Genomic DNA, 57,671 nt, shown 5'->3' with positions numbered 1-57,671 from the left:
ACAGCTTGCCGTCCACGTCCTTCACATCCTTCTGCAGGGCCACGATCCTCGGATCGTCAGCCTTCACGCCCTGATAGAGCAGGGCGTTGATTTCAGCCTGCTTGCCGTACTTCTGCTGGAAGAGCGGCTGCATCTTGGGGCCGAATTCCTTGTGGATGTCCTGCAGGGCGGTCATCTGCTCAGGAGTCATGTTCATATGGGGGCCCATATGGGGGCCCATCTGGCCTGCCACAGGGGGAGCGGGAACTTCTGCCGGGGCGCTGCTGGCGATGCCGGCGGTGCCGAGCAGGGCTACAAGAGCGAGCGCCGCGGTGGTGGAAGCAAGTTTGGATGTTTTCATGGTAGTGTCCTTTATGGTGTTCGGTTGAGGCCGAAGTTTTTTGTCTCTATGCGAACCGTGGCGCCGCCAGGGGTCGTTATCATCTGTGCGAGAGTGTGATTCAGGGGGGCCGTATATGCCATTTCTGCCTTGCCAGCCCGGCCCCCTAAGGCCGCCGCAGCCGGACAGCGACGCCGCTGTTGTGATTGTCTGCCAAGAACTCCGGTAAGGCGTCTCATGTGTTGTCCTTGGGGTCTCAGGGCGTCAGCGGCCGGGGCTTACCGGCCCATGTGATTGCCGCCATGGGGGCCGTAGCCGCCGTGACCGCTGCCGCCGTTGCCACCGTTACCGCACCAGGGAGAGGCAGTCCCGGTGCTTGTGGCATGCTGGGCCTGCGCGGGCAGGGCGGTGAGGGCCATGGCGAACACAAGGGCCAGGGTTGCAAAGATAAATGTGGGTTTGGTGGTTGAAGTTTTCATGATGGACTCCTTAACTTTATATGTATCGTGACCTTGAATGCTTCCCTTGAAGGAAAATCAGATCACGTTTTTGAGCTTTTCGTATTCTTCCTGCGATATTTCACCGGAAGCGAGGCGTCGTTTCAAAATGTTCAGTGTATCGCGGCGGTCAAAGTTGCAAGGTTTGCGTCCTACGATGCGAAAGATAAAGTATATCGCCAGAACCAGTACCGTAATCGCAAGAAGCATTCCTATCCAGCCGCCGCCCCAGCCGAAGCCGAAAAAATTCAGATAATTACAAGCATGCATTATGTATCCTCCCGGTGAGACCGGGCACGCCCTGCATCGGGGCGGGGTTGCGCTGTCACCTGTTTGCGCGTTTTCACGCGCTCTTGCCCCCTATAAGGCAAAGCCCGTGCCAACAGTGTACGAGTCCTCATAATTATCTGGGAATATTTAGTTTATTATTTTATGGCCGTTTTAGGGCAACACTGTGACCAGATGGAAAGTGTCCATTTTTTACCCACATTGTCAGGGCTGTGTCCAATTTTTACCAGCGGTCTTGACCATATGGGTAAAAAATACATAATAGGGTCATTCCGCCACACAAGGACAGGCCATGAAGAGCAGATTTTCAAGAATATTTTCCGTCAGAGGGGTGCGCGCCCTGCATCTGGGGCTTTCGCCCTGGATGATTATGGGCATGGCCATCATTCTCGGTCTGACCATTTCAGCCCTTGCCGTGCGCAGCAACCAGCGCGGCAAGACATATATGATACAGAATCTTCTGGACCGGGCCGAGGCCCTCATATGGGCTCTGGAGGCGGGCGCGCGCACGGGTTTGTGCACTCCCCTGGGCAATTCGGACGGCCTGCAGTCCCTGCTGGCGGAAACAGCCAAGCAGCCCGGCATTGTTTTTATGGCTGTGGCCAACAATGCGGGCGAAATGCTGGCCTACAGCGTGCCGGTGCGCACCCGCCACAAAAGCCGGGGCAATGACGAGATTTCTTCATCCGGGCCGGGAGCAGGCGGCGATGGCAGGGCTGCCGCGCAGGCGCAGCAGGGCGAAAAGTCTTTGGCCATCATCATGCCCACGGCGGTGCAGGTGACGGAAAAGCCCGCATGGCGTCTGCGCCAGTGGGGCGACAGAAAGGTTTTTGAGGTATACCGGGCCTTTGTGCCGCTGGAAGATGATCGCCCCATGCCATTGCCCACGCGCGGGCACGGGCAGCACAACATGGGCCGCAGCAGGGGCATGATGGGCGTGGATATGCCCCATGGCCCCATGTCGCCCAGAAGGATGGAGCCACAGTTCCAGCCAGAGCCTCAGGCCGCAGGGCCAGGCATGCCGGGCGTTGCGGGCGGCCTGCAGCCGGGCTTGAGGCCACCGCCGCCCCATGCCGGAATGTGGGGCGACGGCAACCCCTGGCCATCTGCCCTACTGCATCCGGGCCAGCCACGGCAACCACAGGGCGTGGTCGTGGTAGGACTTGATCTCAAACCTTTTGAGGCGGCCCTGGCGGCGGATCTGCGCTACAACGCCATGTCGGCGGCTCTGGTGGCGGCTTTGGGTCTTGCGGGCTTTGTCTCCCTGTTCTGGGCGCAGAATTACCGCCATTCACGCAAGATGCTGCGCGATTCGCGGGCCATGGCTTCAGAAGTGGTGGCCAATCTGCCTCTGGGCCTTCTGACCAGCGATCCTTCGGGCAGGGTGGCCATGGTCAACGACACTGCCCTGCGCATGTTCGACCTTGTCCGGGATACGGCCGTGTACGCGCCTCTGACCGGGTTGCCGGGTCTGGACTGGAAGGCGCTGGTGGCGGAACTGGCCGGAGGCCGCAAGGTGCTTGAGCGCGAATGCGTCCTCACCACAGGACGCGCGGGCGCGGTCATCAGCCTCAGTGCCGCCAGCATGCGCAATCAGGACGGCGTTTTTCTGGGCAATGTGTTTATTCTGCGCGACATTACCGAGGTCAAACGCCTGCAGGCAGACGCGCAGCGCAACGACCGCCTGTCGGCTCTGGGCCATCTGGCCGCCGGTGTGGCGCACGAGGTGCGCAATCCTTTGAGCACCATCAAGGGCGTGGCCCTCTACATAGCCAAGCGCATGCTGCCCGGCGGCCGTGAAGAGGAAGCCGCCCAGCGCATGATTGATGAAGTGGACAGGCTGGACAGGGTCGTCTCCGAACTGCTGGAATTCGCCCGGCCCGGAGCCATCAACACCACGGACGCCGATCTGGCCGAAATCATCAACCGGGCACTGCGTCTGACCGAAGCCGATGTGCGCGCCAGAAACATACAGGTCACCCTTGACGTGGCCCCTGATCTGCCTCCGGTACGGGTCAATGTTGAACGCCTCACCCAGGCTTTGCTCAACCTCTTTCTCAATGCCGTGCAGGCCATGGGCGAGGGGGGGCAACTGCACGTGGGCGCGCGTCTGTCGCCTGACGGGCAAAGCTTCAGCCTTTCTGTCCGCGACAATGGCCCCGGTATTCCCAGGGACATTCAGGCGGCCATCTTTACGCCCTATTTTACCACAAAGCCTTCGGGCACGGGCCTTGGGCTGGCCATTGTCTACCAGATTGTCGAAGGGCACGGCGGCAGCGTGAGCGTCAATTCCGATCCGGGGCACGGCACGGAGTTCATCCTTGTGCTGCCTGTTCGCGGCAGGGATGCAGCCTTTTCGGCGTGACGGCCCAGGAGCAGTTTGTCCGCACGCCGCCAGCCGTGAAGGGCGCGCACTTTGTCTGCACGCCGCCAGCCGTGAAAAGCGCGCCGCAACCATTTGAATAAATAGTAGTATTGTTACCCTGCGCTGGTTATCAACCAGAACGATCAAGGAATATTGTCATGAGTGCGACTTCAGCTGTCAGACTGATGGTGGTGGACGACGACCGCAACCACCGCGAAATGCTCCGGGCCCTGCTGGAAGAGTGGGGCTATGACCCCGTTACAGTGGACAATGGGGAAGAGGCCGTGGCCATGTGCCAGGAAAACCCCTTTGACCTCATCCTCATGGACGTGAGGATGGGGGGCATGAACGGCATTGAGGCCACCCGCGCCATCAAGAGCTACAATCCCGCCATCCCCGTGCTGATCATGACGGCGTACTCCGATGTGGCCAACGCGGTGGAAGCCCTCAAGGCCGGAGCCTACGACTACCTCACCAAGCCTCTGGCCTTTGACGCCCTCAAGCTGGCGCTGGAGCGCGCGCTGGATCACGCCAATCTGCGCGACGAGGTGCGCGCCCTGCGTCACGAACTGGCCGCCAACGTGGATTCCCGCAACGTCATTGGCCAGAGTCCTGCCATGCGCCAGGTGCTGGGCCTGGTTTCAGCCATTGCGGCCTCGGAGGCCACGGTGCTCATCACCGGTGAATCCGGCACGGGCAAGGAGGTCATCGCCAAGCTGATCCACGCCAACAGCAACAGGGCCAAGGGGCCGTATGTGGCCGTCAACTGCGCGGCCCTGACGGAAACCCTGCTGGAATCCGAACTGTTCGGCCATGAAAAAGGGGCCTTTACCGGAGCGGAAAAACGCCGTGAGGGGCGCTTTCTGGCAGCCAACAAGGGCACCATCTTTCTGGATGAAATTGGCGAGATTCCCTTGTCCATGCAGGTCAAGCTGTTGCGCGTCATTCAGGAGCGCGAACTGCAACGTGTGGGCGGCGATCAGACCATCAAGGTGGATGTGCGCATCCTGGCCGCCACCAACAAGGATCTGGCCCTTGAGGTGGAGGAGGGGCGCTTCCGGCAGGATCTTTACTACAGGCTCAACGTGGTTTCCCTGCAATTGCCGCCCCTGCGTGACCGGCATGAGGACATCCCCCTGCTGGCCATGCACTTCATGAAGATTTTTGCCGACCGCAACGGCAAGATGGTCAAGGGCTTCACCCCTGCGGCCATGGACAGGCTGGTCAAGCACACCTGGCCCGGCAACGTGCGCGAACTGGAAAACGCCGTGGAGCGCGCCGTTGTGCTGCTGGTGGGGGAATACATCAGCGAGCGCGAACTGCCGCCCACCATTGCCGATGCCGAAGAGGAAAGCCCGCGTTCGTCCAGGCTGGACTTTGCCAACATGACGCTGGAAGAAATCGAGCGCCTGGCCGTGCAGGATACCCTTGAGCAGGTCGGCGGCAACAAGAGCGAAGCCGCGCGGCGTCTGGGCATCAACCGCAAGACGCTGCTCTCCAAACTGGGCGACGGCAAGTAGGCAAGGTCGGCAGGAATACTGTGAATAAAGGTTTTGGGGGGAGGGGGCGTGGGGGAGGAGACCCTTTTTCAAAAGGGTCCCTCCCCCACAAAGATGGCAACGCTGACAGCATGTGGCGGCAGGGTGTTACCTGCGCAGCGCCAGCAGGCCGTCCAGGATGGTCCAGGGGTTGGGCGGGCAGCCGGGCACAAAAAGGTCCACTGGCAGCATGTCGGTAATGCCGTTGTTGCACTGCGGCCCGTTGCGGAAAAGCCCGCCCGATATGGCGCAGGCCCCCACCGCCGCCACAAGGCGCGGTTCGGGTATGGCGTCGTAGGTGTCCATGACAGCCAGGCGCATGTTTTCAGAAACAGGCCCTGTTACCAGAATGCCGTCGGCGTGGCGTGGCGAGGCCACAAAATCAATACCAAAGCGCGGCAGGTCGAAGACCAGGGTGCCAAGCACATTGCAGTCCGCCTCGCAGGCATTGCAGCCTGCGGCGCTGACCTGGCGCAGCTTGAGCGAACGCCGGAAGAGGGAGAATTTGCCGGGGGTGGAAGGTGTGGCCGCCTGCGGGGCCGGCTGGCCGGGAACCACCAGCAGGTCTTCACGCCTGAAAACCGCCATGCGGTGCTCGCCGGTAAAGGCTATGGCCTGTTGGGGGCAAACCTGGCGGCACGCGCCGCAGAAGGTGCAGCGCCCCATATCCAGGGTGGGCGTGCTGTCGGGCGCGCCCTCGGTGGGCAGCAGGGCTCCTGTGGGGCAGGCCGCGTAACAGGCCGTGCAGCCGCCGCAGTTCACGGGCGTGAGGCTGGGCCTGCCCATAAATCTGGGCGAAAGTACGGGCTGCTGGCGGGGGTAGTCCAGCGTGCGGTATTTCTGGCGGATGCGTTCCTTGATTATGTGCAGCATGGTAGAGCCTTACAGGTCGTGCCCGCAATAAGAGAGGTTGAAGCTCTTGTTGCAGAGAGGAAAGTCTGAAATCTGGTTGCCGCGCAGGGCCACGGCCAGCCCGGTCCAGTTGTGGAAGGAGGGGTCTATCACCTTGTACACAAGTATCTGGCCCCGCGAATCGGTAAGCGCCACATGGCAGACTTCGCCGCGCCAGCCTTCCACCTGGGCCACGGCGAGGGTGTGCGGCGGCAGGGCCGTAAAGTCGGTGGCCGGGCCGCCGGACTCGTGCCCGGCCGTCGCCGGGGTCGTTTGGGGCGGGGTCGCTCGTGCGGGTGCCGCATGGGCCGGGGTGGCATGGCCTGCGGACGCGGCGCAGGTGGGCGTTTCGCCTTTTTGACTGGGCTGATTGGGCTGACAGGGCAGGGCCGCCAGACGGGTGAGGTCAAGCTCAAGCAGCCTCAGGCTGTCGTCCAGTTCGCGGCTGCGCACGCAGGTGCGCGCCATGACGTCCCCCGTGATCTCCAGCCGTGGGGCGCAATTCTCGCAGGAAAGGTCGCTGAGGGGCATGTGAAAGCGCGCGTCCACGTCCAGACCGCAGGCGCGGGCAGCTACACCCACCAGTCCCAGTTCGCGGGCCACGGCGGGCTCCACCGAGCCGGTTTCTGCAAGACGGTTGCGCACGGTCACGGCATCCAGCATGACGTCCACAGAGCCGCGCGCGCCCTGCCAGGCCGCCCGCACGCGGCCGAGCAGATCCTCGCATTCCTGCGGGCTGAGGTCATGGGCCACGCCGCCGGGCCGCAGCAGGCCGCGTCCGAAGCGGTTGCCGCACAGGCTGGCGGTCATGTTCAGAAAATCTCCGCGAATGCGGCCGTTCCAGGAGGCTGTGGGCAAAAAGCCCGTGTCCCCGGCAATGGCTCCAAGGTCGCCCGTATGGTTGGCCAGACGCTCCAGCTCAAGGCCGATACGGCGCACAAGCTGGGAGCGCTCGTCAGGCTGCTGCCCTTTCATGCGCTCAAGCACGACGCAGTGCGCTGTGGCGTGGGCCACCGTGGAATCTCCGGCTGCGCATTCCAGCAGGGGAAGGCGGCGGGCGGCAGGGCCGTGAACAAGCATGTTCTCCAGCCCCCGGTGCTGGTAACCCAGGGCAATTTCAAGATGCAGCACATTTTCGCCATAGCATTGAAAACGGAAATGCCCCGGCTCGATGATGCCCGCATGAACAGGGCCGACGGCCACCTCATGCACGTCCACGCCCTCAACCCGGTAAAAGGGGTAGGGCTGGGCAGGGGACGTCGGGATTGCAGTATCCTTCGGGGCAGTCGCTGGCGCGGCTTCGTGCGGGACGGCGGATTCCGCACCTAACGTATTTGCGCCTGAAGCGTCTGCTCCAGAAACGTCTGTGCCAGAAACGTCTGTGCCAGAAGCATTGGCGCCCGAAACATTGGCGCCAGCCGCAGCCGCAGCGTTGCGCGTCTGGGCCTCGAAGGTGTCGGGAGTGCGCCGCACGCTTTTGAGCCAGGGGTGTCCCACGGGCTCCACGCCCCATTGTTCGTAAATTTCGCGTTCGAAGTAGTGCAGTTGGGGCAAATCGGGCGTCATCGACACAAAGGCCGTCACCGGCGGCGTACGTCGGGCCATGAGACGGCGCGTGCCGTCATGGGCCAGCACGCAGCACAGGCTGACGGGCACGGGCTGTCCGGATGCAGGCTGGCCGGATGCAGGCTGGCCGGACACGGCTTGTGTCGCGTCTTCGTCGGGAATGCCGAAAAAGGCCAGCACGCGCCAGCCGCCTGCCATGGCGTGACGCAGGTGGTCACGCAGTTCAGTCACGGAGAAGCGCGCCAGGCTTTTCAGATCAACCGCCTCGCGGTAGTCGAACGACATGATATCCTCCCAGACCAGATTACCTTTGAAATGCTTCACATTTCAGCGTTGTGATTCTGCCAAAATACGATTTGCGGCAAAACCACGCCCTGTTGCGGCGCGTTACACACGCATGCAGCCTTGGGCCAACTACCCCTTTTCAGGGCAAAAAGCCCTAGAGCATTTAACACTTGAAATGCTCGCGTACGGCAGGCAAAAGCCCGCCTACTCGCATTTCGTGGCAAGGATTTTCAGAAAAATCCTTGCAGAGCATTTAACTCATTTCATTCGTAAAACGCCCTATCCGCCGACGAGGGCAGCGCCCTTGCGCAAGAAATTCCAAAGCCAGTCGGGTATCCACAAGCCAAGGGTAAGCACGGCCAGCCCCAGAACCAGGGGCGGCAGCACGCTCAGCAGCGGTTCCCGCAGGGTCTGGGGCATGTCTGTGGGGCGGTTGCCCTGCACCATGCGCAGAACCGCCACGGAAAGACCGACAAAAATCACGGCAAGGGCCAGCAGATAGGCTGCGGCCAGCAGAGGTGAGTCCGCCGCCAGCATGCCCTTGAAGATGATGAATTCGCTGATGAAGATGCCGAAGGGCGGCGAACCGGCCACGGCCAGAAAACCGGCCATCCATAAGGCTCCGGTTATGGGCATGGTCCAGCGCATGCCCCGGACGTCATAGCTGGAAAAGGTGTGGTAGCGGGCCAGAATATTGCCGGAAAGCAGAAAGAGCATGCACTTGGTCAGCGAATGGCAGACGGCGTGCAGCATGGCTCCGGATACGGCCAGGCCGCCCACGCCTATGCCCAGGGCCAGAATGCCCATATGTTCCACGCTGGAGTAGGCCAGCATGCGCTTGTAGTGCCCTTGCCCCACAATGAAGATGGCTGCCGTGACAAGCGAGATCAGGCCGAAAAAGCTGAGCAGCCCGCCGCTGAAGCCGCCAAGTCCGGCGGCCAGCATGATCTGGTGTCCGCGCAAAATGCCAAGCAGGGCGCAGTTGAGCAGTGCGCCGGAGAGCAGGGCAGACACCAGTGAGGGAGCCTGACTGTGGGCGTCGGGCAGCCAGTTGTGCAGGGGGGCCAGGCCCATCTTGGTTCCATAGCCCACCAGCAGAAAGATATAGGCCGCCTTGAGCCAGGTTTCTTCACCGGCACGGGCGTGGCTGACAAACCAGCCGAGCTGATCCATGCCTTCCACCATGGCTGTCATGCCTTCGGGCGTGTAGAAGGCCACGGAAAGCAGAATGTTGCCCACCATGGCCAGGGCAATGCCCACGGAGCAGATGATAAGGTACTTCCACGTGGCCTCAAGTGAGCGCTGGTGCCTGTGAAAATAGATGAGCGGCGCACTGGAAAGGGTGGTGCCTTCTATGCCCACCCACAAAGCGCCCAGATGGGGCGTGGTGGTCACAAGCGTCATGGATGAAAGAAAAAAGCACAGGCAGGCGGCAAGGCGTCGCTGGGGCGCGTTGGTAAAGCCGGGGCCGCCGTGGATGTCCGCATGCACTTCCAGCCGGTCTTCCTCTCGCAGGTAGTAGACCGCATATATGGAAGCCGCCAGAAAAAGCAGGCTGGCCAGCATGAGAAAAAGCGCTCCAAGCGGATCGGGGGCCAGCAGGCCGTTCATGGCTCTGGGTTCGGCTCCCGTGCCGACGGCATACGTCGTCCAGGCGGCCAGAGCCGTATGACCGAGGGCGGTCAGGGGCAGAAGAACCCGGCACATGGCCTTGGTGCCGAGCAGGATGATGCAGCCCGCCCCAAGCGGAAGAAAAAGCAAGGCTTCCAGCATGGCCGTCAATCCCTGAGGCTGCGAAAGCGGCCAACGTCAATGGATTCAAAGGTATTGCCAATATGGTTGATGGCAATGCCCATAACGAAAACAGCCACAAACACGTCCAGCAGCAGGGCAAGCTCAAACCACGTGGTTCCGGCGGTCATGAGCGGCATGCCCAGCAGAAAGATGCCGTTTTCCGCCACCAGATACCCGATGACCTGGGCCAGGGCCGTGGTGCGCCCCACCACCAGGATAAGTCCGCAAAACAGTGTGGTCAGGGCCGTGGGCAAGAGCAGCGGCGGAAAAAGAGCGGGCAGGGTGAACAGCCGCGCTTCAAGCCACAGGGAGAGCACAAGCCCCCCCATGCCGGCCAGTACGCCGACGGCCACGTGCATGCGGGGCCGCATGCGGTGGTGGGAATGCAGGCGGTTACGGGTGCGCCAGAGCAGGCCTGGCAAGAGCGCCCCCTTGATGAGCAGCACGGCGGCGGCCAGCAGGGCGTGTTCCATGGTCAGCAGCATGCCAGCCAGCAGAATGCCCTGAAAGGCCGTGAAGCGTATGAGCCACATGATCCGTGTTGAGCCCAGCATGAGCAGATTGTTCAGCATGAGCAAAAACAGGCAGCTTTGCAGTGCGGTTTCCACGCTTTCACCTCGCCTGGGTCAGGATGAGGGCCAGGGCCGCCATGGCCGACGCGCTGCCCAGCAGAAAGGGCACGCGGTCCATGCGCAGACGGGCCATGACAGATTCCACAATGCCCACGATAACGGCCAGCAGCAGCACCGTGGTAATACGCAGTGCTGCCTGTTGCCACAGAGGCAGGGCCGGGGTCATGAGACCGGCAATAAGCGCGGCGAAAAACCACAGCTTGAGGGCAGCCCCGTAGACGACCATGGCCAGGTTGGGGCCGGAGTGATCCAGCACCATGACCTCGTGGATCATGGTCAGTTCCAGGTGCGTGTTGGGGTCGTCCACGGGAATGCGGCAGTTTTCCACCAGCAGCAGAATAAAGAAGATGCAGGGCAGGAGCAGCAGTTCGCCCCGGCCCATGGCCCATGCCCCGGCGATCTGCCCGCCAAACAGGGATGAGAGCGAAAAGGCCGTGTGCGGGCCGCGCCCCATATCCAGCGTCACGCTGGTGAGCACCAGAAGCGCCAGAAAGAAAAGCGGTTCGGCCAGGGCGGCAAAGGTGGCCTCGCGGCTGGCGCCCATGCCTTCAAAGGCCGAGCCAGTGTCCATGGCGGAGAGCATGATGGCAAAGCGCCCCATGCCCAGCAGATAGGCCGCAAGAATAAAGTCGCCGGTGAAGGCCAGGGGCGAGGTGGCCCCGCCCAGGGGCAGCAGGGCTATGGCGCACAAGGTCGCGGCCAGGGACACGGCGGAACCGCAGGCGAAAACCCAGGTGGTGGTGTGGCTGACCACCTCGCCCTTGCGCATGAGTTTGGCAAGGTCATAGTAGGTCTGCAGGATGGGCTTGCCGTGCCTGCCCGCAAACTTGGCCTTTACCCGGTTGATGATGCCGGGCAGCAGGGGGGCAAGAACAAGCGCCAGAACAAACTGCGCGGCATAAACGGCCATGTCCTGTTTCATGCGCTCAGCCCCCAGATAAGCAGGCCCACCACAGTGGCGAGGATATACAGGATATAGAGGTGGATCTTGCCGTGCTGTATGATTTTGCAGGCATTGCACAAGCGTTCCACAGCCTCGAACAGGGGGGTGTAAAAGCCGTTGCGCAGGCGGTCCGGCGCAGAGACGCTCAGGGAACCGCTTTGGGGAAACAGACGGGAATCAAGGTTCATGCGCACGTTAAGCCCCATGCCCGGCGCAAAAATTTTGCCCAGCGGTTCGGAGAATCCGGCATCCGTGTACTGGATGCGCGCCGAACCGCCCTGGTAGCCGCAGCCCCATGTGGGCATGGACGTCACGCTGCGCCGCCGGAGCATTCTTTTGCGCAGGATAATGCCCGCGAGGGAGAGCCCGAGGGCGATGGAACACACCAGCGACACCATGGCGAGGCTGGTGCGTGCCTGATCCTGCCCTGCTGCGGCTGCGGCCTGCATGTCGTTGGGCATGGGCAGCGCGGCAAGGCCCGTCATGGAGGCAAGGTCAAAAAACATCGGAGCCGCCAGCCCGCCAATCACGCAGACGGCGGCGGGCAGCGCCAGAGGCCAGAGGGTCTTCCAGCCCAGAGGGCGCGCATTGGCCGCAAAACCGGTGCGGGGCTCGCCAAGAAAGGTGATGCCGTAAGCCTTGGCGTAAAGGGCGGCCGCAAGTCCGCTGATGAGGGCGAGGCCCACCAGCGCCAGCAGAAGCCCTACCTGGCGTTCAAGGCCGGGAAGGGCGGGGCCGTCCAGAAGGGAGAGCGCCAGCACAAGTTCGCCCGCAAAGCCATTGAGCGGCGGCAGACAGGCAATGGCGGCCGCGCCGAGGGCAAAGGCCGCGCCCAGCAGCGGCAGGCGCTTCTGTAATCCGCCGAGCAGTCCCATACGCACCGTGCCCGTGGCGTGCAGCACTTCGCCCGCGCACAGAAAAAGCAGCCCCTTGAAGCCTGCGTGATTCAGCATGTGCATGAGGCAGCCTGCCAGGCCCAGGGTCGCAATCCAGGCGTTGCCGCAGGAAAGGCCAATAAGGCTCGCACCCACGCCCATGAGCATGAGGCCCATGTTTTCAACGCTGGAATAGGCCAGCAGGCGTTTGAGGTTGCTCTGCCCCAGAGCTTTTAAAATACCCATGAGGCCCGTGCCCAGGCCCACAAGCAACAAGGCCCAGCCCCACCATTCGGGGGCTGCGCCCGGAGTGGCCAGCATGCCCAGGCTGCGGATGATGCCGTAAAGGCCAGCGTTGATCATGGCCCCCGAAAGCAGGGCAGACACGTGACTGGGGGCGGCCGGGTGCGCTTCCGGAAGCCAGACGTGCATGGGCGCAAGGCCCATCTTGGCTCCAAAGCCCAGAACAGCCAGCACAAAAAGGGCCGTCAGCACGTGGGGGCCAGCGTCGCGCACCACTCCCAGCATGACGCCGCCGCCTTGCAGGGCATCAAGGGACGTGGTGCCCGTGCTTTGCCAGAGCAGGACAAAAAAGGCCATGAGGGCCACCGCGCCAAGATGGGCCGCCACAAGGTAGACCCATGAAGCGTCGCGCACCTTACGGTCGCCGTCGTTAAAGTCGATGAGAAAAAAGGGCGCGAGAGACATGAGCTCCCACGACAGCATGAAGAGCACGGCATCGCGTGCGGCCATGACGAGCGCCAGGCCCAGAAGCAGCAGCAGATAGAAGAACCAGTGGGCTGCCAGGTTGTGCTCCTGCGACTGCTCATGGCGCAGGGCAATGCCGCCGGAAATGGCGCATACAAAACCCAGCCCAAAGACCGGCAGCAGGAAGACCCTGCTCAGGGGGTCAAGCCCCAGGGTACAGGCTCCTATGGGCAGTCCCCATGGCAGGCTTAACGAGACAGCCTCGCTCCAGGGGGAAAACGCCAGGGCGCACAGGCCAGCCACGCAACCTGCTGCGGCTCCGCAGGAGCCCAGCAGGTTGGCGGCGCGGCCATTGCCCGCCGTTGGCGGCAAAAAAGCCAGCAGTGCCGTTCCGGCGGCTGCGGCCGCCAGGATGAGCAGGGTTATGATAAAGAGCGTCATGGCATCCGGGGGTTGCGGACGGCGTTTAGGCCATGCCCTGTTTCAGCATATCCTCAAAGTGCGCAATGGTTTTTTTCAGGCCGTCTTCGAGCTTGACCTGAGGCTCCCAGCCCAGTTTTTCACGGGCAAGGGTGATGTCGGGCTTGCGCTGCTTGGGGTCGTCGCAGGGCAGCGGTTCGTAGCTGATGACCGATTTGCTGCCTGTCATTTCCACAACCTTTTCAGCCAGTTCGCGGATGGTGAATTCACCGGGGTTGCCCATGTTCATGGGGCCGATGAAATCTTCCGGCGAGGCCATGAAGCGCACCATGCATTCGATGAGATCATCCACATAGCAGAAGGAGCGCGTCTGGCTGCCATCGCCGTAAATGGTGATGGCTTCGCCCTTGAGCGCCTGGATAATGAAGTTGGACACCACACGCCCGTCGTTGGGGTGCATCTTGGGGCCGTAGGTGTTGAAGATGCGTCCCACCTTGATGGGCAGGCCGCCCTGACGCCAGTAGGCGAAAAACAGGGCTTCGGCGCAACGCTTGCCTTCGTCGTAGCAGGAGCGGATGCCGTTGGGGTTCACGTGGCCCCAGTAGTCCTCGGGCTGCGGATGGATTTCGGGGTCGCCGTACACTTCGCTGGTGGAAGCCTGATAGATGCGCGCCTTGAGCCGCTTGGCCAGGCCCAGCATGTTGATGGCCCCGTGAACGCAGGTCTTGATGGTCTGCACGGGGTCGTGCTGATAGTGTATGGGCGAGGCCGGGCAGGCCAGATTGTAGATTTCGTCCACTTCCACGTAGAGGGGAAAGGTCACATCATGGCGGATGAGTTCAAACCTTCTGTTGTCGAGGAATTCTTCAACATTGGCGCGGGCGCTGGAAAAAAAGTTGTCCAGGCAGAGAACCTCGTGGCCTTCGTTGAGCAGTCTTTCACACAGGTGAGAACCCAGAAAGCCTGAACCGCCTGTAACAAGTATACGTTTGCGGAGATGCATATTTCCCCCGGGAAGATATTGTTGGATCATGCGTTGGTGCTACAAAAACGCTTAAGCATAGTCCTATTATCCATGCTTGGCAATGACGTTCACGGCCATATGGATATACGTACGGCATGGGCGGCGACTTGCCCTTGACCGCACGCGTTGCTATGTATCGGCGCGAGGTACGCATGTCCAAGAAATCCGTTGAACGTATTGATCCCCTTACCGTGGCGTTGCCGCCTGAAGGCGTGGACAGCCACGCCCATCTGGACGGCGAGGAATTTGACCAGGACCGTGAGGCAGTGCTTGAGCGCGCCCGCGCCTGCGGCGTGGCCCAAGTGGGCAACGTCTTTCTGGGGCCGGAAGACTTCGCCGCCAGGCGGCAGTATTTCGAGGCGCACCCGCAGGTGTTTTTTCTGCTGGGCATCCATCCCTGCCACGGGCTGGGCTGCACGCCGCAGGCGCTTGAGGCCATGCGCCGCGCCTTTGCCGAAGACCCTCGCCTGAAAGCGGTGGGCGAGATAGGGCTGGATTTTTATTGGGACGACTGCCCCCGCGAGGTGCAGTATGAGGCCTTTACCACCCAGTTGCATCTGGCGCGTGAAGTGGGGCGGCCTGTGGTGATCCATTGCCGCGAGGCTGAAGAAGAAACCCTTATGGTTCTGGAATCGCAGGGATTCAAGGATTACCCCCTGCTGTGGCACTGCTTTGGCAAGGGGCCGGACATGGCCGCGCGCATCCTTGGCAACGGCTGGCATATCTCGGTTCCCGGCCCTGTTACCTATAAGGCCAATGAAGAACTACGGCAGGCTGTGGCCCTGATCCCTGCCGACCGCCTCATGCTGGAAACCGACGCTCCCTATCTCGCGCCCCTGCCCTGGCGCGGCAAGCGCAACGAACCCGCGTTTACGGTATTTACGGCCCGCTCCGTGGCCGAGGCGCGCGGGCAGGAGCCGGAAGAGGTCTGGCGCGTGTGCGGGAACAACGCCCGCCGCTTTTTCGGCCTGTAGATGCGCGCCGCGCGGGCCGGTCAGGAGGCGTCCCTTTTTCGCGCGGGCAAACTTGCCACCCCGCGCCGCGCGGGCGGCCCTGGGCGTCCTGCACAGAAACAGCGCGCGAAAGCGCATGTTACCTCGCTTGACCAGATAAAACCCCTCGGATACTGTTTTTGCCATGGTTGACTTTTGCAACACTTCGACTCCCTCTCTGTGGAGGCAGTGCTGGCGCGGCTCCCTGTTTTTTGTGGAATCCGCGACCGCAAAAGCATCCCTGTTCCGTTTTTTGGGCGTCACCTGACCGTTAGTCAGGTGGGGCTGGATGTCTCCCGCGCTCTGGTAGCGGATAGCCTTTATGCTGTCTGCGAGGGCGGCTTCTTCCTTACACCTGACTCCCGGCGGCGTGGTCACGCCAATTGTTGTGTTGTGCGGCGCATGCGCGCCACCCGTTCACGCTAACCGTAGGAGACAATCATGAAACGTGGAATCCTCGCGGCCCTTTTGCTTTTGTGCGGCATGGGCACGGCCCTGGCCGCCGCTCCGGCAGCGCCCCTGGACGCCTTCAAGGGCCAGAAGGGCGTTATCGACATCGCGGGCGGCACTGCCCACATCCCTGTTATGAAGGAAGCCGCCAGGCAGATTATGGAGGCCAACCCCGCCGTGCGCATCACCGTGGCCGGCGGCGGTTCCGGCGTGGGCGTGCAGAAGGTGGGCGAGGGCATTGTGCAGATCGGCAATACTGGCCGCGCCCTCAAGCCTGCTGAAGTGGAAAAGTACGGCCTCGTGTCCTTTCCTTTCGCCATTGACGGCGTGGCCGTGGCCGTCAACCCGGGCAACAGGGTCGAGGGGCTGACCAAGGCCCAGATCAAGGATATTTTCTCCGGCAAGATCGCCAACTGGAAGGAAGTGGGCGGCGCTGACGCCCCCATATCCCTCTATGTGCGCGAAGACGGCAGCGGCACCCGCGAGACCTTTGAAGAGCGCGCTCTGGACAAGGGCGCATCCGCCGCGGCGGCCAATGTGGTCAATTCCAACGGAGCCATGAAAACCGCCATCAGTCAGGATCCCAACGCCGTCGGCTATGTGGGCATCGGCCACCTGGACAAGAGCATCAAGGGCGTAAGCGTGGACGGCATGGCCCCCAGCCAGGAAAACGCCGCCTCCGGGCAGTACACCGTCACCCGCCTGCTGTACATGAACACCAAGGGCGAGCCCCAGGGCATCACCAGGGGCTTTGTGGACTACATCTTTACTCCTGCCGGGCAGGAGATTGTGTCCAAGGCTGGCTACATCCCCTATGTCAAAAAATAGGGCTACGTCAGCCCTTCAAGGCGGGAGCGCTGCGGCGCTTCCGCCTGCGGGCCTGCAAACGGCGGATCATACGGACAGTCCGGGCCTTGCCCTGCGCCTGTCGGTATGGGTGGCAGTGCTGGCCGTGGTGCTGCTTTTTGCCATGGTCGTCATGGCAGCCCTGCCCGCCATAAGACTTCCCGGCCCCGGCGGCCCCCTTGACTGGGTCTGGCAGCCCACGCAGGGGAGGTTCGGCATCCTGCCCATGTGCGTGGGGTCTCTGGCCCTTGCCGCAGTGGCCCTGCTGCTGGGCTGGCCTCTGGCCGTGGGCCTGAGCTGCTGGCTGCTTACCGAAGAATCTCCCGCCCTGCAGCCCCTGGTTCGCTTTACAGAATCCCTTGTGCGCTTCATGACCACGGTGCCCACGGTTGTGTACGGTTTTGCCGCCGTTTTTCTGCTGACGCCCTTTGCGCGGGCGCTGCTGGGCGGCACTGGCATGTGTCTGGCCGCCGCTGGCGTGATGCTGGTTCTGCTGATTTTGCCAACCATGACGCTGATCCTGATGGCGGGCCTGCGACCGCGGTTTGAGCGGCTTTGCCCCTGGGGCCTGGCCATGGGTTTCAGCCGTTTTGACCTGGTGCGCCTTTTTGTGCTGCCCCGATCTGGCCGCAATCTGGCCAGCGCCGCTGTGCTGGGCTTTGGCAGGGCCGTGGGCGACACGCTCATTCCGCTCATGCTGGCGGGCAACGCCACGCACGTGCCCGGCGGCCTGGCCGAAAGCATGCGCAGCCTCACGGCGCACATGGCTCTGGTCACGGCCAATGAGGTGGGCGGGGCGGCGTACAATTCCCTTTTTGTGGCAGGACTCGTTCTGCTGGCGGTCAATACGGCGGCAAGCCTGGCCTTGCGTCGACTTGTCAGCCGGAAGAACGAAACGACGGCCACGTCGCAGCATGAGGCGTCGGCATGAGGCGCGGCGCTCTTGTGCAGATGTGCATGCGCTGGCTGTTGCGCGCCTGTGCCGTCATCCCATGTGCGGCCGTGCTTTTTCTATTGGGCTTTCTGACCGTCAAGGGCGCTCCGCAGTTGGGCAGCCATCTGCTTTTTGGCGACGTGCCGCCCCTGGACGCCCTGCTGGGACGCCGCCCTGTGTGGGACGGACTGTGGCCAGCCTGCGCGGGAACCCTGTATCTCGTGGGCCTGACCATGGCGCTGGCCCTTTTTCCCGGCGTGGGCTGCGGTCTGTATCTGGCGGAATTCGCTCCGGCGCGTCAGGCCGGGCGCATCCGTCTGGCCATGGATGTACTGGCGGGCACGCCTTCCATCGTCATGGGGCTTTTCGGCTTTACGCTCATACTTTTTCTGCGTCATTCCGTCTGGCCCGGAGCCAACACGTCCCTGCTGCTCTCGGCCTGCTGCCTGGCCCTTCTGGTGTTGCCGGTCATTGTGACCACCACCTGTGAAGCTCTGGAGGCTGTGCCCGACAGTCTGCGCCTCACAGGAGCCGCGCTGGGCTTTACCCGGCGGCAGCTTGCCCGCAGGGTTCTGCTGCCTGCCGCCGGGCCTGGCATATGGGGTGGCGTGCTGCTGGCCACGGGCAGGGCAGCCGAAGACACGGCGGTGATCATGCTTACGGGCGTTGTGGCCAATGCCGGACTGCCCGGCGGGCTGGCGGACAAGTTTGAGGCTTTGCCTTTTTCCATTTACTATACCGCTGCGCAGTACCAGAATACGGACGAATTGCTGCGCGGTTTCGGAGCGGCTCTGGTGCTGCTTTTGCTGTCGTCGGCCCTGCTTTTTTGCGCCCGGCGTATGGAAAAGCGCTTTCGCCAGCGCTGGCAGGGGGTAGCGTGAGTTCTGCGGTTCGCATCAATGATCTGTGCGTGTATTTCGGGCAGCAGCAGGTGCTGCACAATGTCCGCATGGAGGCCCCCGGGCGGGGCATCACCGTGCTTGCCGGGCGTTCCGGTTCGGGCAAGACCACCTTGCTGCGCGCCTTGAACCGTCTGAACGAGACTTTTTTTCACTGCCGCACCTCGGGCGTGGTGGAGCTTGATCTTGGGCGCGGGCTTGAAGCCATATATCCCGCGCCCGGCGTGTCCGTGCGCCCGCTGGCGCAACTTCGCCGTCTGGTGGGCATGGTTTTTCAGACGCCCAACGTCCTGCCCGTCAGCGTGGAACGCAACCTTGCCCTGCCCCTTGAAGTGGTGGCGGGCCTGCCCGAAAAGGAGCGCGGCCTGAAAACCCGTGAGGCGCTCGTGAGCGTGGGCCTGTGGGAGGAGGTCAAAGACCGCCTTGATACGCCTGCGGATCGACTTTCCGGCGGGCAGCAGCAGCGCCTCTGCCTGGCGCGGGCGCTGGCTCTGGAGCCGGCCATGCTGTTGCTGGACGAGCCCACGGCATCCCTGGACGTTCATGCCACGGAGGAGATTGAAAGCCTGCTTTTGCGTCTTGCCTCCGAGTATCCGCTGCTGGTGGTTTCGCACAATCCGGAGCAGGCCGTGCGCCTGGGAGAGCGGCTGGTCATCATGGCGGAAGGCCGTGTGCAGCAAGTTTTTGAGCGCGGGCAGGTGGACGGCGAGGCCGTGGCCCGTGCCCTTGCGGACGCGGGCTAGCGCAAAGCCGTCTTGAATGGGCGCGGGCGGAGGTTCCCCCCCCCCGAAATGGACACTGGATCGCGCGCTCACGAAAAAAAGCCGTACCCCGCGCCTGCCCCGCGCCATGCCCAGACTTGCTCCGCGCCATGCCCCGGCACAGGCTCGGAGCAGGGCGAAATCCTTGATGCCTTGATAAATTTTGTCAATAATCTTGGAAATATCCTCCCGCTCTCTTGACCTTGCCACCCGAAGAACGGCATTCTCTTTTTTGGAGCAGTTTACGAATGAAATGAGTTAAATGCTCTGCAAGGATTTTTCTGAAAATCCTTGCCACGAAATGCGAGTAGGCGGGCTTTTGCCTGCCGTACGCGAGCATTTCAAGTGTTAAATGCTCTAGAGGAGAAAGCATGGAGCATCTGACTTTTTCAACCCTTGATCCAGCCTTTAACCTTGCGCTTGAAGAAGTTCTGTTCCAGTCCTTGCCTGCTGGTCATCCCGGCTGGTTTCTGCTTTGGCAGAATGGCCCCTCGGTCATTGTGGGCCGCCATCAATGCACCGCCGATGAAGTGAATGCAGACTTCATACGGCGCGAAAATCTGCCTGTGGTACGCCGTATAACCGGCGGCGGAGCCGTGTACCACGATACGGGCAATCTCAATTTTTCCTTTATTGAACACGCCAATGGCCGCGAAAAAGTGGACTTCAGGCGTTATCTCGAACCCGTGTGCGCTGCGCTGGCCGATCTTGGCGTGCAGGCCGTGCTGTCGGGCCGCAACGACATTGAGGCCAATGGGCGCAAAATTTCCGGCAGCGGGCAGATGCTGCGGCGGGGCAAGGTGCTGCACCACGGGACCCTGCTCATTGACGTGAATTTTGAGCGGCTTGTGGACGCTTTGAATGTGGACCCGGAAAAAATGCGCTCCAAGGGCGTTGCCTCGGTGCGGTCGCGGGTGGGCAATATTTCGGAATACTGGCGTTCCGGCAGTGATATCGTGGCTCTGACAGCGGCCCTGCTGCGCCGTTGCGCCGACGCTCCCGGCACGGTGGACGACGCCCTTGTGGCCGAGGCCCAAAAGCTGGCCGATGAAAAATACCGGCAGTGGAGCTGGAACTACGGGGCCATGCCCAATTTTACCGAGCGCAAGCGGCAGCGCTTTGATTGGGGCACAGTTGAACTGCGCATGGACGTAAAAGGCGGGCACATAGCTGCCTGTAAAATATTGGGCGATTTTTTCTGCAATGCAGGTGAGGGCATTCAAGAGTTGGAGCGCCTCCTTATTGGTGTTTCACGAGAACCGGAACACCTGGAACACGCTTTGAATCAGGCTGACTTGTCCCGCTATTTCAGCAATTGCGAACCGTCTGTTATGACAAGGTTTTTTGCCCAGGCGTAAAAAACTGAACGACAACGGGCAGGCGTGAAAAAAACTTTGATTAATATTTGAAGCGTGTTGCGTGTGCTACGAGCGAAACCGTAGTGCGCAAAGAATGCTGATAATTATTTCACACTTCTTGTGTCCGTCCTTTGCAAGTGGTATCATCTGTGTATAAGTGCGTTGATGGTTTTTTAGGGGACTGCGCCCAGTGCCTGGCATGACGCAGTAATTTTGTAACCACACCCAGAACAAGGAGAAAACATGTCGGATTTGCGTACCCCGCTAACCTCCTGGCATGAAGCCCAGGGCGCCAAGATGGCCCCTTTCGCCGGCTGGCTCATGCCCATCCAGTATGAAGGAATCCTTGCGGAACACCTGCATACCAGAAACCATGCCGGTATTTTTGATATCTGCCACATGGGCGAGTTCCGCATTGAAGGCCCCGGCGCGACAGAGGCTCTGTCGCTTGCCGTAAGTCACAACCTTGAAACCCTGGCTCCCGGAAAATGCCGCTACGGCTTTTTGCTCAATGAAAAGGGCGGCGTGCTTGACGACGGCATCATTTACCGTTTTGGGCCGGAATCCTTCATGGCTGTGGTCAATGCCGCCTGCGCGGAAAACGATCTGGCCACCCTGCGTGCCCGCCTGCCGGAAAACGTGAAAATTACGGATATTTCAAGCGAGACTGGCAAGGTGGACCTGCAAGGTCCGGAATCGCTGGACGTGCTTGAAAAGCTCATGGGCCAGAACTTTCATGACCTCGGTTACTTCTCCTTCCGCGAATCGCAGTGGCAGGGCGTGCCCGTGCTGGTGAGCCGCACAGGCTACACCGGCGAACTGGGCTACGAACTCTATCTGCCCGCCAGCAAGACAGAAGACTTCTGGAAAGCCCTGCTGACCGACGAGCGCGTGAAGCCCGTGGGCCTTGGCGCGCGCGACACCCTGCGCCTTGAGGCGGGCCTGCCCCTGTACGGACATGACCTTGATGAAGACCACAGCCCGGCCGAAGCTGGCATGGGCCGCATGATGACGAGTCAGGCGGACTATGTGGGCAAGAAAGGGGCGCAGGTCATCCGCGAGGTTCTGATGCCCCTGAAGATCGAAGGCCGCCGTTCCGCCCGTCATGGCGATGTCGTGGCCCTGCCCGGCGGCGATGCCGTGGGCCGCGTCACCAGCGGTTCCATCGCGCCTTCTCTCGGTTATGTCATTGCCTTTGCCTGGGTGGACGCCGCCCATGCCGACAAGGAAAACTTTGTGGTGCGCGCCGCAAGAACGGAACTGCCCGCCGCGAAGGTGGACGTTCCCTTCTACAAAGAAGGCACGGCCCGCAAAAAACTGGCCTGACGCCCGCGTGAGGCGGCCAGCGGCCCATGCCGTACGCCGCTTACGGGGTTGAATCTGTGATGGTTTGCGTGCCGCCACGGCGCGTACTTAGCTCCCAACAACTTTCAGGAGAACGCATATGGCTACCAATCCCACGAATCTGTTGTACAGCAAAAGCCACGAATGGGTTCGCCTTGAGGGCGACGAGGCAGTGGTGGGCATCACCCACTTTGCCCAGGAATCCCTCGGCGACATCACCTATGTGGAACTGCCCCTGGTGGGCGACGAAGTGAGCGAGGAAGGGGAGTTCGGTTCCGTTGAGTCCGTCAAGGCGGCCAGCGACCTGATTTCGCCGGTGAGCGGCGATGTCACCAGCGTCAACACCGCCCTGGAAGACGCCCCTGAAAAATGCAACAGCGATCCCTACGGCGAGGGCTGGCTTTTGAAGGTCAATGTTTCCCGCAAGCCCGAAGGCCTTATGGACGCGGCAGCGTACGAGGCTTTTTGCGCCACTGAAGGCCATTAGAGCATTTTACCTTTGAAATAAGGTAAAATGCTCTAACGCTGCACGGGAGTGCAGCGCGCCACAACGTGGCGTGGATTCTGCCGGAAACCGTATTTTTCGGCAGAATGACAGCTTTGAAATGTGAAGCATTTCAAAGTTAATCTGGTCTAAAACCCGTCACGGGTGTTGTTCTCTGGCCGAATTCCGTTGTCATGCCGTGCAAGGCGGGCTGCCCGCCGTCATGCCGCGCAGGATGGCCCTTCATGCCGGAGCGCACTCCCTTTCCCGGCGGTGTTTTTCGAATCTGGTCTGGAATCCAGACCAGCCCCATGCTTTGGGGAACTGGTAACGGCAACCCGGGGTTGCGGCCCGGGATGCGGCGATGCGGCGCACAGGCCCGCCAGCTCAACGCGAGCGGCGGGCGCAGCCAAAACGCATTCCAACGGATAAGCCCTTACCTCCCAGGCATCCGTCACGCGTAACATGCTCAAGGAGCAGATATGCCATACATCCCCCACACACCGGAAGAGTTGCAAGAAATGCTCTCCGTGGTTGGTGTGCGCGATCTGGACGGCCTTTTTGCCGATATTCCTCCGGAAATGCGCCCCAAACAGTTCAATCTGCCCAAAGGTCAGTCAGAAGCTGACGTTTGCGCCTACTTTGAGGGCCTGGCCGCCAAAAACTGCCCGGATATCATGTCCTTCCTTGGCGCGGGCTACTATGCCCACGACATCCCCAAGGCTGTGGACGCGCTTTCAGGGCGCAGCGAGTTCTACACCTCCTACACGCCCTATCAGCCCGAGTGCTCGCAGGGAACCCTGCAGGCCATTTTTGAGTTCCAGACGGCCATAAGCCGCCTCATGGGCATGGATTGCGCCAATGCCTCGGTGTACGACGGCGGTTCCGCCATTTTCGAGGCCGCCATGATGGCCGTTCGCGCCACCCGCCGCCGCGTGCTGGTGGTGGACGAGGCCGTCAACCCCATCTGGCGCGTCATGCTGGCATCCTATATTTCCAGCCTTGACCTTGATCTCAAAACCGTCAAACAGGAAAAGGGCGTGAGCCGTCTTGACGCGCTCATGGCTGCCATCGACGACACCACTGCCGCCGTCATCGTGCAGAACCCCAACTTCTTTGGCGCAGTGGCCGACTATACACAGGTGTTTGCCAAAGCGCGCGAACACAAGGCTTTCGGCGTCATTTCCGTGTACCCCGTCATGCAGTCGGTGCTGAAAACGCCCGGCGAAATGGGCGCGGATGTGGCCGTTGCCGAAGGGCAGAGCCTCGGCATGCCCCTTTCGTTCGGCGGCCCCTACCTGGGCATTATGACCTGCCGCAAGGAGCATATCCGCCAGTTCCCCGGCCGCATTGTGGGCCGCACAAACGATGTGGACGGCAAAACGGGCTACGTGTTGACCCTCCAGGCCCGTGAGCAACACATCCGCCGGGCCAAGGCCACGTCCAACATCTGCTCCAACCAGGCACTGTGCGCCCTGAGATCGCTTATCTACATGTCGCTGCTCGGCCCCTGCGGCCTCACGCGGCTGGCTGAAAACAACATGGCCCTTACCCGCTACGCCGTGGAACGCCTCACCGCCATCAAGGGCATTGAGCTGCTCAACGACGCTCCTTACGGCAATGAAGTGGCCCTGCGTCTGCCCATCCCGGCCCAGTCGCTGGTGGACGCCCTGGCCGGACACGGTTGCGTGCCCGGTTATCCTCTTGGCCGGTACTATCCCGGCATGGAAAACGTCTTGCTGCTGGCCTGCACCGAACGCAACAGCCGTCAGCAGATCGGCATGCTGGCCGAAACCGTGGGAGGTCTGTTGTGAAAACCATATTCGCAAAATCCGTGCCCGGTCGCAGCGCCTTTTGCTTAGAATCCGACGCCCCCAAGGCTGCGGACATGCTGCCCGCTGGCTTGCTGCGCAAGGAAGAGCCCCGTTTGCCCCAATGCTCCGAACTGGACGTGGTGCGCCATTTTACCGGGCTTTCCAAACTCAACTATTGTGTGGACGCCAATTTCTATCCGCTTGGCTCCTGCACAATGAAGTACAACCCCAAGTTCACGGAGTATGTGGCCTCGCTGCCCGGCTTTACGCGTCTGCACCCCATGCTCGCCCAACTGGGCAGCGGCGTTGGCTGCACCCAGGGCGCGCTTGAGTGCGTGTATCAGGCCGAAAACCTGCTCTGCGAACTCACCGGCATGAAGGCCTTTACCCTGCAGCCCATGGCAGGGGCCAACGGCGAGTTCGTGGGCGTCAAGCTCATCGCCGCCTACCACAAGGCCAAGGGCCGTAACCGCCAAAAAATACTCATTCCCGACGCCGCCCACGGCACCAACCCCGCTTCGGCGGCTCTGGCGGGCTTTGAGACCATCAATATCGAATCCCGCGACGGCATGGTTGACCCCGATGCCATCGTGGCCGCCATCCAGAAGCACGGCGAAGACGTGGCGGGCCTCATGATGACCTGCCCCAACACGCTGGGACTTATGGAAGTGCATCTGCCCCGCATCGTGGCGGAACTGCGCAAGATCGACGCCCTGCTGTACTATGACGGCGCCAACATGAACGCCATCATGGGCAAGATGCGCGTGGGCGACGTGGGCTTTGACGTGGTGCACCTCAACGTGCACAAAACCCTGTCCACCCCGCACGGCGGCGGCGGCCCCGGCGCCGGGCCCGTTGGCGTGGGCGAGCGCCTCATTCCCTTCCTGCCCGCCCCGCGCGTGCGCAAGGGGCCGGACGGCATGTTCACCCTTGATTACAACGTGCCGCAGTCCATCGGCTATATGGGGCCTTTCTACGGCAGCTTCGGCATACTGATTCGTGCGCTTGCCTACATGATGCGCCTCGGAGCCGAAGGGCTCACCAGAGCTTCGGAATACGCGGTGCTCAACGCCAACTATCTGAAAAAGCGTCTGGAAAAAGTCCTGGACATCCCCTATGCCGCACGGCTGTGCGCTCACGAGTTCGTGGCCTCCGCGCCTCAGGGAACCCGCGCACTGGATATAGCCAAAGCCCTGCTGGACCGTGGTTTCCACGCGCCCACCATCTACTTCCCGCTGATCGTCCATGAGTGCATCATGGCCGAACCCACGGAAACGGAAAGCAAGGAAACCCTGGACTCCTTTGTGCAGGCTCTGGAAGACATCATGCTCGTGGCCAAGAGCGACCCGCAGGCCCTGCTGGACGCTCCCGTGACCCTGCCCGCGCGCCGCATGGACGAAACGGCGGCGGCCCGCAACATGATCCTTACGGAAGATATGGCGTAACATCTTCTTTTGGGGGAGGGACCTTTTTGAAAAAAGGTCGCCTCCCCCATACCCCCACCCCCTAAAACTTTTATTCCTGTTTCAGGTTCAGATACAAATAGAGCATTTACACTTTGAAAAAGTGTAAATGCTCTAACGCTGTGCAAAAGCACAGCGCGCCACAACGTGGCGTGGATTCAGCCGCAAATCGCATTTTTCGGCTGAATGAAAACTTTGAAATGTGAAGCATTTCAAAGTTAAAATGTTCAAGAGGGGGCCGCGCTTTGCGCGACCCCCTCTTTGTCGGTTCATTGTATTGTTGTGCTGCCGGGCATGCTGCTGGCTATGCTGCCCGTGGTTGGTCATGCTCCCCCGTGCGGGGTACCCTGTATGGGACGCAGTTTGGCGTTGCAGCCCGGCGAGGCGCGGCTGCTATTTATCCACGCCGCAGCACTTTTTGTACTTTTTGCCGCTGCCGCAGGGGCAGGGGTCGTTGCGGCCAATACGGGGCGCGGCCTTGGCCGGGGTGTTGGAGGCATCTGCATCGCCGCCGCCGGAGTAGGACAGGCTGCTGGCCCGCTCCTTATGGCGGAATTCACGCGCAAGGGGCTGGCCCTGAGGCGCGGCCTCTTCGGGGGCCACCTCAATGGCGTCCACCACAGGCTCGGCGGGGGCCACGCGGATTCTGGTCAGGGCGCGGAACACGCTCTCGCGTATCTGGAAGAGCATGGACTGGAACAGTTCAAAGCCTTCACGCTTGTATTCCAGCTTGGGGTCGCGCTGGCCGTAGCCGCGCAGTCCTATGCCGTCACGCAGGGCGTCCATGTTGCGCAAGTGTTCCTTCCAGCTGCGGTCAAGCTCTTCAAGCATGAAGTAGCGCTGGATGTCGCGGTAGCTGTCGCCGGTTTCGGCCCTGAGACTGTCAAGAATCTTGTGCACCAGGGGGGCGCACTCCTCGCGTTCGGGCAGGCGGGCGTTTTCGGGCAGCACGCGGTCAAGGTTGAATACGTCGCGCAGGCGGGCAAAGGCCGCCTGACGGAGGCCGTCCTGATCGTCCACGGGCACGTTTTCAATGGAGCCGTACACGTCGTCCAGCACGTCGTTCATGAACTCGTCCATGACCGGGTCAAGGTCGGCTTCCACCATGATTTCACGGCGCAGCGCGTAGATGACTTCGCGCTGCTGGTTCATGACGTTGTCATAATCCAGCAGGGTTTTACGAATTTCAAAGTGATGCGCTTCAACGCGCTTTTGCGCGCCTTCAACCGCACGGGTGACCATGGCGTTTTCAATGGCTTCGCCATCACGCAGGCCCAGTTTTTCCATCAGGCCCTTGATGCGGTCAGAGCCGAAAAGACGCATGAGGTCGTCCTCAAGCGACAGGTAAAAACGGGAGGAGCCGGGGTCGCCCTGACGGCCTGAACGGCCGCGCAACTGGTTGTCGATGCGGCGGCTTTCGTGCCGCTCGGTGCCGAGGATGTGCAGGCCGCCCAGATCCACCACGCCTTCGCCCAGCACGATGTCCGTGCCGCGTCCGGCCATGTTGGTGGCAATGGTGACCTTGCCCGCCTGACCGGCCTGAGCCACGATTTCGGCTTCTTTTTCGTGCTGCTTGGCGTTGAGCACGTTGTGGGGAACGCCCAGCTTGCTCAGGCGGTGCGAAAGCATTTCGGACGTTTCAATGGAAATGGTGCCCACAAGCACGGGCTGGCCTTTTTTGTGCAGCTCGGTGATGGCTTCCACAATGGCGTCGAACTTTTCCTGACGGCTGCGGTAGATGAGGTCGGGGTAATCCTTGCGCACCATGGGCCGGTTGGGCGGAATGGAGATGACCTCCAGATTGTAGATCTGGTGGAATTCCACGGCTTCGGTGTCGGCCGTGCCCGTCATGCCCGAAAGTTTTTCGTACAGGCGAAAGTAGTTCTGGAAGGTGATGGAGGCCAGCGTCTGGTTTTCAGCGGCGATGGTCACGCCTTCCTTGGCTTCCAGGGCCTGGTGCAGGCCGTCGGAATAGCGGCGGCCAGCCATGAGGCGGCCCGTAAATTCGTCAACAATGACCACCTGATCGTCCTGCACGATGTAGTCCACATCGCGCTTGAAAATCTGGTGCGCCTTGAGCGACTGCATGACGTGATGCTGCGCCGTGATATTGGCGGGGTCAAAGAGGTTGTCGACCTTGAGCATCTCTTCGCAGTAGGCCACGCCCTCGTCGGTAAGCATGGCGGTGCGCGCTTTCTCGTCAATGGTGTAGTGCTCGGGCTGGAGCCTGCGGACTATTTCGTCCACAGTGCGGTAAAAGCCCACGGATTCGTCGGAAGCGCCGGAAATGATGAGCGGCGTTCTGGCTTCGTCAATGAGGATGGAGTCCACTTCGTCCACAATGGCGTAATTGTGGCCGCGCTGCACCAGCTGATGGCCGTAGAACTTCATGTTGTCGCGCAAATAGTCGAAACCGAACTCGTTGTTGGTGCCGTAGGTGATGTCGGCGGCGTACTGCTGCTTGCGCTCTTCATCATCAAGACCGTGAACGATGACGCCCGTGGTCAGCCCCAAAAAGCCGTACAACTGGCCCATCCAGGCCGAGTCACGCTTGGCCAGATAGTCGTTGACCGTGACCACATGCACGCCCTTGCCCGACAGCGCGTTGAGCACCACCGGCAGGGTGGCCACAAGGGTTTTGCCTTCACCAGTCTTCATTTCGGCGATTTTGCCCTTGTGCAGCACCATGCCGCCGATAAGCTGCACGTCATAGTGGCGCATGCCCAGCACGCGGCGCGAAGCCTCGCGCACCAGGGCGAATACCTCGGGAAGCAGGGCGTCCAGGCTCTGGCCTTCCTGCTGGACGGCATCTTTGTACTGGAGAATGCGGGGGGGGAAGTCCTCGTCCGCCAATTCCTGCATCTGTGGTTCCAAGGCATTGATACGCTGCACAAGGGGGCGCAGACGGCGCAAATAACGTTCGTTTTTGCTGCCGAATATTTTTTTGAAAAGAAAGCCGAACATGAAGTCTCCTCTGTTGGGCACGGGCAAGCCGCCATTGGCCCGGATGCACACGCCATTATGGCGCGTCGGCGCAAGCTCAGGGCCCACGGTCCTGAGCAGCCTGGGGGGCTGGCGGCATCTCACTAAAATAAGACATAAATGCCGGGTTGGCAATGCTGGCGGGCGCGGCCTCCGCCGGAAAAGGTGAAATTGGGACCGCCGCGCCGTGGCGGCACGGCAAGCCGCATGCGTGACGGTGAACAAACTTACCCCCTGCGACATTCCCTGCGACCGTGATCGATTCGGCACGGCAAGCCGCATGCGCGACGGCCGGGCACGCTGCGTGCGGGTATATTGCCGAAGCTCCTTGGCGCGCGGCAGCTGCCGATGTCGGGCAGGAAGAAAAATAGCCGCAGGACTTATTCTCGCCACAGGACTTATTCTTCTGTTATCCCTGCCGATATAATACAAAGAGCACTGCCCGCGAAACCATTTTTTGGGGGCGCTGGGCAGGGCCGCAGCCAGCCTTGCAGTCAGACGTGCAGCCAGCCTTGCTGCCAGGGGTGGCGGCCAGTTATGACGGTCAGCCTTTTGGTCAATCTTTTGGCCAGGTTGGGCGGTCAGTCCTGGCATCCCGTTTGGCTTGGCGTTCAGTCTGGCTTGGCGTCGCGTAAGGCTTGGGCGTCACGTTTGGCGATCAGTCTTGCAGATGTTCCTGCTTTATGACGGCTTCGGCCTTGATCCTGTCCAGCAGCTCTGCAAAGACGGCCTTGACGTTTTCGCGTATGTCGCCGGCCACAACCAGAAAGAGCACGTCGTCGCCGGGTTTGAGCAGGCCTTCCTCGGCATCGGCCACAATGGCGAAAATGCCGGGGCGCTGCTCCATCTCGGCCACAATGGCGGCCATCTTTTTCCGGTCGGGCGTGATGTCTACCGAAGTGACCGGGGAGCGATCGTTGCGGGACCAGCCCCGTACCACGCCATTATGAACGAGCATCATGCCCACGTGCTCGGTGAAGCCGGGACGGGCTTTGAGTTCCTGAAGAGTTTTGTTAATATCCATGCGGAACCGCCTTGTTTTGATCCACATCCGATTGTGGCGTTGGGCAGTCTATACCAGGCCCGCGCCTTCATAAAGGATTTTGTTCATGGCCCAGCTATCGCAGTTATTGTCCCGTCTTCCCGACACGCAAGACATGAGCATGAGCACCATGGGCCATGTTCTGTGGGTCTGCTGGCATGGCAAACTGGCTCCTGCCGTGGGGCAGACGCTGCTCAACTACGGCGGCATGCTGGTGGGCGAAGAAGAAGAGCAGGCCCTGTGGTTCTTTTTTACCGATGACGTCTTTCTGGCATTGGCCCGGCTTATGGTCTGGGGCAATTTCAACGAACTGTCTGTAAGCATAGAGCTTTTTCCCGGACGCCTGCAGTTTGGCCGCAAGCGCGACGTGAATCTTTTGCTGGACGGCGCCCTGCAGACGCAGGAAATGCTGGTGCGCGACAGCCTTGAAGTATGGGTGCATCCCAAGAGTCGCGAAGGCAAAAAAAACCTCCCCGGCATCGATTTTGAGCGCAGCCCCGGCCGCCAGGGCATGAGCGCCGTGGACTGGGCCACCATGTTGGTGGACGTGCGCATGCCCTATGCCTCCACCCAGGCATGGTTCGTTCTCCTGCACCCCCTGGGCAGCCCTTTGGACAAGGCCTTCCAGAGCGGCTGGAGCGCCATGTTCAAAAAGATCGAGGCGCTGTTGCAGCGGCTCAAGATAAAGTCCATCGTCAGCGGCTCCTTTGTGATGCTGGCCATGGACAATCTGCTTATGCTGCGCACCTTTCTGCGCGAATATCTGCAAGGCTGCGACAAGGAGAACGGGGCCTGCTGGCCTTGCGTCTGCGTGGTTGCCGACCGCAACAATCTCAATTTCAACAGCGACCTGCCCAAGAAGATCGGCCTGCAGTGGGACAACCTCATGCCGGACTTCCCCTACCTGAGCTATCGCAACGCCTATCTGCTGGGCGAGGGCTTTACGGTTCGCGATCTGCGGTATACCGGCGAACAGATGAGCATGGACAGCTGGTGCAACGTGCTGCTGGACGAAAACAGCCTCAGCGAGCGTTCCATCCCCCTGCTCATGCCCGCCCAGCTCACAGCGGGCGACGCGGGGGAAGCCGGATGTTTTTATTGCGGCATCCACGGCCACACGGCAGCCCAGTGCCCCACACGCCAATGCCCGCCCAGTGGACGGGATTTGTGGGACAATGTGGCGAATCTGGATCTGGACGCCATCAACGTCGGCTTTCGCCGCATCGAGCAGGTGCTTACCGAACAGCATACGGCGGGCTATGACATCCTGCTGGCGGAAGGCGGCGACGCGGCGCTCGTGCTGCAAGGCGTGCTGGACATCAATGGCATGTGCCAGTTGCGCCATGTGCCCCAGCACTGGCTGTACCGCATGCGTGACCCCGAACCAGGCGAGACCCCGCCCCCCCATGACGACAGCCCGGCCTGGGATTTGCTGAAAAAGCTTGCCGCCGCCCCGCCCGAAGGGCTGGCAGAAATTGACAAAAAAACAAGCCTGAGCATTGGACGGCAACCACGCGACTGGCGTTTGCGGATGGTTCTGGGCTTCTGCCACGTGCAACGGCAGGACTTCCCCCGAGCCACCGCAGCCTTTGGCGAAGCGGCCATGCTCGCCCCATCGCCCATGCTTCAGGCATGGAACGAGTTTTTGCAAGCCAGGCTCGAGGAAGAGCAGGGGCATTTTGGCACGGCCATTGAGCAGTATGCCCAGATATGGCGCGTCATGCCCCAATGGCGCGAAGTCCGCTACCGTGAAATGGCCTGCAAGGTCAAAATGGGCTTTGCCGAGGCTGTGCAGGATCTGCTGGTAAAACTTATCCGCGAAGATCCCACGTACTTCAACCGCGTGCTGGTGGACCCGGCCCTGGAGCGGGGGCGTCTGCTCATTCTTTCTTCCCTGTACGACCTGTGGGCCGAGGCCAAGAAAAAGGCCGAGGCGGACGGCGGGTCCATCAATTCCCTGCGTGACCGGCTTGACGACTGGTTTCCGCCGGAGCATCTCGTGCAGTTGCAGCTTGGGGCAAAGGTGCGGCAACTGGAAAAACTCGCCAATACCAATAACTATATTGCCTACCTCAAGGTCGTGGAAGAACTGCCGGTTCTGGAAAAAGAGCTTGAAACCTGCATCAGCCACGAAGTGGAAGAACTGCGCAATAAGTACAAATATTATCTTGATATTATTCAAGAAATTCGCGACGAAGCCTCATGGTTTCCCTTTCCCGCTGCTCTGCGCCAGTTCAGCCGCGACTTCAATGAGAGCGCGGGCATTATCAACCGCGCCTTTTCCTGCAATTTCAAGGAAGCAGAATCCTTCGGGCGTACGCAGGCCGATACGCCGCGCCTGGCGGAACTGCTGCGCAATCTGCGCAAGCGTCTGCAATTCTTGCGTATGGTGCGCGACGGTACGCTTTTCGGCCTCACCATGGGCAAAACATTTTTGTGGATTGAGCTCATCGGGCTGCTGCTCTGCTTTATTGGCGTGCCCGTCGTGGTCTTTTGGGGCGACAACCTGCGCCTGGGCTGGCTGCGTGACGTTCTGGGCGACGATCAGTGGTCCATACAGAAGGTGCTTATCCTCATCGTGTCCGTTGTGGCCCTCGGCATTGCGGCCCTGCGTTCCACCCTTGTTTTTGACAGCAAACGCGAAAAACTGCTGGAACAGGCGCGGTTGCAACGTGAGCAGGCCCAGCAGGCACGGCTTGAACGTGTTCGCAAGCAGCGCCGCGCAGAAGAGGAAAAAGCCCGAAAGTCACGTGAAGCCATGGCTGTCCGTGAGGCGCAGCGCAAGTTCAAGGAAAAAAGTGGGTAATGCTTTGTGGGGGCGGTAATGTTTTGTGGGGAAGGAATACTTTGTGGGGAGGGAATGTTTTGTGGGGGAGGGACCCTTTTGCAAAAGGGTCGCCTCCCCCACGCCCCCACCCCCTAAAACCTTTGTGTGCGGGGCGTCCACAACGCTGCCGCGTCCGTGCAGAGCCCACGGCTGCTGACGGGTGAACAGTCGCTGCCCGGCCTTTTACAAGGCCGGGCAGCGTTTTTTGCTACAGCAGGGAAGGAATGGTGGGAAGGATGGGAACTTCAAGCAGGGTGGGGCCAGAACGCTTGAAAGCCTGAGCGCAGGCCTTGCGCACGCCGTCCGCGTTTTCGATGCGCAGGGCTTCGCAGCCATAGCCCCTGGCAAGGGAGACGAGGTCAAGGCCGGGCAGGTCAAGACCGGGGACGCCGGTGGTTTTTTCCAGGGCGGCAAAGGATTTCAGGATGGCGTACTCGCTGTTTTTGGGTATGACAAAGAGAATGGGCAGTTCAAGCTGTGCCGCCGTCCAGAGTCCCTGAACAGAATATTGCATGGAACCGTCGCCAATAATGGCCAAAACCGGACGGTTGCGGCCACTGTCGCGTTCTGCCAGAGCAATGCCCACGCTGGCGGGCAGGTTCCAGCCAAGGCTGCCGCTGGCAAAGGTATAGAGAGTGTCTGGCAGCTTCACCGGCCAGGCCGCGTGCAACTCGCCGAGGTTGGACGGCGATTCTACCACCAGAACGGTCTCGTCAGGGGTGGCTTCGTGCAGGGTTTTAAAAAGCTCCAGTGCTGTCAGCATATTGCATTGGCAAGGCTCGGGCGCGGCTGGTTGCGGGGCCATGCGCTGGGCCTGTTTTTTGACCTTGGGGGCAGAGGTGCGCGCCTTGACGCGGGCTTCCAGCGCTTCCAGCGCCAGTACAGCGTCGCAGAGCATGCTGTCGCCCACAGGAGCGCGTCCGGTTTCTTCCGGGTCGTCAGAAATGTGCAGCAGGTGCAGTTTTTCTGGAATATAGGGGCCTTTCACGTAGGGGTAGTAGCGAAAAACCGGCGCGCCGATGACAATGGCCACATCGTGACCGTCGAGTTTTTTGGCCAGCGGCCCAATGGCAAAGGGCAGGCCCCCGGCATAAAGGGGGTGGTCTTCGGGGAAGGGGGGCCGCTCCGAAGCGGGAGCCGCCCAAACGGGGGCATTGAGCTTTTCGGCAAGGGCAATGGCCTGCTTCCAGCCGTTGCCCCTGGCAATGGCCGCACCATAGATAAGCGCGGGGTTTTTGGCCTTGGAGAGCACGTCGGCAAATTTGGCGATGCGCTCGGGATCAGGCCCGATGCGGGGCGCCACGCACCGCGCCACTGGTTCGCCCATGGCGGGTTTGTCCCAGTCGTCAAGGGGGATGGACAGAAATACAGGCCCGGCCGGGGGCTGCAATGCCATGGCATACGCCCGCATAAAGGCCGCGGGAACATCCTCCGCCCGCACAGGTTCGTAACTCCACTTGACCCAGGGCTTGGGCAGTTCCGCTGGCTGCACATTGGTGAGCCACGGCTCCATGAGGAGCATCTCGCGGGTCTGGTTGCCCGCCGTGATGATCAGGGGCGTCTGGTTCATCCTGGCCGAAAGAATATTGCTCATGGCATTGCACACTCCGGCCGAGGTGTGCAGATTCACCAGCGCCGGCCTGCGGGTGGCCTGGGCGTAGCCGTCAGCGGCGCCGACGGCGGAAGCTTCATGAAGCGTATGTATATAGCGGAAGTCTTTGGGGAAATCTTTAAGAAAAGTTTCTTCCGTGGAGCCGGGATTGCCAAAGATGGTGGTAAGGCCCAGTTGGCGCAAAAGCTTGAAGGTTGCCTCTCGGATTGTCATAACCATAGATAGCTCCGCAATTGACGGTTAACGTTACTATTACTCTTATGGGGTAGCATAGCCAGAGTTGGCGGGCAATAGAGCCTTCGTCTTACTGATATATCTTGCACAAAGGGGGCGGGCAGACCCGCATGCGCCGCCAACCTCCTTCGCGTATGCCATCGGTCGGCGGGGTGCGTGACCGTGTGAAAGTTTCAGGCTTTTGTGACCAGTGAGACAGCGGAAAAAAGCTGCACATGGGACAACACAGTGTGTTTCCGGCACGCTGTGCCACGTGAGCAGGGTTCGTGGTCACGGCGAGGGCTGGCATAAAGAGACTGCCGGTTCACGCAAACAGGCGCGGGCAGGCGTGTTTGGATTTTGAAAATATACTGTTGCCACGACCTTTCATTAAGCCACGATCTAACGTACTATTTTAATAATAAATTGTCACATGAATTCAGCAGCATTGCCAGCAGGTTGAGACTTTTTGCGGTCAGCATGACTTGCCAAGGCTTTCAAGAATGATTATTAATAGAACAAGACCAATGAGGAGGACGCCATGTCGCAACTAAAGGACTTTGCACTTTACGATATAGACTGGAACCTGACCCCGGAGCATGCTGTAACCATGTACCTTGAATGGGGCAATAATGACTGGCATTCGGAGTATCCTCCGGTTCGTTCCAAGGACGATGTGGCCCACTATTTTGTTGTGGACAGCTGGCAGAGTCCCCCCATGGTGCGGCTGGTTCGGCGCAACTCCGAAAGGGCTGACGATCTCATCAGCCTGCCGCTGCCCAAGAATCTTATGGCTGAATTTCGTAAGGAGCATGGCGACTGGCGAGGCATCAGCGCGCCGACTCCTGAAGTTAAGTCCTGGCTCAAGCACGAGCTTGAGCAGGATTAGACACTGTCTAGCCCTCCGGGTGCGAAGAGCTTGCTCTCGCAGCATATCTGTCCGCAGCAGAGCTACAGGCTGCGGCCAGGGCAACCGTACATGTACTGAAGTGAAACGCGTGAGGGGCCGCATTGCGGCCCCTTTATAGTTCTGTCCCGGCAATTCCAACAGGAATTGCCGGGTTTTTCAGTTCAATACTACCATACGATAAAAGTTTTAGGGGGAGGGGGCGTGGGGGAGGAGACCCTTTTACAAAAGGGTCCCTCCCCCACACAGCATTCTTTCCCCCACACAGCATTGCACCATGTTCCCTATTGCTAAGGAAGCACTGAATAAAGAGCCTCCTGGAAACGCGCAGTTATTTTGTTTGGCAAGGCGCGACCTTTTTTTGAAGCAGGAGTGGACTCTTTCGTCCTCGACTGTTTCAAAAAAACGGAGCAACGCCGCCAAACGAAATAAATCAGCGTTTCCTAGAACCAGCGGCCGAACTTGCGGATATACACCACCTTCATGGCCTGCGCCACGACGCAGTAGCACAGCAGGGTGCCCGCCAGCCAGGGAAAGTAGCTCCAGGGCAGGGGTTCGAGTCCCACCAGTTCGCCGAGCCCGGAGAAGGGCATGTATATGCCGAGCGCCATGACGGTTCCTGTGAGCAGCAAGACCGGGAGCGCGGCGGTGCTTTGCACAAAGGGGATTTTTCTTGTGCGCAGCATGTGCACCACGAGGGTCTGTGAAAGAAGGCCCTCAACAAACCAGCCGGACTGGAAGAGCGACTGCATCTCGACGCTGGTTGCTCCAAAGACAAACCACATGAGCGCATAGGTGGTTATGTCGAAGATGGATGAGGTGGGGCCTATCCAGACCATGAAGCGGCCGATGTTCTTGGCGTCCCATTTGCGGGGTTTTTGCAGAAACTCCTTGTCCACCCTGTCCCAGGGCAGTGAAAGCTGCGAGAAGTCGTACATGAGGTTCTGGAGCAGCAACTGAATGGGCAGCATGGGCAAAAAGGGGATGAACGCGCTGGCCACCAGCACCGAAAAGACGTTGCCGAAGTTGGAACTCGCCGTCATGTTAAGATATTTCATGATGTTGCCGAAGGTTTCCCTGCCTTTGACAACCCCTTCTTCCAGCACCATCAGGCTTTTTTCCAGCAGAATGATATCTGCGGATTCCTTGGCGATATCAGCGGCGGAATCCACAGAAATGCCCACGTCCGCGTCCCGCAGGCCGGGGGCGTCGTTTATGCCGTCGCCAAGAAAGCCCACCGTGTGGCCGCCCTGTTGCAGCGTTTTGATAATGCGCGACTTCTGCAGGGGGGTGAGCCTTGTGAACACATCGTGCTCGCGGGTGGCTGCAAGCAGTTCCTGCTCGTTCATGGCGTCAATCTGGTCGCCGGTGAGCACGGTTCCCGGTTCCAGGCCCACTTCATGGCAGATCTTGGCCGTGATGACCGGCGTGTCGCCGGTGAGCACCTTGACGCTCACGCCGTGTTCGCGCAGGGCGGCAATGGCGGATTCGGCACTGTCCTTGGGCGGATCAAGAAAGGTGAGAAAACCTCTGATGATCAGGTCTTTTTCCGCTTCAGTGGTGTACTGCTGGCGGATGTCGTCGCCCTTGATGGCCTTTGCGCCCAGGGCCAGCACCCGGAAACCGTCACGGTTGTACGCATCGGACAGATCAATGATCTTTTGCCGCCACTGGGCGTCCATGGGCACGACCTGCCCGTGCACGTAGACGCCCGACGCGATGGAGAGCATTTCTTCCACAGCGCCCTTGCATACCAGCAGGTGCTCGCCGGAAGTGTCGGACACGATGACAGAGAGGCGGCGGCGTACAAAGTCGAAGGGGAGCTCATCCACCTTGTGCATGTGGCGGGGCAGGCCGTTTTCGGGGTGCTGCTCGCCAAAATGGACAATGGCCTTGTCCATGAGGTTTTTTATGCCGCTCTGATGATAGCTGTTGATCCAGGCGAGGCGCAGCACGTCGTCGTCCCTGTTTCCCAGGGCGTCCACATGGCGTTCGAGAATGATTTTGTCCTGCGTCAGGGTGCCGGTTTTGTCTGTGCACAGGATGTCCATAGCCCCGAAGTTCTGGATGGAATTGAGGCGTTTGACCACCACCTTGCTGCGTGACATGGCCACCGCGCCCTTGGCCAGGTTGGCGCTGACAATCATCGGCAGCATTTCGGGCGTGAGGCCCACGGCAATGGCCAGGGAGAACATGAAGGCGTCGCTCCAGTCACCCTTGGTGAAGCCGTTGATAAAAAAGACAATGGGCACCATGCAGAGCATGAAGCGGATGAGCAGCCAGCTTACGCTGTTGACGCCCCTGTCAAAGGCCGTCTGGGAGCGGGTGCCCACAATGCTTTTGGCCAGCGAACCGAAATAGGTGTTGGCCCCGGTGGCCACCACAAGGGCCGTGGCGGTGCCGATGACCACATTGCTTCCCATAAAGCACATATTGCCCGAATCAAGGGCGCGGCCAGAAGAGGGTGCGGCAGCTCCGGCGGTTTCGGCGGATTTTTCCGCCACAGCGGCGAGGGTGTCGTATTTTTCCACAGGCAGGGATTCCCCGGTAAGGGCAGCCTGGCTGACAAAAAGGTCGCGCGACTCGATAAGGCGGATATCAGCGGGGACCATGTCCCCGGCGGAAAGCCGCACAATATCGCCGGGAACCAGATCTGCCAGCGGGATTTCTCTGGTTTCGGACTGTCCATCCTCATTGCGGCGGGTAACAGCGGCCGTTGTGTGCACCATGGCCTGCAGGGCTTCGGCGGCCTTGTTCGAGCGGTATTCCTGCCAGAAGCGCATGAAGCCGCTCAGCAGCACCATGAACAGCACAATGGCGGCGCTGGTGCCGTCGGTTTCTTCGCCAGCGCCAAGGGGCAGCCAGTAGTCGCTGTAAAAGCTGACAACGCTGATAAGAAGCAGCACGTAAATGAAGGGATTATTAAAAGCCCCGGCGAGCTGCACCATGACGTTGGGCACACGCTCGCGCGCGACGTCGTTGCGGCCTTCAGTCTCAAGCCGGGCCACCGCCTGGGATTCCTGCAGGCCTTCGCTGCTCGAATCAAGGCTGGTGAAAAGCTCGTTGAGGCTTTTCTGGGCGGCCTCGGCGGCCTTAAGGGAGGTGTGGGCAGGCGCGGGGCGCGCCGCCTTGCGGAAATTAAAAAACATTGGCATGGCCTCCTGCCGCTTGGGCGCGCGGCGGAAGCATGTCCTGCCTATGCGGTATAGGAGAGGAAATGCAGCCTTGCGGCCGATGCGGCGGTAATAATGTTGAAGCGCATCATGTCCGCAGCGAACACTTTGGGGGCATTCGCTGCGAAGCTACTAGGGGGATGGTCCATGACTCAGGAACTCCTTTTTCGCGGGCCGCCTCAGGGGCGACGGTTTTGCGCGGCATGCGCGTTACGGAAACGCTGGTGTATTGCGTTTGGCGGTGTTGCTTCACTACCGGGTTGCGCCAATGGGCAGGCCGTTACATAACTGCCTGCAGGTTACGGCTATCTTGCGGGAATGACGCAAGAGGCCGCAGGCGCGGGAGAAAACACTCGCAAACTCCGGGGTGACGCGGTCAGCACCAGAAAGAGGTTGATGGCGAAAAAAGCCACACCCAGCATAATGCAAAGAAAGAGAGAGAATTTCATGGCTCGCCTCCGATGCCCGAAACAGGCTGCGGCGAGCGGGAAGGAACCGTTACAGGCCGTAGCGTGCTATTTCAGGCAAACTGATCGCACAAGTTTGACTACTACCGGGTATACTGTCCATAACGGGTCTTGGTTTGAGGTTAAGGGTTAAAGGGGCCGTATGACACAAAACCTCTAGGTAATTTTGCCTGAAGAGTCAAGCGTGGCCGGGAATCTTTATGTCCTGCCCTAGAGCTTTTTTAGCTTTGAAAAAGTGTAAATGCTCTAACGCTGCAACGTGGCGTGGATTCAGCCGCAAATCGCATTTTTCTGCTGAATGAAAACTTTGAAATGTGAAGCATTTCAAAGTTGATCTGCTCTAGAGCAGAGTACCGTTGAGAATGTACTTCCTCAACGGTTACGACACGCTCACTACGGCGTTTGATTGCGCAGAGAACCTGTGCTCGCGCCTTCGTAGCGATGTCTGCCCACCCAGCCGTCAGCGCACGACAGGAGCCATGTAACAGTTACATTGCTCCCGAGGCGCGCGGATTGCGTAGAGGGCGGCAGGGGCAAGGAGCCGCACGCACAAAACCCGTGCAGGCGGCTCCTCCGGCCTTTGAGCGCCTACTGGCCGAGCAAGTCGCGGGTTTGCGGCGTCAGTCCTTTCAGGCTGTCGAAAACGGCCAGGGCTCCCTGGTTTTCCGGGTCCTGAATAAGTGCAATGAGCACCATGTCAGGCGTGGCGTGAACCCTGGTCAGGGCAGGAGCCTTGAATGCCTGGCTGCGAGGTTCGCCGCTGAATGACCAGTAGTGGCCGTCCTGTTGCGCTTCGGTGGCTTCGGCCTGAAACTGGCGCAAGTCTTCGGCTATGCTTTGGCTTGTGCCGTTTTTTTCGTTGGGCAGAACAAAAACGCTCACCAGAGCCTTGTAGTTGTCGCCCGCCGTGTCCTTGAGGCCGAGCACCAGCATGCACTCGTCATCGTTGCCGGAACGAAAGCCGGTGCGTTCTTCGCCATCCCATCCCTCGGGCAGTCTGGCGCTGAAGCGGGCAAAGTCTCTGGTTGCTGCCGACGGCGCGTCAGAAGCCGCGTGTGCGGCAAGGACGCCAGAACCCAAAACCAGCACGCAGGCCAGAAGAGGGGGGAAAAAACCGGGGATGCGCATGCGAACCTCGCTGTATGATGAATTTGGGCGGCACGCTCCGGCCGCGCGGAATGTCTGGATCAGGACGCGCTTCGCAGCAGGTACAGGATGAAGGGCAGGCTCTGGCGCACAACCAGCAGCGCCAGGGCCAGCCAGTTGAGCCACAACACTCGCAGACGAAAGCGCACGGTAAACAGTATGGCCCAGCAGGCCACAGCCAGCGTCATGGGCACGAGGCCGGCAATCTGCGGCATGAGCCAGTCGGGCATACTCTGGCCGCTGAACGACAGTCCGATGAACATGCCCCATCTGTCAATGCAGCGGGGGATATATCCTATCATGGCCCACAGGGCGCACCAGCGGGCGGCCTTTTCAAGGTCGGCAACTGCGGGAAAAGGCGCGCCCTTGCGGTGCAGGAAAAACAGGGCCAGCAGGGCAAAAGCGCCCGCAGGGGCAAAGCAGGTGAAGTAGTTGTGCGTGGCCGTGCCAAGCACGGCAGTAACCATGCGCCCCCATTCCATACCCTGCGGCGGCCCGGAAAAAGACCAGTTGGGCAGAAGCTGCGCGCCAAAAAAGCAGACAGCGGCCATCAGGTACAGGCACAGCCTGCCGCGCATGGCTTCGCTCGCCAGTTGGTCGCTCGTGCCGGAACCTTCCACAGGGGCCGGGGCGCGGCGCACCTTGCGGGCTGATCGGCCTTTGGAGGCAGTGGCGCTTTTGCCAGCCCCGTCTTTGCCAGGCCCTTTTGGGCCAGGCTCTTCCTGGTCAGGCAGTCCCGCAACAAGGGGAGAGCGCCCGTCCATATAGGCCACAATCCACAGGCAGCACAGGCCGCCAATCCAGGCCAGCACCGTGGTGGTGTACGGCAGCACCGCATCGTCCCACAGGGAAAGGCTGTTCAGAAGGCTGGCCGAGCCGCCGAGGCTTATGAGCGTGGCAGCCAGGTCGGCGGCGGTCAGCAGCGGGCCGAGCAGGCCGAGCCCAAGTGTCAGTCGTGTGAGGCCTTGTGTTCCCAAAATGCAGAGGCGGGCGTTGCCGCGTCTTGCGGCCAGCAGGGTAAGGGCCATGATGATCGGCAGGGCCGCGGCGGCGCTCATGCCGAGATTCAGTATGTTGGAGGCCCATTGCCAGTAAAAAAGCCCTTCAGGTATGTTTTGCATGCCGTCTTGTAGCCCGTGACGCCCGCTGTAGCAAGATGCCAGTTTGGGCTGGCGGCATGAAAAAAAAAGCGGGCGGCGCCACGCAATGCGTCATTGCCCGGCAGGTTTTTGCGGAATTTTATCGGCAGTGTGACACTTCAGTCATTCTGACTTTGTATCACAGCACAGGCATGCTTGTCCGTCGGCAGGGCATGATCTATAGTCCTGAGCCCGACAAACCATAAACCAGATCCGTGGCCTGCCACGAACGAGACGCGATCCATGACCTTTTTCGCCGTATTTCTGCTTGCAATTGCCCTGTCCATGGACGCTTTTGCCGTTGCCGTAGTTTCGGGCTGCGCCCTGCAAAAGCCCAGCCCGCGCCACTATGTGCGCCTTTCAGCCGCTTTTGGCTTTTTTCAGTTCGCCATGCCCGTCATCGGCTGGTACCTCGGAGTGTCCGTACGCGAGTATATGGAAGCCTGGGACCATTGGATAGCTTTTGTCCTGCTGGCCTGGATAGGCGGCAAGATGGCCCTGTCGGGGCTGCGTGCGCTCAGGCACAGGGAATCCTGCGCCTGTCCTTCCGTGGACCCCACAGCGGGCAGCAATCTTTTGGTGCTGAGCGTTGCCACCAGCATCGACGCCCTGGCAGTGGGATTGTCGCTGGCCATTCTTGGAACGCCCATCTGGGGCGAGGCCGCGGTCATAGGGATTATTTGCGCGTGTATTACGGCTGGCGGGTTGCGTATTGGCAAAACGCTGGCCAATCTCTGCGCGCTCAATGGGTGGGCGGAACTGGCGGGAGGCTTGACGCTGCTTGCCATTGCCTGCAACATCTTGCGAGAGCATCAGGTTTTTTAAGGAAACGCGGATTTATTCCGTTTGGCTGCGTTGCTTCACTTTTTTTGAAACAGTCGAGGACGGCAGAGTCCATTCCTGCTTCAAAAAAAAGATCGCGCCTTGCCAAACGAAATAGCTGAGCGTTTTCAGGAGGTTTTTTAATCAACGTTTCCATAACCTTAACCAAACCTGCCCGCCGCGCTTACAGACGCGCCATGTCGGCCGCCAGGCCGTGCGGAAAAAGGAGTTCTCATGTCTACTATCAGCGCCAGATATCTTGGCGACCTGCGTGTGGAATGCGTGCATAACCAGAGCGGAACCAAGATTATTACCGAGCCCCCAGTCGATAACGGTGGCAAGGGTGAGTCCTTTTCGCCTACCGACCTTTGCGCTACGGCTCTCGGAGCCTGCGCCATTAGCGTTATAGGCGTTTACGGCAAAGCCCACGGGGTGGATGTGACCGGTACGGAACTGGAGATCACCAAGACCATGAGTGCCAACCCCCGCCGCATCGGCAAGATTGAGATTATTTTTAAGATGCCGCCGCGCGCGTACTCCGCCAAGGAAAAGACCATCATTGAGCGCTGCACCGCGCCCTGCGCCATGCGCCTGACGCTGCACCCTGACGTGGAGCAGGTCTTTACCTTTATCTGGCAGGATTAGGGCGGGCCAGCACGGCAAAGCAGTTACCCGTCGTCGCAATTGTTTCCGTTCCTCTGGAAATGAAAATATTATGGCGCGAAAGTAGTTTTGCTGGTGCGGATGGCCGATGGCGGCGGGTGAGTTTTTTGCATGTTTGTTCCATGCGTTGCGGCGGCGTCCCCGGTGGGAGGCCGCCGCAACTTTTGCGAGTTCATTAGAGCATGAGATCAGCAATGGACGCATATCCCCATGTGGACTTCTGATGATGGAGTATGCAATATACATAGGCGCGCAGTATTGCTCCTATGAGAGCTCGCCTGCTTGCGGGTGTAGCTTTATCCACTCACGAATCCTCTGGAGGCTGGATGTCTGAGATTGAATCTTCTGTTATTATTCCTGTTTTCAATCAGTGGGAATTGACGCGCGCCTGCCTCAAGGCTTTGGCTGCCACCACAGAGGGCAAGGCCATTGAAGTTATTGTTGTCGACAATGCTTCTTCAGATGAAACGCCCGAAGCATGCCCCATTTTGGGCGAACGACTTTTCGGCAAATTTTTTCGCTATCACCGCTGCCCTACGAACCGTAATTTCGGTCCCGCCTCCAACCTCGGTGCGCAGATGGCTGTGGGAGAATTTCTCATTTTTCTCAATAATGACACAGTTCCCCTTTCTGGTTGGTATCAGCCGCTTATCGCCGATTTTTCGACATGGCCTGACCTTGCCGCCACCGGCCCCCTTCTGCTGTATCCTGAATCTGAACCCTTCGGCTTTACTGTGCAGCATTTGGGGGTGTTTGTTTCTCCACTCATGAAGGTTGGGCACCTTTACGAGGGCATTTCGGTGGATTGTGCGCTGGCAAAAAAACGTCGTTTTTTCCAGATCATTACCGCTGCCTGCATGGTGATGCGCCGGGCGCTCTTTATGGAAACAGGCATGTTTGACGAGAATTTCGTCAACGGATTTGAAGATGTGGATATCTGTGTCCGACTTTCAAGCAAAGGCTATCGCTTGACTGTCAACCCCGAGGCCAGGGTCATTCATCACACAAGCCAGACGCCTGGCAGGCATCAGTATGAAGAGGAGAACGCCCAGTATTTCGCAGCACACAGGCTGTCTTCGTTGGTTCCAGATTGGCATCTGCACTTAAAGAACGACGGCATGCTTTTGCGGTTGGGGAGTTGGCAAACGTTGCAGGCTTCCCTGCCGGCTGAAAAATGCGCGTATTTGGATCAACTAGCCGCCAGGTCTTCGCACGAGGAACTGATTGCTCTTCTCGTTCGCCATCCCTTTTGGGAGAACGGGTGGCGCCTTCTGGCCGCAAGCAATGAAAAAAAGGCTGGTTTGAGTGGGCTGGAACTTGCCAGGTTCAAGCTGTATCCCTCTCTTGACGGAGCCATCAATCTCTATAATGGCGCATGCGCGGCACGAGATCAAAAAGCCGTTTCAAGTGCGCTTGGCCTTTTGACGTCTTTTTGCAAACCTTTTGAAGAATATCTGTCATCGGCAGAGGCTGCGCGCATGTGGTGCGCCAGGATAGGCCTTGGTGAACTGGCAGAGCAATATGTGGCATGGCTTGCCGGAACGGAGCGTTTTAAGACGGAAGAATATTACCCCTTTCTTGAAGGCTTCTGGAAGATAGCCAGCCAGATGACCCTTCCTCCTCATGCAGACTGGGCCTACACCTTGTGGCGGCACAATATTGATCTTCCTCGACGCACGATGGAGTCTGCGCGGGCAGTCTCCAGTCGCGACGACATATGCTTTTCTGTGCTGATGCCGGTGTATAATCCGGAACTGGAGCATCTCGTCGCAGCCCTTGAGTCCCTTATTGCGCAGGACTATCCGCATTGGGAACTGTGCGTTGCTGACGATGCTTCCACCAATCCTGTCATTAAGGCCATTCTTACCCGCTATGCCAAGAAGGATTCCAGGATACGCGTCGCCTGGCGGGAGAAAAACGGACACATCGCCGCCGCAACCAATACGGCGCTAGAAATGGCGCGTTATCCGTATGCGGTATTGATGGACCAGGATGACCTGCTTACTCCCGAAGCACTGCTCATGGTGGCAGAAACCATTGCAAAGCATCCAGACGGCCTGCTGTTCTATTCCGATGAAGACAAGGTTCATGATGAGGGCTTGATCTTTTATCCTTATTTCAAGAATGGCAAGTGGGATTGGGAACTGCTGTGCAGTCAGAATTTTGTCAATCATCTTGGAGTATATCGTACGGACAATCTGCGAAAGATCGGCGGCTTTCGTGAGGGGTTCCGAGGCGCGCAAGATTTTGACATGCTGCTGCGCTACACTGCAGGGGCGGATGCCAAGAATCTTGTGCACATTCCGCGCGTGCTTTACCACTGGCGCGCGCACGCGGGCAGCACTGCGCTGGATATAGGGGCAAAGAGCGAAGTTGTGGACAGCGCACGCAGGGCGGTTCAAGAGCATCTGGACGCATTTTCTCCTGGCGCCGAGTCGTGCATATTGCCCAATTCGCAATTTTTGCGCGTGAAATTTCCACTGCCCGAAAAACGCCCCCTGGTGAGCCTGCTCTGTGATGTGGGAGATAATTTTTCTCTGCTGAAAGAGTGTTTGCCTGCTTTGACGGCAAAAACCGCATACACGAAATACGAAATACTCCTGCTGTGCAGCGAGGCTGTGTCCAAAGGGCATATTGCAGCGGTACGGCGGTTTGCCGCTCTTCATAAAAATGTCCGGCTGCTGCCCTATGCTGCGGAGCTGTCACCGCCAGAACGGCTCATGACGGGGGTAGAGCGGGCATACGGCCAGGTTCTGGGCTTTCTTGCCGGGGGTATTGCTCCTCTGACTGAAGACTGGCTTGAAGAAATGGTCTCGTGCCTCTGGCGGGACGGTGTGGGGGCCGTGGGGGGCAAGGTGTTGCGCCGGGATGGGCGCATGCTGCACGGCGGCTATCTCGCGGATGCAAGCGGCAAGCTTGCCCCGGTACTTCAGGGGCTTTTGTGCAATGAACCTGGTTGGTTCAACTGGGCTAAATCAGCAAGAACCGTGGACGCCCTGGATGATATGTGTCTTTTTACGCGTGCTGAAACGCTTGCTGGCATGGGGGGCCTTGATGCCTCACTGCCGCATGCTTCTCTGCCGGATTACTGCCTGCGACTTGGCGAACAAGGGCAGCGCACCGTATGGTGGCCCTTTGCGGGATTTATGCAGCTTGATGACAGAAAGGCGCGCACATGCGGCAGATGGCTTGACGACAAGGCGTTTACGTCTCGATGGGCCGACCGCCCTGCGCCCTTTAACGAAAATCTTATGGCTGCGGGAGCAGGCTGGACGCTATACGCGAGTGGCTCCCAGTGCAAGACGCATAATAGCATTGCCAGTGCTTCAATATTGGTATCTCCCCCCCAAAAAAAAGAAGATAAGCTTATTGCTTCCTTAACCGCGTTAGTTGATGAAAATTTCTATTACGATTTGTATCCTGATGTAAAAGAAGCAGGGATATCAGCGTTTGATCATTATATGTCTTATGGGTATGCAGAGGGGAGACTTCCAAATCCCGATTTTGATGTTGTTTTTTATCAAAAACAGTATCCAGAGTTAAAAGAGACTAATGAGAACCCTTTATTGCATTATGTCACAAAAGGTAAAGAGCAAGGGGCATTGTACAAGAAGCCTGAAATAGTATTGCGTAATTATTCAAGGGAATATGAAGCATTGCGTGATGCGGCTTTGCCCAATGACAGTGTGCGCCTTCTGGCATGGTATCTTCCACAGTTTCACCCCATTGGCGAAAACGATGCGGCCTGGGGTTTGGGATTTACGGAATGGAGCAATGTGGCCGCAGCGCGACCAAGATTTGCGGGGCACCAGCAGCCTTGTTTGCCTGGGGCTTTGGGTTTTTATGACCTGCGGCGTAAAGAGACAATGCAAGAGCAGATGTTTCTGGCAAAACATGCTGGAATATATGGATTTATATTGCATCATTATTGGTTTGCTGGCCAGGCGGTTCTCCGTGCGCCTTTGGAGCACTTGCGCCAAAACAGCGATTTGGACTTTCCTTTTTGTTTAAGCTGGGCCAATGAAGCATGGACGAGGCGATGGGACGGCGGGAGTCAGGATGTTATTATTGCGCAGCAGCATTCGCCGAAAGATGACCTCGACTTCATTCATGATATTTCTTGGGCATTACGGGATCGAAGGTATATCAGGTTTCAGGGCAAGCCAATGCTTGGAATATACAGGCCGGGCTTGTTGCCGGATGTGGCTTCCACACTTCAACGTTGGCGCGAATATTGCCGACTAGAAGGTATTGGAGAGATATTTATTTTTTCGGTTCTCTCTTTTGAAAATACACCGGCTCAGTCAAAACGTTATGGATTTGATGGCACAATTGAATTTCCTCCGTTTGGCATCACCACAAATAACATGGCTTCATCCATCACCAGGCTCGACTATTCGGGAGCTGTATACAGCTATACCGAAGCACGTGATTTTTTTATAAACGCGACAAGGCACCCTTCCGGCTCTGTGAAATTTCGGGGTGTTATGCCCGGTTGGGACAACTCGGCCAGAAGCGAAACAGGCAAGTTTTTTGTTGGCGCCACTCCTGAAGGGTACAGTTCATGGCTGGAAAAAACGTCTGGTCTTGCAGAACAGGATACGTATGGTGGAGAAAAGTATATAGCTATCAATGCATGGAACGAGTGGGCTGAAGGGGCTTATCTTGAGCCGGACGCCCGACAGGGATTTGCTGTGTTGAACGCCACGGCTCAAGCCATTACTTGTGATGCAGGGCTGCCCCATGTGCTTTTTATCTGCGATATGGAAAATCGGGATCAGGCAGACTGGCTTGAAAGTCTGTTGCAGGCAAACAGGGTGGCGCCAGTCTGCAGCCCTGTGGTTTTCGTGCCCAAACCCGTTCATTCCACTGGGACGTTCAGGGGGTTGGCCCCGTTGTTGTCCTGCCTGAACAACGCAGACGTCTCAACCATCAAACAACTCTTTGCTGCATCCGGCTATCTAAACTTTGCTCTTAGCGTGGTTGCTACGCAAACCCTGACACACGACCAAACATCAGGTATTATGATGATAAGTTCAGGCGTCATATATTGTGATGCCTCTATACCCCCAGTCTTGCTGGAGTCAGAAGAAGGCAAGGTTTGGAGAGCAGAAAACATCCATGCGCCTCTGCTTCAATGGCAGCTTTATAATCCAATCAGTTGCCAAAAAGAGTCCTGCACGCACATGTTGCGCCAAGCGCAAATCAAGCTTCGTGATGCAGTAGAGATCAGTGTTATTGTGTTGTCGCCTGACGTTAATGAGAATTTTTTGAGTACGATACGCCGTGCGCAGGCGCAATCGCCGTACCCGATGGAAGTGCTCGTTCCCGCGGGGGCGGAAAAGATTTGTCACAAACACCTTGCTGCTGCGCGCGGTATCAGTGAAGACGCCGGGACTACCTATCTTGCCGCAGCCCTTTCACAAGCCAGGGGTGAATACATCTGGCTCGTCGTCCCGTCAGAGGGGGTCGATCCTCTGACGCCACGTTTGCTGCGGCCGCCCTTTGTGGATACGTCCGTGGCTTGCACACTGAAGTCTTCTTTGTTGGAGCAGCATGGCGTATCAGGTCTTTGCGAAAATCATACTATAAAGATTAATGGGGCAGATTTTTTACAATACTTCAATAAAAAATCTGGAAAGATTTTCCCCCTATATGCAGAAGTGTTGTTTCGAAAAAGTGCTTTACTGAAAGCATGTTGGCCGCAAGAAACGCGCGGCGATGCTTTTTTTGAAAGCGTGCTGTCCCTGGCCTGCGCTGATGGCGATGTGGCCGTGGTCCCCTGCCGGATCCAACCGATGGTAAAGTCGTAGCCACAGGCAATCTTTTTGAATACGGCTTTTCAGTGTAAGGATTGGGTTATCACCAGTGCTTGCTGTCTGTGTTATGGGGTGCTCACAAGATCGCTGCGATTCTGAGGTAGGTAATTTTTCAGTGTGATCTGCGGCAAAAGTGCTTGAGGAAAATTATTTTATTGCGATATTTGGCAATTAGGCGGCAATCAGCCTGTAGTTGTATGTGTTTAACATCCACTCCAGTGATATCTTTGGAGGAGGAGCCGGGCATGAAGATATGTTTTTCGTGTGTTGTAGACCAGAATCCTGTGATTCGTATGCAATCACTCAATTTGCTGGCGTCAATCCGCGCGTATGCGCTTGAAAATTGTGACATATTTTTTAACCTTATTGGCTCACACCCAACGCACTATATTGAAAGTTGTCTGGAGCAAGGAGTTCATCTTGTTCAAATAGAATCATTTGGTGGGTGGGAAGCACGCTACTGCAACAAGTTGCGGCAGCTTAAAGTAAAAGAGCTTCGCGATTATGATATCGCAGTGTTGTGTGATACTGATATTGCTTTTGTGGAAAATATACATAAATTGCTTGATCCCTCTTTCATTCAAGCCAAGTACGTTGACACTTGTACGCCCCCGCTTGAAATTCTCAACAGTCTTTTAGCAAAGGCTGGTATCTCAAGCTCAGGTGCTAGTGCGACGGCAACGCACACCAAAGAATCTACACTTGAATTCTATTGCAATGGTGGTCTTTATGTTATTCCTACACATTTTTTGGATTCTTTAGCTGAAAAATGGGAAAAGTACGCTCGCTTTTGCCTGCAGGAGCTGCCCCAGCCCTGGACGCATTATTCTGATCAAACTGCCTTTGCAATGGCTATGGCCGAGCTGCGCCTTCCTTTTCGGCCCTTGCCAGTGGAGTGGAATTACCCTGTTCATTTTGCTCCTGAAAGCTACCTGGAAAATGAAAGTTGTCCTGTGAGTGTGCTGCATTATCACGATCGTTTGGACGATAACGCATATATTAAGCCTGTAGGGGTTCCTTTTATTGATGTTGCCGTAGAAAAGGTTAACCACGCCCTGAGAAACCACAGAAGAACAAATTTCAACAATACAGCATACTGGGACTACCGTTATGCGGCTCATAGTTCTGTGGGTTCGGGTATCGGTTCACGGGGCGCGTTTATGGATTTCAAGCGTAAGGTGTTATATCCACTTCTTTCGCTGTTTCGGCACAAAGACATACTTGACGTTGGTTGCGGCGACCTCGAGGTCATGTGCGAATCAGATGCCTTGCATTACACAGGTCTGGACAGAAGTGCCGCTGCATTAAATATTGCGAAAGAGAAGAGACCTGACTGGAATTTTATATGTGGCGACATCACAAGCGTGGAAAAACGTGCCGACATTTCATTATGCATAGATGTACTTATACATATTCCGCATAAAAAAGAATATAGAGATCTTGTAAAGTCTATTTTGGATTATACAAAAGAAGTTGCGGTCTTTGCCGCGTTTAACAGGCCACCACAAATCTCCTCGCACGTCTGCTTTTTTCATGAACCAATAGTGGAAACACTTAAAAAAGATCCTCGCGTCGGAGAAATAACTGTCCTGGGCGAATACCGGGACATTACCCTGCTGTTGGCGCATAAAAAGACGCACACTGTCAAACACCCTGCAGATATTCCCCTTTATACATTGGCTGCCAATTTTGTGCGTTCTCCGTATCAGGACCTCACGTTGGATCTCATCGATCTGTCTCGAAAAGCTTTTGGCTTTTTTACTCGCACGCCAACTCGCGTTCTTGAATACCCCTGGATAGCACATACGATAGGTAATGCCTCGGGGAAGCGGGTACTTGATATTGGGGCTGGCATTAACCCATTGCCCCTCTGGTTCAGCAAAAATAATGCGCATGTAACAACAGCAGATCTGCATGAAAAAGTATTTACCAAAAAAGATTTGCCGAATTGCAATGAGTGGGGTTTCTTTGATTATTCATGCATTGATGACAGGATAACGTCATTGAATAAAGATGCTAAAGATCTATCAGATGAACCTTTTGACGTGCTATACTCATGCAGTGCCATTGAACATATTCCGCGAAAAAATCGTATTGAGAATGTTCATAATTGGTTTTCAATCTCAAAGCCTGGTGGGCAACTTGTCGTGACCATAGACCTTGTTCCTGGAACAAGGCGATTGTGGAACTACTGTGAAGGGAAACCAGTTGAGCCTCGTGGAGAACATGGAGATCTGGATGACTTTTTGTTGGAGCTGAAAGAAGCAGGCTTTACTGTGAAAGACATTGTGCTGGAAACAGATTGTCCACTGAGCAATACAGATATTGCCATGATTAATGCCTTTCGCACATAGTACTGTGAAGGTGGGCGCATGTTCTGTTTTATTTTTTCAGGGCAACTTTTTTGGAACTGCTTCACACCAAAAAAAACTTAGGCAAATATACTATGCTGAAAACGCCACGTTATATAAGAAATAAGGATGGGGTCCTTACGCCAAAAGAGGGAAAAGAGTTTTCTTATTCTGATGGCGACCTTGCTGAAGAAAGCCTTAAACAGTTTATTGGCAAAGCCGAAGATAAAAGCGTGCTGTCATCGCAATTTGTTCGTGCTAGCACCGATTGGGTGAAGAGGTATCATCTCAGTCCACAACGGGCACATTTGTTGCGGCCGCTTCAGCATCTTTTGCAGGACAAATTGGTCTTGGAGCTTGGTGCAGGGTGTGGCGCGATCACGCGGTTTCTGGGAGAGACTGCGCGCAGAGTCGTTTCTGTAGAGGGGAGTTTGGCCAGGGCCAGCATTGCAGCGCTACGCTGTAGCGATCTGGAATCAGTAACGGTTATAAATGATACGATTCAAAATGTGCAGATTCCACAGCGTTTTGACGTTGTAACCCTGATTGGTGTTTTGGAGTATGCACGAAAGTTTGATCACGAGAGTGACAACCCGGAGCTGAATGTTCTGCAAATCGCGCGTAACTTCCTTAAGCCAGGCGGACATCTGATTCTGGCCATAGAAAATCAGCTGGGCATGAAATATTTGGCAGGTTCCAAGGAAGATCATGAGGGAAAATACTTTTTCGGGGTACACGATCTTTACAAAAAAGATACTGTCGTAACATTTGGCAGACAAGAGCTGGAAGAGATGCTTTTTGATGCTGGATTTGCTGCAACACACCAGCTAATTCCATTGCCAGATTACAAAATGCCTGTAACTGTTCTACACCCAGGCAGTTTTATGCAAAAAAGCAAAGAAAAAGAATCTGTAAATATTTTTCAATTTGTCTTAAACAGTTTCTTTTATGATTGGCAAAAGCCGTCACCACATTGTTTTTCATTGGAGGCGGCTAGTAGGCCATTGATAAGAAATGGCTTGTTAAAAGACTTGTGCAATTCATTATTTTTTGTTGCTTCTGTGGATAAAGGAGCAAGTCCTTTGCAGCCAGACATTCTTATTTCTCACTATGGAGCGGCAAGATTAAAGGAATTCGCCAAAGAGACACTGTTTATAAAAAATAATAATAAAGTGACGGTTGTTCGTAATTATCTTGATAAAAATATAAGCCATGCTACTGGCAAACTTAGCAATACAATATCCCACCTGGAAGAATACGTGTACCTTGAGACATTGCACGAACGACTCGTTGGTGTCGTCAATCAGCCCGGCTGGACAGTTCAGGATATAGTCGCTTGGGCGGCCCCGTGGATTGGCTATCTGGCCCGGCTGGCCGAAAAGCAAGATGATGGCATGCTTGCGCTTCCTCCCAATGCTATGGACATGGTTCCATTCAATTTTTTTATTGATGCAAACGATATGGTTATTCCTTTTGATGTTGAATGGAACCTTGTCGATGCTGAGAAGCTCTCCTTGCAGTGTGTTTTGTTAAGGGGATTGTTTATTACATTTTGTGCGTTTTCAACCGTCGCGAGGCCGTCAGACGATGTCCCGCTGAATCTTATTGAACTGTCGACTCAAGTTCTCGTAACAAGTGGCATTACTGTGAAGGCCCATGATGTCGTCGTATTCTTAACAAGAAGTATCGCCCTGGCGGAAGAAGCTTTGGGGTCAAACACAGGTGTTGAAGGTTGGCTAGATAGAACTCTTGATGTCAGAGTATTGGCATAGCCCTGGGTTCTGCTGGCGGCCTTTTAAATGTCTGTTTGGGTGCCTGGTTACCCCCCTTGCCGTTTTTCATGCAAGAGGCTATTGCTCGCGTGAAGTTTTCCGTTTTTACGCGGAGATAAGGAGACAGTAATGCCAAAAAACGCGGCCCTCATTCTGGCGGCAGGCAAGGGCACCCGCATGCATTCCGACAAGCCCAAGGTTTTGCAGAACATGCTGGGCGAACCCATGCTGGCCAGTGTACTTGCGGCCTTGCGCCCCGTATTTGCCGAAGACGTCTGGATTGTGACCGGCCACAAGGCCGAAATGGTACAAGCCGCCTTTCCGGACGCATCCTTTGTGCTTCAGAAACAGCAGCTCGGCACCGGGCATGCTCTTATACAGGCTCTGCCCACGCTGGTAGCGGCGGGTTGCACCCACCTGCTGGTGGTCAACGGTGATGCGCCCCTGCTCTCGGAATCGCTCGTGCGCCAGTTTCTGGCCGAAGCCGTGGGCGCTGACCTGGCCTTTGCCACCATTGAACTGGACAACCCCGGTGCGTATGGCCGTGTGGTGCGGCAGGGCGAAGATGTGCGTGCCATCGTGGAAGCCAAGGATTACGATCCGGCGCTCTACGGGCCGCCAACCAATGAAGTCAACGCGGGCATGTACTACTGCGCGCTGGATGCGGTGGAAAGCCTGCTGCCCCGTATCGGCAAGGCCAACAAGAGCGGTGAATACTATATCACCGACCTCGTGGGCCTGGCTGTGGCAGAAAAATACAATGTTCTCGGCGTGCGCTGCGGACGTGACGATGGCCTCATGGGGGTGAACTCGCCCCAGGAGCTGGAGCGGATGGAAGAAACCCTGCGCGAGCGCCGGGTGCGTGATCTGCTGGCCTCGGGCGTCATCATTCACGCGGCCGCCAGCGTGCGCGTGGGCCTTCTGGCCGAGGTGGAACCCGGCGTGGAGCTTACCGGCCCTTGTGAAATTTACGGGCATTCGCGCATCCTGCGCGGCGCTTCGGTGAGCTCGCACTGCGTGATCCGCGACAGCGTCGTCAGCAACGGGGCGCAGATACGCTCTTTTTCGCACCTTGAAGGCGCCCATGTGGGGGACGATGCCCTTGTGGGGCCCTACGCACGGCTGCGCCCCGGCGCGGTGCTTGAGTCCCAGTCGCATGTGGGCAATTTTGTCGAGCTGAAAAAGGCGCGCCTGGGCCGGGGGGCCAAAGCCAACCACCTGAGTTATCTTGGTGATGCGGATATCGGCGCGGGCAGCAATATAGGCGCGGGCACCATCACCTGCAATTATGACGGCAAAAACAAGCATGTCACCAAGATAGGCCAGCGAGCCTTCATTGGCAGCAATACTGCCCTGGTGGCTCCGGTGAGCGTGGGCGACGACGCGCTTGTGGGCGCGGGGTCGGTCATCACCATCGACGTGCCTGCCGGGGAACTGGGCATCGCCAGGGGAAAGCAGAAAAACCTGCCGCGCAGAAAAAACTGATGCGCATTTTGGGTGTCGCCTGCACGGGGCATGTGCCGCTTTTTGTGTCGGGAGTGGATAAAGCGGAACGCGGCGTGGGTTCTTCAGTTCCCGGATTTCTTGTTGGGAGCCGGAACCGTTTGTCACGAAATTGCCGCAAATCCGCTGCCATGGCGCATAAACGGGGGATTGCGCCGCCAGGCCGTGCGTGGCGCGGGTTTTTTTCGAATTTACTGCATCCATTCTTGCCAAGGCTCTGGTGCGATGCTATCTATGAACCATGGAACTTCTGGGACAGCTTGAAACACAAGTTGCGGCTCTTTTAGCCAGGCTTGACCGCCTCAAGGCGGAGAATGCGCGCATCAGCGCCGAGTCTGCCGCTATGGGGGCGGAAAAGACCGCTCTGGAAGAAGAAAACCACAGGCTGCGCGAAGCTCTGGAGAATGAAGAACAGTTGCGGGCTCAGGCGCTGAAGCGCATTGACGCCGTACTGCGCAACATTCAGGAGCACGACAGCGTAGAGTAGGTTTTTGTGAATCAGGACGCTATCAACCTAACCGTTCTAGGCTTAAGCATCGCTTTTAAGCCTGGTGCAGATATGGACCGTGTTCATGAGGCCGTGAGGCTTGTTGAAGAACGGTTTGCTGACCAGAAGCTGAGGTTCCACGGAGGGCAGACCAAGGATATTCTGCTGACCTTTATGGCCCTTGGGCTGGCGGATGATTTGTTGCAATCGCAGAAAGAGCAGGCGGACGCGCGCGAGCGCGTAGAGGCCATGCTTTCGAAGATAGAGGGGTCTGATTAGACCTCTGGGCGTTTCCCTGGGGAGCGCGTGATCTATGCCTCGGTGCTAACCTGACAAGTATATTAAAGGGAGCTGTCACTGTCCTCAGTGTGCAAGCCCGGCCACGACCGGGACGCCTGAAGGGGACATACTGGTTCCCGACCTGGTTATCCAGGTTCTGTACCGCAAGCATAACACGGCTCTCTGGGGAAAAAGCCGCTTTCAGCAGTAGTTTGGGATTCCAGCTTCCGCTATGGGGCCGTCACTTCTTCTTGCAACGCCATCCTTATTGCCGTGTTTGCGGCATTCAGCCAAGGTTACAGCAGCCCTTTGGGCTCAATTGCTACGGCGGCCAGTACTGGCTGCCGGTGTTCGCCGGGCTGGTTCTGGGGCAGTTTACGCATGAAATGAGTAACTGCTCTGCAAGGATTTTTTTGAAAATCCTTGCCGCGAAATGTGAGCAGGCAGGCTTAGCCTGCCGTACACGAGCATTTCAAGTGTCAAATTCTCCAGAACTGGTCCCGTATTGATAAAAGAGAGGCTGGATTCATGGACCCATTGTTCATCGTGGCGCTGCTTGCGTCCGTGCTGCTGGGGGCGGCACTGGGCGTGGTGGTGTATAAGCGGTCTACCACAAAACGCATCGGCGACGCCGATGACCTGGCCAAGCGTATTGTGGCCGAAGCACGTAAAGAAGCTCAGGCACAGAAAAAAGAAATTCTGCTCCAGGGGCAGGACGATCTTTTCAACCAGAAACGCGAACTTGAAAACGAGTTCAAGGAGCGGGAGCGAGAAGTTAAGACCCGCGAGCGCAAGCTGGAAGAAATGGGCGGCCGCCTTGAAGAAAAACTGGAAAAAGCCACCGCCAAAGAGCACGAACTGCTCGCCTCCGAAAAGGATCTGGCCCGCAAAGAGCGGCAACTGTCCGAATCCGAGATGTTTCTGCAAACCCGCATAGAGGAGCAGGAACAACGCCTGGCGCAGATATCGGGCTTTACCGTTGAAGAAGCGAAAGCCCAGCTTTTCATGGAAGTGGAAGCCAAGACGCGGCACGAATCTGCAAAGATGATCCGTCAGATTGAGATGGAAGCCCGCGAAACCGCTGACCGCAAAGCCAAAGAAATTCTCTGTAACGTCATTCAGCGCTACGCTGGCGACTACGTGAACGAGCAGACAGTCACCGCCGTCACCCTGCCCAGTGAAGACATGAAGGGACGCATCATCGGCCGTGAAGGGCGCAACATCCGCGCGCTAGAGGCCGCCACCGGCGTGGATCTCATCATTGACGACACTCCGGAAACCGTCATTCTTTCCGCATACAGCCCCTTGCGCCGCCAGGTTGCCAAGATGGCCCTGGAGCGCCTTATCCAGGACGGCCGCATCCATCCCGCCCGCATTGAAGACATTGTGCAAAAATGCGAGCAGGAACTGGACACCCAGGTGCGCGAAGTGGGCGAGCAGGCCACCTTTGACGCCGGGGTACACGGCATCCACCCGGAAATCGTGCGCCTTCTCGGTCAGTTGCGCTACCGCACCTCCTTTACGCAAAACGTGCTGCAGCATTCGCTTGAAGTGTCCGCCCTGTGCGGCATGATGGCGGCGGAACTCGGCATGGACGTAAAGAAGGCCAAGCGCGCCGGCCTGTTGCATGACATCGGCAAAGCGGTGGACCATGAAGTGGAGGGCCCCCATGCCCTCATCGGCGCGGATCTGGCCAAGAAGTACAACGAAAGCCATGAGATAATCCACGCCATCGCCGCCCACCACGAAGATCAGCGTCCGTCCACGGCTCTGGCCGTGCTGGTGCAGGCCGCAGATTCCATTTCCGGCGCACGTCCCGGCGCGCGCAAGGAACTGCTCGAAAACTACGTGAAGCGCCTTGAAGACCTTGAAGGCATCGCCACCAGTTTTGAAGGGGTCAGCAAGGCTTACGCCATTCAGGCCGGACGTGAGATCCGCGTTATGGTCAATTCCGATCAGGTGGATGACGATACGACCTATGTCTTGTGCAAGGATATCGCTGAAAAGATTGAAAAAAATCTGACGTATCCCGGGCAGATCCGCGTCACGGTCATTCGTGAACGGCGCGCCGTGGGCCTTGCCAAATAGGTTTGGTTCAGTAAGGGAACAGGTCATATGCTATGACGCAAGACCCTCTGTTATATGTTTTTGATCTGGCGGCCAGCTTTATGCTGGCCGCCGCCGCATCCTGCCGGGCGCGTTCTGCCGGGGCACATTTCAGCGGCGCGGCTGTGCTGGCCTGTCTGGTCGGCCTTGCTGCGCCCTTGCTGCGTGAAGGGCTGCTGGGGCATCCGCTGCTGGCCCTGAACCGTGGCGACTATCTTGCCGCGGCTGTGGCGGGCGGCCTGGCCGGTATCGTGACCGGACGCTGGCGGCGCTCGTGGCTGGTTTTCTACTGGCTGGACAGCCTTGGCCTGGGCCTGGCCGCAGGCGTGGCCACGGTGGCGGGCCTGTATTCCGGGCTGGGCGTGACGGGCTGTCTGATACTTGGAGTGCTGACCGCCCTGACCGGCGGCTTTGTGCGCGACGTGGCCCTGGGCGACATGGCCCGACTGGTTGAGGACTATCTGTATGCCACGGCGGCGGCCCTGGGGGCCATGCTGGCTCTGGCGACCCTGATGTACGGCAAAATGCCCCCCTGGCAGTGCGCCCTGGCGGGGTGCGGGCTGGTACTTGTTCTGCGGGCTTTGCGTCTGCGGAAGGGTGGTTTTGGCTCCGTATGAGCCACCATGTTGGGGGATGTCGAAAAAATGCAAAATGAGTCTTGACTCTTTGGTATAGTTTTACTATCTTCACGTTTCGCGCAACGGAACTGACCTTGAAACGACACGCAGGCGAAATAAATTTCGCCGGGTCGCAAGAAAGTGATTGACGGGGTGCGAAAAGAGGTGCATAAGACTTCTCCCGCTCATACAAAACTGAATAATGACTTTATCTTGCGATAGCGAAATCATTTCAGCAAAGCGAAAATAAGTGA

Annotated in this window: 43 protein-coding genes and 1 other RNA gene (1 of these 44 running past the window's edge); 25 read left to right on the top strand and 19 right to left on the bottom strand. The window is 58.2% G+C overall.

Annotated elements, in window-relative coordinates; genetic code table 11:
• From RBR41_RS06425 to RBR41_RS06415, 3 genes are all read right to left on the bottom strand, one after another.
• On the bottom strand, window positions 1–340 hold the 5' portion of the coding sequence (locus RBR41_RS06425; protein ID WP_320351761.1) for a hypothetical protein. It extends 275 nt beyond the left edge of the window; the window shows 340 of its 615 coding nt (coding positions 1–340); it begins with the start codon at window positions 338–340; the stop codon falls past the left edge of the window.
• 257 nt (window positions 341–597) lie between these two features.
• Window positions 598–798 (bottom strand): hypothetical protein, encoded by a 201-nt coding sequence (locus RBR41_RS06420; RefSeq protein ID WP_320351760.1) that lies wholly within the window; start codon window positions 796–798, stop codon window positions 598–600.
• A 57-nt stretch (window positions 799–855) separates the two neighbouring features.
• Complete coding sequence (locus RBR41_RS06415; RefSeq protein WP_320351759.1) at window positions 856–1,086, bottom strand: SHOCT domain-containing protein; 231 nt, start codon at window positions 1,084–1,086, stop codon at window positions 856–858.
• 310 nt (window positions 1,087–1,396) lie between these two features.
• Between RBR41_RS06415 and RBR41_RS06410 the strand changes: the two genes are divergently transcribed.
• Together RBR41_RS06410 and RBR41_RS06405 are read left to right on the top strand one after the other, a co-directional pair.
• Complete coding sequence (locus tag RBR41_RS06410) at window positions 1,397–3,469, top strand: ATP-binding protein (protein WP_320351758.1); 2,073 nt, start codon at window positions 1,397–1,399, stop codon at window positions 3,467–3,469.
• Window positions 3,470–3,627: 158 nt separating this feature from the next.
• Complete coding sequence (locus tag RBR41_RS06405) at window positions 3,628–4,989, top strand: sigma-54 dependent transcriptional regulator (protein ID WP_320351757.1); 1,362 nt, start codon at window positions 3,628–3,630, stop codon at window positions 4,987–4,989.
• A 126-nt stretch (window positions 4,990–5,115) separates the two neighbouring features.
• Here RBR41_RS06405 and RBR41_RS06400 read toward each other — a convergent pair whose 3' ends face one another.
• The 7 genes from RBR41_RS06400 to RBR41_RS06370 all read right to left on the bottom strand — a co-directional run bounded on the left by RBR41_RS06400 (window position 5,116) and on the right by RBR41_RS06370 (window position 14,124).
• The gene (locus RBR41_RS06400) at window positions 5,116–5,880 is read right to left on the bottom strand and encodes a 4Fe-4S dicluster domain-containing protein (RefSeq protein WP_320351756.1); all 765 of its coding nucleotides are present in this window, start codon (window positions 5,878–5,880) and stop codon (window positions 5,116–5,118) included.
• 9 nt (window positions 5,881–5,889) lie between these two features.
• A complete protein-coding gene (locus tag RBR41_RS06395; protein WP_320351755.1) occupies window positions 5,890–7,749 on the bottom strand; it encodes a hydrogenase in 1,860 nt (619 codons plus the stop codon).
• A gap of 279 nt (window positions 7,750–8,028) precedes the next feature.
• Complete coding sequence (locus RBR41_RS06390; protein ID WP_320351754.1) at window positions 8,029–9,522, bottom strand: proton-conducting transporter membrane subunit; 1,494 nt, start codon at window positions 9,520–9,522, stop codon at window positions 8,029–8,031.
• A gap of 5 nt (window positions 9,523–9,527) precedes the next feature.
• A complete protein-coding gene (locus RBR41_RS06385; RefSeq protein ID WP_320351753.1) occupies window positions 9,528–10,151 on the bottom strand; it encodes a hydrogenase-4 component E in 624 nt (207 codons plus the stop codon).
• Between the two features lie 4 nt (window positions 10,152–10,155).
• On the bottom strand, window positions 10,156–11,097 hold the full coding sequence (locus RBR41_RS06380; RefSeq protein ID WP_320351752.1) for a respiratory chain complex I subunit 1 family protein: 942 nt from the start codon (window positions 11,095–11,097) through the stop codon (window positions 10,156–10,158).
• A complete protein-coding gene (locus RBR41_RS06375; RefSeq protein ID WP_320351751.1) occupies window positions 11,094–13,142 on the bottom strand; it encodes a proton-conducting transporter membrane subunit in 2,049 nt (682 codons plus the stop codon). Before RBR41_RS06375 ends, RBR41_RS06380 begins: the two co-directional genes overlap by 4 nt.
• A gap of 25 nt (window positions 13,143–13,167) precedes the next feature.
• On the bottom strand, window positions 13,168–14,124 hold the full coding sequence (locus RBR41_RS06370; protein ID WP_320351750.1) for a UDP-glucuronic acid decarboxylase family protein: 957 nt from the start codon (window positions 14,122–14,124) through the stop codon (window positions 13,168–13,170).
• Window positions 14,125–14,297: 173 nt separating this feature from the next.
• On the opposite strand from RBR41_RS06370, the gene RBR41_RS06365 reads away from it, so the two are divergent.
• The 10 genes from RBR41_RS06365 (at window position 14,298) to gcvPB (ending at window position 25,472) form a co-directional block, all read left to right on the top strand.
• Window positions 14,298–15,119: a TatD family hydrolase gene (locus RBR41_RS06365; RefSeq protein WP_320351749.1), complete on the top strand. Its 822-nt coding sequence runs from the start codon at window positions 14,298–14,300 to the stop codon at window positions 15,117–15,119.
• A 459-nt stretch (window positions 15,120–15,578) separates the two neighbouring features.
• Entirely contained in the window at window positions 15,579–16,415 is an 837-nt protein-coding gene (locus RBR41_RS06360) for a phosphate ABC transporter substrate-binding protein (RefSeq protein ID WP_320351748.1), read from the top strand.
• A complete protein-coding gene (locus RBR41_RS06355) occupies window positions 16,402–17,364 on the top strand; it encodes a PstC family ABC transporter permease (RefSeq protein WP_320351747.1) in 963 nt (320 codons plus the stop codon). Before RBR41_RS06360 ends, RBR41_RS06355 begins: the two co-directional genes overlap by 14 nt.
• Window positions 17,361–18,248 (top strand): PstA family ABC transporter permease, encoded by an 888-nt coding sequence (locus RBR41_RS06350; RefSeq protein ID WP_413785136.1) that lies wholly within the window; start codon window positions 17,361–17,363, stop codon window positions 18,246–18,248. Before RBR41_RS06355 ends, RBR41_RS06350 begins: the two co-directional genes overlap by 4 nt.
• Window positions 18,245–19,009: a phosphate ABC transporter ATP-binding protein gene (locus RBR41_RS06345; RefSeq protein ID WP_320351746.1), complete on the top strand. Its 765-nt coding sequence runs from the start codon at window positions 18,245–18,247 to the stop codon at window positions 19,007–19,009. Before RBR41_RS06350 ends, RBR41_RS06345 begins: the two co-directional genes overlap by 4 nt.
• Before the next feature lie 389 nt (window positions 19,010–19,398).
• A complete protein-coding gene (locus RBR41_RS06340; RefSeq protein WP_320351745.1) occupies window positions 19,399–20,385 on the top strand; it encodes a lipoate--protein ligase in 987 nt (328 codons plus the stop codon).
• A gap of 243 nt (window positions 20,386–20,628) precedes the next feature.
• Window positions 20,629–21,711 (top strand): glycine cleavage system aminomethyltransferase GcvT, encoded by a 1,083-nt coding sequence (gcvT, locus tag RBR41_RS06335; protein ID WP_320351744.1) that lies wholly within the window; start codon window positions 20,629–20,631, stop codon window positions 21,709–21,711.
• Window positions 21,712–21,829: 118 nt separating this feature from the next.
• On the top strand, window positions 21,830–22,216 hold the full coding sequence (gene gcvH, locus RBR41_RS06330) for a glycine cleavage system protein GcvH (RefSeq protein ID WP_320351743.1): 387 nt from the start codon (window positions 21,830–21,832) through the stop codon (window positions 22,214–22,216).
• Between the two features lie 479 nt (window positions 22,217–22,695).
• Window positions 22,696–24,027 (top strand): aminomethyl-transferring glycine dehydrogenase subunit GcvPA, encoded by a 1,332-nt coding sequence (gcvPA, locus tag RBR41_RS06325; protein ID WP_320351742.1) that lies wholly within the window; start codon window positions 22,696–22,698, stop codon window positions 24,025–24,027.
• Window positions 24,024–25,472 carry an aminomethyl-transferring glycine dehydrogenase subunit GcvPB gene (gcvPB, locus tag RBR41_RS06320; RefSeq protein ID WP_320351741.1) on the top strand — a complete coding sequence of 483 codons (1,449 nt, stop codon included), beginning with the start codon at window positions 24,024–24,026 and terminating at the stop codon, window positions 25,470–25,472. Before gcvPA ends, gcvPB begins: the two co-directional genes overlap by 4 nt.
• 411 nt (window positions 25,473–25,883) lie before the next feature.
• Here the strand turns inward: gcvPB and secA are convergent, their stop codons facing one another.
• Both secA and RBR41_RS06310 read right to left on the bottom strand, forming a co-directional pair.
• Window positions 25,884–28,454, bottom strand: a complete 2,571-nt coding sequence (gene secA, locus RBR41_RS06315; protein WP_320351740.1) for a preprotein translocase subunit SecA — start codon at window positions 28,452–28,454, stop codon at window positions 25,884–25,886.
• A gap of 676 nt (window positions 28,455–29,130) precedes the next feature.
• The gene (locus RBR41_RS06310) at window positions 29,131–29,496 is read right to left on the bottom strand and encodes a molybdenum cofactor biosynthesis protein MoaE (protein WP_320351739.1); all 366 of its coding nucleotides are present in this window, start codon (window positions 29,494–29,496) and stop codon (window positions 29,131–29,133) included.
• A gap of 85 nt (window positions 29,497–29,581) precedes the next feature.
• Here RBR41_RS06310 and RBR41_RS06305 point away from each other — a divergent pair, with 85 nt between their 5' ends.
• Window positions 29,582–32,320 (top strand): hypothetical protein, encoded by a 2,739-nt coding sequence (locus tag RBR41_RS06305; protein WP_320351738.1) that lies wholly within the window; start codon window positions 29,582–29,584, stop codon window positions 32,318–32,320.
• Window positions 32,321–32,549: 229 nt separating this feature from the next.
• Here the strand turns inward: RBR41_RS06305 and mdlC are convergent, their stop codons facing one another.
• Window positions 32,550–34,172, bottom strand: a complete 1,623-nt coding sequence (gene mdlC, locus RBR41_RS06300; RefSeq protein WP_320351737.1) for a benzoylformate decarboxylase — start codon at window positions 34,170–34,172, stop codon at window positions 32,550–32,552.
• 535 nt (window positions 34,173–34,707) lie between these two features.
• Here mdlC and RBR41_RS06295 point away from each other — a divergent pair.
• The gene (locus RBR41_RS06295) at window positions 34,708–35,055 is read left to right on the top strand and encodes a DVU0772 family protein (RefSeq protein WP_320351736.1); all 348 of its coding nucleotides are present in this window, start codon (window positions 34,708–34,710) and stop codon (window positions 35,053–35,055) included.
• A gap of 461 nt (window positions 35,056–35,516) precedes the next feature.
• On the opposite strand, the gene mgtA is transcribed toward RBR41_RS06295, so the two are convergent.
• From mgtA to RBR41_RS06270, 5 genes are all read right to left on the bottom strand, one after another.
• Window positions 35,517–38,222 carry a magnesium-translocating P-type ATPase gene (mgtA, locus tag RBR41_RS06290; protein ID WP_320351735.1) on the bottom strand — a complete coding sequence of 902 codons (2,706 nt, stop codon included), beginning with the start codon at window positions 38,220–38,222 and terminating at the stop codon, window positions 35,517–35,519.
• Window positions 38,223–38,269: 47 nt separating this feature from the next.
• Complete coding sequence (locus RBR41_RS06285; RefSeq protein ID WP_320351734.1) at window positions 38,270–38,395, bottom strand: hypothetical protein; 126 nt, start codon at window positions 38,393–38,395, stop codon at window positions 38,270–38,272.
• Between the two features lie 156 nt (window positions 38,396–38,551).
• Window positions 38,552–38,695, bottom strand: coding sequence for a hypothetical protein (locus tag RBR41_RS06280; protein ID WP_320351733.1), 144 nt, complete (start codon window positions 38,693–38,695; stop codon window positions 38,552–38,554).
• 606 nt (window positions 38,696–39,301) lie between these two features.
• Entirely contained in the window at window positions 39,302–39,841 is a 540-nt protein-coding gene (locus RBR41_RS06275; RefSeq protein WP_320351732.1) for a protoporphyrinogen oxidase, read from the bottom strand.
• A 59-nt stretch (window positions 39,842–39,900) separates the two neighbouring features.
• Window positions 39,901–40,980 carry a hypothetical protein gene (locus RBR41_RS06270; RefSeq protein WP_320351731.1) on the bottom strand — a complete coding sequence of 360 codons (1,080 nt, stop codon included), beginning with the start codon at window positions 40,978–40,980 and terminating at the stop codon, window positions 39,901–39,903.
• A gap of 261 nt (window positions 40,981–41,241) precedes the next feature.
• On the opposite strand from RBR41_RS06270, the gene RBR41_RS06265 reads away from it, so the two are divergent.
• From RBR41_RS06265 to RBR41_RS06215, 11 genes are all read left to right on the top strand, one after another.
• Entirely contained in the window at window positions 41,242–41,823 is a 582-nt protein-coding gene (locus RBR41_RS06265; RefSeq protein WP_320351730.1) for a manganese efflux pump MntP family protein, read from the top strand.
• Between the two features lie 231 nt (window positions 41,824–42,054).
• Entirely contained in the window at window positions 42,055–42,465 is a 411-nt protein-coding gene (locus RBR41_RS06260) for an OsmC family protein (RefSeq protein WP_320351729.1), read from the top strand.
• A 344-nt stretch (window positions 42,466–42,809) separates the two neighbouring features.
• A complete protein-coding gene (locus tag RBR41_RS06255) occupies window positions 42,810–48,296 on the top strand; it encodes a glycoside hydrolase family 99-like domain-containing protein (protein ID WP_320351728.1) in 5,487 nt (1,828 codons plus the stop codon).
• A gap of 251 nt (window positions 48,297–48,547) precedes the next feature.
• The gene (locus RBR41_RS06250; protein ID WP_320351727.1) at window positions 48,548–50,656 is read left to right on the top strand and encodes a class I SAM-dependent methyltransferase; all 2,109 of its coding nucleotides are present in this window, start codon (window positions 48,548–48,550) and stop codon (window positions 50,654–50,656) included.
• A 50-nt stretch (window positions 50,657–50,706) separates the two neighbouring features.
• On the top strand, window positions 50,707–52,425 hold the full coding sequence (locus tag RBR41_RS06245) for a class I SAM-dependent methyltransferase (protein WP_320351726.1): 1,719 nt from the start codon (window positions 50,707–50,709) through the stop codon (window positions 52,423–52,425).
• Window positions 52,426–52,554: 129 nt separating this feature from the next.
• Window positions 52,555–53,910, top strand: coding sequence for a bifunctional UDP-N-acetylglucosamine diphosphorylase/glucosamine-1-phosphate N-acetyltransferase GlmU (gene glmU / locus RBR41_RS06240; RefSeq protein ID WP_320351725.1), 1,356 nt, complete (start codon window positions 52,555–52,557; stop codon window positions 53,908–53,910).
• A gap of 259 nt (window positions 53,911–54,169) precedes the next feature.
• The gene (gene zapB, locus RBR41_RS06235; protein WP_320351724.1) at window positions 54,170–54,415 is read left to right on the top strand and encodes a cell division protein ZapB; all 246 of its coding nucleotides are present in this window, start codon (window positions 54,170–54,172) and stop codon (window positions 54,413–54,415) included.
• 6 nt (window positions 54,416–54,421) lie between these two features.
• Window positions 54,422–54,694 carry a cell division protein ZapA gene (locus RBR41_RS06230; protein ID WP_179981030.1) on the top strand — a complete coding sequence of 91 codons (273 nt, stop codon included), beginning with the start codon at window positions 54,422–54,424 and terminating at the stop codon, window positions 54,692–54,694.
• Window positions 54,695–54,704: 10 nt separating this feature from the next.
• Window positions 54,705–54,888, top strand: a non-coding RNA gene (ssrS, locus tag RBR41_RS06225) — 6S RNA.
• A gap of 334 nt (window positions 54,889–55,222) precedes the next feature.
• Window positions 55,223–56,782 carry a ribonuclease Y gene (gene rny, locus RBR41_RS06220; RefSeq protein WP_320351723.1) on the top strand — a complete coding sequence of 520 codons (1,560 nt, stop codon included), beginning with the start codon at window positions 55,223–55,225 and terminating at the stop codon, window positions 56,780–56,782.
• A 32-nt stretch (window positions 56,783–56,814) separates the two neighbouring features.
• Entirely contained in the window at window positions 56,815–57,417 is a 603-nt protein-coding gene (locus RBR41_RS06215) for a TRIC cation channel family protein (protein WP_320351722.1), read from the top strand.
• Between the two features lie 69 nt (window positions 57,418–57,486).
• Here RBR41_RS06215 and RBR41_RS06210 read toward each other — a convergent pair.
• Window positions 57,487–57,671: hypothetical protein (locus RBR41_RS06210; protein WP_320351721.1), on the bottom strand; the 185-nt coding region annotated here is incomplete at its 5' end.

The organism is Desulfovibrio sp., from assembly GCF_034006445.1.
In the GTDB taxonomy this organism is placed as follows: domain Bacteria; phylum Desulfobacterota; class Desulfovibrionia; order Desulfovibrionales; family Desulfovibrionaceae; genus Desulfovibrio.
The sequence above is the reverse complement of the archived record's forward strand: the minus strand, read 5'-3'. Positions and strand labels throughout refer to the sequence as shown.

Coding starts and splice junctions, on each gene's coding strand:
- RBR41_RS06420 (WP_320351760.1), bottom strand. CDS start 798: ATGAAAACTTCAACCACCAAACCCACATTTATCTTTGCAACCCTGGCC.
- RBR41_RS06415 (WP_320351759.1), bottom strand. CDS start 1,086: ATGCATGCTTGTAATTATCTGAATTTTTTCGGCTTCGGCTGGGGCGGC.
- RBR41_RS06410 (WP_320351758.1), top strand. CDS start 1,397: ATGAAGAGCAGATTTTCAAGAATATTTTCCGTCAGAGGGGTGCGCGCC.
- RBR41_RS06405 (WP_320351757.1), top strand. CDS start 3,628: ATGAGTGCGACTTCAGCTGTCAGACTGATGGTGGTGGACGACGACCGC.
- RBR41_RS06400 (WP_320351756.1), bottom strand. CDS start 5,880: ATGCTGCACATAATCAAGGAACGCATCCGCCAGAAATACCGCACGCTG.
- RBR41_RS06395 (WP_320351755.1), bottom strand. CDS start 7,749: ATGTCGTTCGACTACCGCGAGGCGGTTGATCTGAAAAGCCTGGCGCGC.
- RBR41_RS06390 (WP_320351754.1), bottom strand. CDS start 9,522: ATGCTGGAAGCCTTGCTTTTTCTTCCGCTTGGGGCGGGCTGCATCATC.
- RBR41_RS06380 (WP_320351752.1), bottom strand. CDS start 11,097: ATGAAACAGGACATGGCCGTTTATGCCGCGCAGTTTGTTCTGGCGCTT.
- RBR41_RS06375 (WP_320351751.1), bottom strand. CDS start 13,142: ATGACGCTCTTTATCATAACCCTGCTCATCCTGGCGGCCGCAGCCGCC.
- RBR41_RS06370 (WP_320351750.1), bottom strand. CDS start 14,124: ATGCATCTCCGCAAACGTATACTTGTTACAGGCGGTTCAGGCTTTCTG.
- RBR41_RS06365 (WP_320351749.1), top strand. CDS start 14,298: ATGTCCAAGAAATCCGTTGAACGTATTGATCCCCTTACCGTGGCGTTG.
- RBR41_RS06360 (WP_320351748.1), top strand. CDS start 15,579: ATGAAACGTGGAATCCTCGCGGCCCTTTTGCTTTTGTGCGGCATGGGC.
- RBR41_RS06355 (WP_320351747.1), top strand. CDS start 16,402: ATGTCAAAAAATAGGGCTACGTCAGCCCTTCAAGGCGGGAGCGCTGCG.
- RBR41_RS06350 (WP_413785136.1), top strand. CDS start 17,361: ATGAGGCGCGGCGCTCTTGTGCAGATGTGCATGCGCTGGCTGTTGCGC.
- RBR41_RS06340 (WP_320351745.1), top strand. CDS start 19,399: ATGGAGCATCTGACTTTTTCAACCCTTGATCCAGCCTTTAACCTTGCG.
- gcvT (WP_320351744.1), top strand. CDS start 20,629: ATGTCGGATTTGCGTACCCCGCTAACCTCCTGGCATGAAGCCCAGGGC.
- gcvH (WP_320351743.1), top strand. CDS start 21,830: ATGGCTACCAATCCCACGAATCTGTTGTACAGCAAAAGCCACGAATGG.
- gcvPA (WP_320351742.1), top strand. CDS start 22,696: ATGCCATACATCCCCCACACACCGGAAGAGTTGCAAGAAATGCTCTCC.
- secA (WP_320351740.1), bottom strand. CDS start 28,454: ATGTTCGGCTTTCTTTTCAAAAAAATATTCGGCAGCAAAAACGAACGT.
- RBR41_RS06310 (WP_320351739.1), bottom strand. CDS start 29,496: ATGGATATTAACAAAACTCTTCAGGAACTCAAAGCCCGTCCCGGCTTC.
- RBR41_RS06305 (WP_320351738.1), top strand. CDS start 29,582: ATGGCCCAGCTATCGCAGTTATTGTCCCGTCTTCCCGACACGCAAGAC.
- mdlC (WP_320351737.1), bottom strand. CDS start 34,172: ATGGTTATGACAATCCGAGAGGCAACCTTCAAGCTTTTGCGCCAACTG.
- RBR41_RS06295 (WP_320351736.1), top strand. CDS start 34,708: ATGTCGCAACTAAAGGACTTTGCACTTTACGATATAGACTGGAACCTG.
- mgtA (WP_320351735.1), bottom strand. CDS start 38,222: ATGTTTTTTAATTTCCGCAAGGCGGCGCGCCCCGCGCCTGCCCACACC.
- RBR41_RS06285 (WP_320351734.1), bottom strand. CDS start 38,395: ATGGACCATCCCCCTAGTAGCTTCGCAGCGAATGCCCCCAAAGTGTTC.
- RBR41_RS06280 (WP_320351733.1), bottom strand. CDS start 38,695: ATGAAATTCTCTCTCTTTCTTTGCATTATGCTGGGTGTGGCTTTTTTC.
- RBR41_RS06275 (WP_320351732.1), bottom strand. CDS start 39,841: ATGCGCATCCCCGGTTTTTTCCCCCCTCTTCTGGCCTGCGTGCTGGTT.
- RBR41_RS06270 (WP_320351731.1), bottom strand. CDS start 40,980: ATGCAAAACATACCTGAAGGGCTTTTTTACTGGCAATGGGCCTCCAAC.
- RBR41_RS06265 (WP_320351730.1), top strand. CDS start 41,242: ATGACCTTTTTCGCCGTATTTCTGCTTGCAATTGCCCTGTCCATGGAC.
- RBR41_RS06260 (WP_320351729.1), top strand. CDS start 42,055: ATGTCTACTATCAGCGCCAGATATCTTGGCGACCTGCGTGTGGAATGC.
- RBR41_RS06255 (WP_320351728.1), top strand. CDS start 42,810: ATGTCTGAGATTGAATCTTCTGTTATTATTCCTGTTTTCAATCAGTGG.
- RBR41_RS06250 (WP_320351727.1), top strand. CDS start 48,548: ATGAAGATATGTTTTTCGTGTGTTGTAGACCAGAATCCTGTGATTCGT.
- glmU (WP_320351725.1), top strand. CDS start 52,555: ATGCCAAAAAACGCGGCCCTCATTCTGGCGGCAGGCAAGGGCACCCGC.
- zapB (WP_320351724.1), top strand. CDS start 54,170: ATGGAACTTCTGGGACAGCTTGAAACACAAGTTGCGGCTCTTTTAGCC.
- rny (WP_320351723.1), top strand. CDS start 55,223: ATGGACCCATTGTTCATCGTGGCGCTGCTTGCGTCCGTGCTGCTGGGG.
- RBR41_RS06215 (WP_320351722.1), top strand. CDS start 56,815: ATGACGCAAGACCCTCTGTTATATGTTTTTGATCTGGCGGCCAGCTTT.